This window comes from Polaribacter sp. (assembly GCF_965660385.1).
Classification (GTDB): Bacteria; Bacteroidota; Bacteroidia; order Flavobacteriales; family Flavobacteriaceae; genus Polaribacter.
The window spans coordinates 1-57,671 of the sequence record NZ_CBFHZT010000002.1 but is presented as its reverse complement, the minus strand read 5'-3'; the positions used below and the strand labels follow the sequence as shown (position 1 = coordinate 57,671).

Genomic DNA, 57,671 nt, shown 5'->3' with positions numbered 1-57,671 from the left:
GTAGCCATTTTAGAAGCAAAAAGAGTTTTAAAAGAAGGAGGAATTATTTTAGGTTTTGCCATAAATGCAACTGCATCTACTGTGGTGGGTTTAATGAATGGAATGATTCACGCCAATTCTTTTTTTGAGATGTGCAAGGAAGAATTAACCTCGGGAATACATAATGCTCCTAAAGGTTTTCCATTTTTATTGGCAGATGCATTTTATCATAAACCACAAGATTTAAAAGCTGAATTTCTAGAACAAGAATTAGAATTTATCAATCTTTTTGCAGTTGAAGGCATGATTTGGCTAGACAATGAATATTTTGCAAATATGTTAGATAAAAAGAAGTCTAAAACTTTAAAAGCACTACAAAATCTTACTCAAAATGATGAGTACTTGCTGCCTTTTAGTCCACATATGATGATTGCCGTTAAAAAAACAACGAGTTAAATTCCTACAATTTGTTTATTATCTTTTAAAAAATTAACTTCGTTGAACAAAAAACTTACCTTGAATTGGGCTTAATGACACAACAATACGAAAATACGCTAAGACAATTAATTATTGATATTCTTGGTGATGCAGATACGAGTGATTATGCTATTTCTTCTGAGATAACAGACCAATGGTTTGCCAAAAGAAAAGTGGAGCAGAATAAAAACGATGGTTTTTTATTTGAAAAAAGAATTATTTATTATGCTGATTTTGAAGATTTAGGTGTTATTATTGATAAAAACTGGAATCAATTTTTACCAATTTTAAAAGACAAAAAACGTTTTCAAGTTTTTTTTAATGAAGTTGCTCAATTTAAAAAAACCATAAATAGTGGCTATGAGCTTATACAAAGTCAAGAGAATTTATTAGCTGGCATTGTGATGGATATCAAAAATGCGATTACCATTTACAACAATCAGAAAAATTTGGTAGATGACTATTTTATCAGTATTCAAAAAATTTCGGATAACTTAGGAAGTGCTTGGTTAACATCGAATACAGAACATCAAAAGAAACCCATTTTAAAAGTTGGTGATGCATATGAATTATTGGTTGAAGCCAATGATCCAAAAGACCGTAAAATTACATATCAAGTAGCTCATTTTACAGGAAAATTAAGAATACAACAAGATTCAAATCGTTTTAATTTTAAAATTGATAAAAACCTAATTGGGCAAAACACCATGTTGATTATCAAAGCATTTACCCAAGAAGCTGATTATAAAAATGAGAGTATTCGTAAAATTTATGTAACGGTTTTGCCTGCTTAAAAACTACTACCTCCTCTTCTTTTTAGGAGCTCTACTCACTTTCTTTTTCCTGCGATTAAACGGAATCGCATCATCAAAAGTATGTTGTGCAGTTTTATGCGCAGTTTTATTCTTTTTCCAAGAATTATTTTCTGGCAACAAAACTTTTAATAAATCTTGCCTACCCACTTTATTTAGAGTATTTCGAATCCAATCTTTGTTTTCTTTTTTGTACCAAAAGAAAAATTTATGTTGGTCTTCTTTTTCCTTTTTAGTTTTTGGAGTACGTGTTGGTTTTAAGGTATAAGGGTGGTAACCTGAGTAATAAATTACAGTTGCAACCGTCATTGGAGTTGGTGTAAAACCTTGCACTTGCTCTAACTGAAAGCCCATATTTTTGGTTTCTGCAGCCAAGTTAGCCATATCTTCTACTTCAGAAGCTGGGTGACTCGAAATAAAATACGGAATCAATTGTAAGTTCAATTTCTTCTTGATGTTTATGCGATCAAAACGTTCTTTAAACTTATGAAAATACGTAAATGAAGGTTTACGCATCAACTTTAAAACAGGGTCAGACGTATGTTCTGGAGCAACTTTTAAACGCCCAGAAACGTGTTTGGTCATTACCTCTTCTGTATAATCATCCAACTCTTTTGGGTCTGCATTTTTATTGAATTCTGGCACTAACATATCATGTCGAATTCCACTACCAATAAAAGATTTTTTAATCTTTGGATGCTTATCAACAGCCTGGTACAATTCTGTTAATGGTTTGTGAGACGTATCTAAATTAGAACAAATTACTGGTGATATACAAGAAGGTGCCACACATTTGTCGCAAATTTCTTGAACCTTGCCTTTCATTTGATACATGTTTGCAGACGGTCCTCCAATATCAGACAAATAACCTTTAAAATCTGGCATATTTGCCACTTTATCAACTTCCTTTAAAACCGATTCTTGACTTCTGCTGGCTATAAATTTACCTTGATGCGCAGAAATGGTACAAAAACTACATCCACCAAAACATCCTCTGTGAATGTTTATAGAGAATTTAATCATTTTAAAGGCAGGTATAGGTCCTCGTTTATCGTATTTTGGATGTGGTAAACGTGTGTAAGGTAAATCAAAAGAACCATCGATTTCTGCCTCAGTCATGGTTGGAAAAGGCGGATTTATTACCAAAGTTCTTCCTTTAACTTCTTGTAAAATTCGTCTTGCTTTTAGCTTATTAGACTCTTGCTCAATCACTTTAAAATTAGACGCAAAGGTTTTTTTATCCTTTAAACAAGCTTCGTGAGAATTGATAGTAACATCTTCCCAATCGTTAACCACAGGTATTTTTTCTTCTTTCTGATTGATTAAAACTGCAGTTTGTTTGATATTTTTTAAACTCGAAAAAGGCACCCCTTTTTGTAACAATGTTACAATTTCTCTCAAAGGTTGTTCTCCCATTCCATAAACCAACATATCTGCTTTAGAAGTTTCTAAAATGGTTGGCATCAATTTATCAGACCAATAATCATAATGCGTTACACGTCTTAACGAAGCTTCAATACCGCCAATTAAAACAGGAACATCTGGAAATTTTTCCTTTAATATTTTAGAATATACAGACGTTGCATAATCTGGTCGAAAACCTTTATCACCATTGGGTGTATAGGCATCTTTATCTCGTCTTCGTTTGCTTGCAGTATAATTAGAAACCATAGGATCCATGCACCCTCCTGTACAACCAAAAAACAAACGCGGTTTGCCTAATTTTTCAAAATCTTGTAAATTATCATTTACATTAGGTTGTGGTACGATAGCCACTCGTAAACCATAACTTTCTAAAATTCGACCAATGACTGCTGGTCCAAAAGATGGATGGTCTACATAGGCATCTCCACTAAATAAAATAACATCTAACTCATCCCAACCACGTATTTTAACTTCTCTGTTTGTGGTTGGTAACCAATCTGTTAATTGATGTTTTTTCGTTTCTTGCATAGTTTGCAAAAATAATAGTTTTAAAATTGATAGCAAGATGCTTTTATTGATAAAATCTATCGCTGCCAAAGTTTTGTTAAATACCTACTACAATTCATAAAATCTGATATTTTTGCACAAATCTATTAATTTTATTTATGAAAAAAATACTATTCTTTGCAATTACGATTGCATTTTTGGGCAGTTGTGCCACTTCTAACATTAGTAATAAAGACAAAACAATTCAGGTTGCTATAGACTTGAATACTGTTGTTGATGACAAAGTAAAGGTTGAAGTCAATCCTGCAAAAATAACATCTGAAACTATTGTTTATCAAATCCCTGCAATTGTACCCGGAACTTACGCCATGAGTAATTATGGGAAATTTGCAAGTGATGTAAAGGCTTTTGATAAAAATGGTAATGAATTAACCGTTTCTCAATTAGACCCAAATTCTTGGCAAATTGATGATGCCAAAAAAATGGATAAAATTACCTATTGGGTAGATGACACGTTTGATTCTGAAAAAAAACACGGCATTTATGTAATGGCTGGAACCAATATTGAAGAAGGCAAAAACTTCTTTTTAAATCTGCCAGGTTTTGTAGGTTATTTTAAGGGGATGAAAGAAACACCTTACAATTTAACCATTTCGCATCCTGCAGATTTGTATGAAACCTCATCATTAATTAACACAAATACTACCAAAGAAAATAATACAAAAGATGTGTTTTATGCTTCTAGATATGATGAAATTTCTGATAACCCAATTATGTATGCGCCTCTAAACACAATAACGTTTACTGTAAATGGTGTAGAAGTTTCTTTAGCCGTTTATTCGCCTAACAATGTGCATGCTGCAAAAGATTTAGAAGATGCTTTAAAGAAAATGGTTGAAGCACAAACTAATTTTTTAGAAGGTTTTAAAACTACCAATGAATACAATATTTTGGTGTATTTGTTTGATCCAAAAGTATATAACTGGCAAAGTTTTGGGGCTTTAGAGCATTTATCTTCAACAACTGTTGTTTTTCCAGAAACCTACTCTAAAGAGCAATTATCAAACGGAATGATTAATGGTACAGTATCTCACGAATTTTTTCATATTGTAACGCCTTTGTCTGTGCACTCTGAAGAAATTCATTCTTTCGATTTTAATACACCAAACATGTCTAAACATTTATGGATGTATGAAGGAATCACGGAATATTTTGCCAACTTGTTTCAAGTAAATCAAGGTTTAATATCTGAACAAGAATTTATTGATGAAATGAAAGGTAAAATTGCGAGTTCTATGCGTTATAATGATACCATGTCTTTTACAAAAATGAGTAAAAACATTTTGGAAGATGAGTATGCAAAAAACTACGGAAATGTGTATCAAAAAGGAGCTTTAATTGGGATGTCTTTAGATATTATTCTACGTGAAGAAAGCAAAGGAACTTATGGTGTACGTAACTTAATGAAAGATTTATCGAACAAATATGGGCAAACAAAACCTTTTAAAGATGATGAAATTTTAGATGTGATTGTAGAAATGACCTATCCTGCTGTTGGTACTTTTTTTGACAATCACTTAACAGGAAATGTTGCCATAGATTATGAGGCACTTTTGGCCAAAGTTGGTGTTGTAAAAAAAGCTAAAACTATAGATGCTGGTTACTTTTTAGACAGTAACAGACAAATCTTTTTATCTGCAAATCAAAAACAAGAAATCTTTTTTACCAATAGAAAAAATACAGCCTTAGCAGCTTTAGGTGTACAACCTGGAGATGTGTTAAAATCTGTAAATGGTACTGATGTTAACTTGCAAAACATTAGAACTTTTATAGGACAATCTTTTCAATGGAAAGAAGGCGATAAAATTACTTTTGAAGTGATAAGAAATGGCGAAACATTAAAGCTTGAAGGCGATTTTGTAAAAGGAACTACCGAGGTTGAAAATTTGGTAATTGAAGACTTACCAGCAACAGATTCGAAGAAAAAATTAAGAGATGCTTGGTTAAAAGCATTGTAATTTTTTATAAAATTGATAAAAAAGGCTCTCAGTTTTGAGAGCCTTTTTTTATTTTTTAAATCTGTCATTTTGAGTGAAACGAAGTGAAATCGAAAAATCTTATTTATAGATTTCTCCAAAAGGTAAAAATCAAAAATTAAATTACCTGATCCACAATTTTAACAGCTTCAACTGCTTCTTGTACGTCGTGCACACGCAAAATATTTGCCCCATTTAATAAAGCAATTGTATTGGCTGATGTAGTTGCATTTAGGGCTTCTTGCGCAGAAATATCTAAGGTTTTGTACAACATCGATTTTCTTGAAACTCCTACTAAAATTGGTGCATCCAAACTTTTAAAGAGTGATAAATCTTTTAAAATTTGATAATTATGTTCAATTGTTTTTCCAAAACCAAACCCCATATCAATAATAATATCATTCAATTTTAGTTGATGTAACTCAAAAATTTGTTTAGCGAAAAAAGAAATAATATCTTGAACTACATCATCATACACCGGGTTTTTTTGCATATTCTGAGGGGTTCCTAACATGTGCATCAAAATATAAGGAACTTGTAATTTGGCAACAGTTGTAAACATTTTAGCATCCATATTTCCACCAGAAATATCATTGATTATTGCAGCTCCAGCATTTACGGTTTCCTTAGCAACTTTACTTCTAAAGGTATCCACAGAAATTAGAATATCTGGAAACTTTTGCATCAATAAATCAATTACAGGAACTATTCTTTTAAGTTCTACTTCTTCAGAAATATGCGCAGCTCCTGGTCTTGATGAATACGCACCAACATCAATAAAAGTTGCCCCTTCTAAAAGCATTTTTTCTACTTGCTTTAAAATTGCAGCTTCATCTTTGTATTTTCCTCCATCATAAAAGGAATCTGGAGTAATATTTAAAATTCCCATCACTTTTGGTGATGACAAATCAATTAAGGTGCCTTTACAATTAACCGTCATTAGTGTACTACTTTATTGATTACTTGAGTTATTTTAGGTGGTAAATATTGATTCATTTTCTCCATTAAATCATCTACAGAATCGCCAACAATAAGTAATTTTTTGTTAATTTCATTTACATAACCTTCTTCAACCATTTTATCAATTTGAGTTAAAATAGCATCAAAAAAACCATTGATATTTAATAAGCCAACTGGTTTTTGTTCTATGAATAATTGATTTAAAGTTAAGGCTTCAAAGAGTTCATCCATGGTACCAAAACCACCTGGTAAGGTTATGTAACCATCAATTAATTTACTCATAATTACTTTACGTTCGCTCATTTTTTTACATACAATCATTTCTTCAACATTAGCATGTACAACTTCTTCTTTTTCTAGTAGTTTGGGAATTACCCCAATTACTTCGCCTTTTTTTTCTAAAATGGTATCAGCAATAGCTCCCATCATTCCTATTTTTCCACCACCATAAACTAAACCAATATTTTGTTTTACCATTGCATTTCCCAAATCTATAGTAGCTTGTTTATACACAGGATTAAAGCCTAAACTTGAGCCACAAAAAACAGCAATTCTTTTCATGTTAAACGATTGATAATTTCATTGTAAAAATAAATGAAAAGGAGGTAAGATTTACTACTTTTGAAAAAATACTTTATACCACAATGCAAGATACGTCAAAACAATACGATGCTGTAATTAATGAATGTAGAAGTTTATTCGTTAAAAAAATGTCTGATTATGGAAGTGCTTGGCGCATTTTACGTTTGCCATCATTAACTGATCAAATTTTTATTAAAGCACAAAGAATTCGCCAATTGCAAGAAAATGAAGTGCGTAAAGTAGATGAAGGTGAAAAATCGGAATTTATTGGTATTATCAATTACGCAATTATGGCTTTAATTCAACTTGAAAAAGGCATTGCAGACCAACCAGATTTATCTACAGAAGACGCTACTTTGTTATATGATAAACATAGTAAAATTACGAAAGATTTAATGATGAACAAAAATCATGATTATGGTGAAGCTTGGAGAGATATGCGTGTATCTAGTTTAACAGATTTAATTTTACAAAAATTATTACGCGTAAAACAAATTGAAGATAATAAAGGAAAAACCTTAGTTTCTGAAGGTATTGATGCCAATTACCAAGATATGATTAATTATGCTGCTTTTGCAATGATTCATTTGGGGTAATTCTACAAAGTTTAAAAGTAACAAAGTTGCAAAAGCCCAAGTTTAACCTTTTTTACTCAAAGGATACATTTCTTGCTGAATAAATCCTTTAGGAAAATCTTCATCACCCTCAAAACCTAATTCAATATCTCTGCCAGAATGTGGTATATAATTGGTTTTAAAAATATAGTCCCAAACACTTAAAGTCAAACCAAAATTAACGCCATATTTTCGTCCTTCTGGCAATTCTTTAGAATGATGCCAAATATGCATTTTAGGATTGTTAAAAACATACTTAAGCCAACCATAATCCCAATTAATATTAGCATGATTTAAATGACCAATGGTAATATTAAAAAAATGTACAAAAGCTACATCTTGTGCAGAAAAACCGCCAATTATGGCTAAAGGAATATATCGTAACGAATTGTAAACCACAGGTTCCATCCAATGATAGCGCAAATGTGCAGCAAAACCCATTTGTTTTACAGAGTGATGTACTTTGTGAAAATTCCAGAGAAACTCAACTCGATGTAATAATCTGTGTGTCCACCATTGAACAAAATCAACCACAATAAAAAAGATGAATATTCTTGCAAAAAATGGTAATGTATTAATTTCTAACAATTGAAAATTTGTAATTGACAAACCTATTAACCCTAAAATATCATCGAATAAAACTGCTGCTGAATTAGACAACGCCATCAAAACGATTAAATTCAATAAAAAAAAGTTAAAGAACATGTAAAACGTATCTAACCAAAAATCTTTACGAAAAAGAGATTGATTTTTGCGCCATGGAAACAGGGCTTCTAACCCCCAAACTATTGCAGAAATGATGATTAATCCATAGAAATAATTTTCCCAATTAAGTTCCATCAAAATCGACTGTTTGATGTAGTTCCAGTAATTGGAATATGAATTTTTTATAATTTCTAAATACTTATCCATAATCTACAAATTTACGAAGAGTTTGGGGTTTTAAAAGACGAAATTGTCAGATTTCAGTTTTTTAGTTATCTTGTTGCTTTAGCTTAAATTTGTCTTAAGTTTTTTGAATTTTGTTATTGTAAGCACTTGTTGTATAAATAAATTATAAAATGAAAATATTAATTTTAGAAGATGAAATACCTGCATATCAAAAATTAACCAAGTGTTTAGATACTTTTTTTGATGTAAAAATATCGCAAGACTGGGCACGCTCTATAACCGATGGAAAGCAGCTATTGAATGAAAATTCTTATGATTTTATTTTATCAGACATTCAATTGTTAGATGGCTTATCTTTCGATTTATTTAACACCATGCAAATAGATGCTCCAATTATTTTTTGTTCTGCTCATGATGAATATTTGTTTCAGGCTTTTAATACAAACGGAATTGCATACATCTTAAAACCATACTCCCAAGATGATTTCAATAAAGCGATTTTAAAATATCAATCGTTATTTAAAAAAGGCGATTATAACCCTTTAGATAATGCCACAATTGATGTTTTAAAAACTGCCTTACAACAAGAACACAACACTTACAAAAAGCGATTTGTTATTAAAAAAGCTTCAGGAATTCAGTTATTAAACGCTTTAGATATTGCTTTGATTTCTGCATCTGGAGATTTCTGTTTAGCAAATGATGGGTCTGGAAAACGACATACTATTTCACAAAACTTAGGAAGCATTCATCAACAATTGAATCCTAAAAAGTTTTTTAAAATCAATAGAAGCGAAATTGTGAATATTGATTTTATCGAAAAAATTGAAAGTCATTTTAAAAACAGGCTTTTAATTAGCATTAAAAATCACAAAGAAAAAGTAATGACGAGTTCTTCTACAACATCGGATTTTAGAAAGTGGTTAGAGAGTTAAATGTTTATATAAACTTTGAAGGTCTTTAAAACATTTAAACTTTACACATTTTAATTTGTTAAAAATTTTTTCGGTTTGCAACCAATCTCAAACAAGTTTAGCCCAGATTGTAGCAATTGTTTGAGCTCTCCCGATTTTTCATCGGGAAGCGAGTGCGAAAAGCTGGAATTAGCTTCAAATAAAAAAAAACTCTTTGATTTCTCAAAAAGGTCTTGGTTTATTTAATTTATCTTGGTTCTAAAAATCAAAAAATCTAACGCTAATCATTCAACTTTAAAACCGCCATAAATGCTTCTTGTGGAATTTCTACATTACCAACTTGACGCATTCTTTTCTTACCTTTTTTCTGCTTTTCTAATAATTTACGTTTACGAGAAATATCACCTCCATAACATTTTGCAGTTACATCTTTACGCAAAGCTTTGGTAGTTTCTCTAGCTATAATTTTTGCACCAATTGCAGCTTGAATAGGAATATCAAATTGTTGACGAGGAATTAAAGTCTTTAATTTCTCAACAATTTTTTTACCAATGGAATAGGCGTTATCTGCATGTAAAAGTGCAGAAAGTGCATCTACAGGTTGCCCATTTAATAAGATATCTACCCTTACTAACTTCGATTCTTTCATACCAATTGGATGATAATCAAAAGAAGCATAACCTTTAGAAACTGTTTTTAATCGATCGTAAAAGTCGAATACAATTTCTGCCAAAGGCATTTCGAAAATTAACTCCACTCTTTGAGTTGTTAAATAGGTCTGATTTACAATTTGCCCTCTTTTTTCGATACACAAACTCATTACTTGCCCAACAAAATCTGACTTTGTAATGATAGATGCTTTGATAAAAGGCTCTTCTACCCTATCTAATTTTGATGGATCAGGTAAATCAGAAGGATTGTTTAACATGACAATTTCTTCTGGATTTTTCTTGGTGTAGGCATGATACGAAACGTTAGGTACAGTAGTAATTACGGTCATATTAAACTCACGCTCTAAACGCTCTTGAATAATTTCCATATGTAACATCCCTAAGAAACCGCATCGAAATCCGAATCCTAATGCAGCAGAACTTTCTGGTTGAAATACTAAAGAAGCATCGTTTAATTGCAATTTTTCCATAGAATAACGCAACTCTTCATAATCTTCGGTATCTACAGGATAAATACCTGCAAACACCATTGGTTTCACGTCTTCAAAACCATCAATTCTTTCTGTAGTTGGGTTAAGAGCATCTGTAATGGTATCACCAACTTTTACTTCTTTTGCAGTTTTAATCCCAGTAATTAAATAGCCAACATCACCTGTTTTTACAGCTTTTTTTACAACTTGAGTTAGTTTTAATGTACCTACTTCATCTGCAAAATAATTTTTACCAGTTGCCATGAATTTTATCTCTTGACCTTTTTTGATTTCCCCATTTAATACTCTAAAATAGGTTTCAATTCCTCTGTAAGAATTGTACACAGAATCAAAAATTAAGGCTTGTAATGGTGCTTCTGGGTCACCTTTTGGAGCAGGAATTCTATCAATAATAGCATTTAAAATATTATCTACACCAAAACCAGTTTTTCCACTTGCGTGAATTACCTCTTCTGGGTCACAGCCCAATAAATCTACAATATCGTCTGTAACTTCTTCTGGATTTGCTGATGGTAAATCTACTTTATTTAAAACCGGAATAATTTCTAAATCGTTCTCTAAAGCCAAGTATAAGTTAGAAATAGTTTGAGCTTGTATGCTTTGTGCAGCATCTACAATTAACAAAGCACCTTCACAGGCTGCAATTGAACGTGAAACTTCGTAAGAAAAATCTACGTGACCAGGAGTGTCAATTAAATTTAAGATAAAGGGTTCTCCATTATGTATGTAATCCATTTGAATTGCGTGGCTTTTTATGGTAATTCCACGTTCGCGCTCCAAATCCATATTATCTAATAACTGATTTTGTTTTTCACGTTCAGTTACAGAGCCTGTATAATCTAACAATCTATCTGCTAATGTACTTTTACCATGATCTATATGTGCGATAATGCAAAAGTTTCTAATGTTCTTCATACTTCGTTTTCTAACTACTTTCAACTGACAAAGATATGCTATTTACACACCTTGTCAAATAAAAAAAACACAATGAAAACATTGTGCTTTTATAAAAATTTTAGCTAAGTTTAATAATCTTTATTCAACTCTGCAATAGCCACTTTAAATTCTTGGTAGTTTATCGTTTCATCACCAGATTTATCATAACCTTTAATCATTTCTCCTGCAACTAAACCTCTTAAAAAGCTATTTACACCAACTTCTTTTAACAAATCTTTAATTTCATCTTTGTTTAAAGATCCGTCTTTGTCTTTATCAAAAGCTAAAAATGCTGCTTCTGGCGATTCAAATTTGGTTGTAATTAAAATGTGAATATCTTTTAAAATATTTTCTTTTGCTCCCATAAAAACTGTTTTTAAAATTTAAATATGCTTTAAAAATGAAAATTTATTTAATATTTGTCGTTTTAATTGCGGCTTGAAATTCGTGCCAACTTACCAAACCATCTTTATTTTCATCAAAGCTTTGCAGCATAAAATCTGCAACTACACCCCTAATTAAAATGTTGACTTTTGCTTCTTTTAAGATCTGTTTCAAATCATGTTTTGTTAAATTCCCATCTTTATCCGCATCAAAATAATCAAAAGCTTCTCTTGGACTAGAGAATTTACTTTTCATTAAACTCTCTATATTGATAATTATTTTTTCTTTTGTCCAAGGCATAATTCCTATTTAGCATCAATTAGATTTCTCGACTGCGCTCGAAATGACTATCGTTAGTCATATTCACTTTTAAGAAATGAAATTAATCCTGCCATTCTGCAATAAACAAGTTGGTATCTCTACCACCTCCATTATTTCTATTAGATGAAAAAGCTAACTTTTTACCATCGTTTGAAAATACTGGAAATGCATCAAACGTTTCTCCATGAGTTACTCTCTCTAAATTTTTACCATCAATATCGATTAAGTATAAATTGAAAGGAAAACCTCTTTCTGCCTCAAAATTAGAGGAAAATAAAATCTTATTTCCTGATGGATGAAAAAACGGACTCCAATTCGCGTTTCCTAAATCTGTTAATTGACGTAATTCAGAACCATCTGCATTACAGATGTAAAGTTCCATTTCTGTTGGCTCTACCAAACCTTCTGCCAATAAATCTTTGTAGGCTTTAATTTCTTCTTTAGTTTTTGGTCTCGAAGAACGAAAGATAATTTTTGTTCCATCTGGAGAGAAAAATGCTCCACCATCATAACCTAATTCGTCAGTAATTTGTTTTACATCAGAACCATCAATATTCATAGTGTATAATTCTAAATCGCCACTTCTAGTCGAAGTAAAAACAATTTTATCGCCTTTTGGTGATACTGTTGGTTCTGCATCATACCCTTTTTCGTTGGTTAATTGTTTTACAATATTGCCTTCTAAATCTGCCACAAAAATGTCGAAACTATCATAAACTGGCCAGATGTATTTTCCGTTTTTACGCAGTGGAACTTCTGGACAATTTTCATCAACTAAATGTGTAGAGGCATAAATAATATGTTTATTATCAGGTAAAAAATACGCACAAGTTGTACGCCCTTTTCCTGTAGAAATCATAGGTGGCATTTTGTCTTTAAAATTTTCATCAGCATTCATTAAAAACATCTGATCGCAACTAACATTCCAATTTTTGTAGTTGGATTGAAATACCAATTGCTTATCATCAAAACTCCAATATGCTTCTGCATTATCTCCACCAAAAGTTACTTGACGTAAACTCTTAAAATGTTTTTCTTCAGGATAAATTAAGGAATCTTTTACTTCAGTTTTTTCTGAAACTTTAATTTCAGATTGTTTTTTTTCATTTTTACAAGATAGCATTAGAAATACTAAAAGCAGTACAGAAAGAATTCTCATTTTATTTTTTATTATTTAACTTCGCAAAAATAATTAATCCTTATGAAAAATAGCATTTTAATTCTCTTTTTAGCAGTTTTATATTCTTGTACAACAGCAATAAATCAAGAAAATCGTATCACAGAAGATGTTACTTTTTTGGCTTCAGACGATTTAGAAGGAAGACAAACAGGAACTGAAGGTGAAAAAAAGGCTGCAAATTACATCACCAAAAGATTTGAAGAACTAGGTTTATCTAAAAAAGGAACTGAAGGATACCTGCAACATTTTACGTTTAAACCAAAAACCAATCCGCATGACGAAGTGAAGTTTGATGTAAATGGAGATGGAACTATAACAGGAAATAACGTAATCGGTTTTTTAGATAACAAAGCAGAAAACACCATAATTATTGGTGCACATTACGATCATTTAGGTTATGGTGGTGAAGGTTCTTTGTATAGAGATTCTATAAAAGCGATTCATAATGGTGCAGATGACAATGCTTCTGGGGTTGCTGTTTTATTAAATTTGGTAGCAAAATTAAAAGAAAAAAACACGAATAATAATTATTTATTTATGGCTTTTTCTGGCGAAGAAATGGGGCTTCTAGGTTCTAATTATTTTGTAAAAAACCCAACTATTGATACTAAAAAAGTATCGTATATGATTAACATGGATATGGTTGGCCGAATGAAAAAAGACTCTTCTCTAGCGGTTTATGGCACAGGAACTTCACCAATATTTAAACAAGTTTTAAAATCTCATAATGATAATTTTAAATTGATTCAGCAAGAATCTGGAGTTGGGCCAAGTGATCATACTAGTTTTTATTTAGCGGATATTCCTGTATTGCATTTTTTTACAGGACAACATGAAGATTATCACAAACCTGGAGATGATTCAGAAAAATTGAATTATGATGGCATGTATTTAATTTCTGATTATATTTTTAATATTATTTCTGATTTGGATGATAATGGAAAACTAGCATTTAGAACCACTAAAAATGAAAGCGAAAGTACACCTCGTTTTAAAGTGGGTATGGGTGTAATTCCTGATTATTTATTCGATGGTGAAGGAATGCGAATTGATGGTGTATCCGAAGACAAACCTGCACAAAAGGCTGGACTTCAAAAGGGTGATATTGTCATAAAATTAGGAGATAGTACAGTAACAAATATGATGAGTTATATGCGTGCTTTATCTGTTTTTGAAAAAGGAGATAAAAGTAAAGTAGTTGTAAAAAGAGGCGATACTAAAGTTGAAAAAGAGATTAATTTTTAGCCATTTACACGCATTTTACGACCACTTATACATCTTGTTTTTAGAAATGAATATTAATTGATATTTTTAGAAAGATTATCAATTAAATTATAACAATATATTTTTATTGATATTTATGCTAAATTTCATGAAATATAATTTATTATTTGTTCTTTTTTTTATTTGTTTCCTATCTCAAAGTCAAGATAAGATTGATATTACTCATGACTCTATAGCTAATTTATTCTCTCAAAAAGCCTGGGATAAATATGAAATTCAGAGTGATAGTACTTTGTATTATGCAAATAAAGGAATTGAATATTCCAAAGCGAACAACTCTTCTATCGGAGAAGTTTTAAATCTTGAAATTAAAGGAATTTATTTTGAAGAAGTAAAAAATGACTACGCAACAGCTTCTCAACTATATTTTAAAGCTATAGAGATTGCCGAAAAAAAGCACCCAAAACTGGTATCATCATTATACAATAACCTTTGTATTATGTATATGGTAACTGATAAAAGTAAATCTGAATTTTATGGTAAGAAAGCTGTAGAAGCAAGTGGTATAATTAAAGGCACAAGAGATGAAGTAAAAGCATACGTTAATTTAGGAATTGCCCAAAGTAGACTGGAAAAATATGAAACAGCCAACAAAACACTTAATTATTTTTTAAGTCTTAAAGTTCTAAATCAATATGAAAGAAATTTGGCATTGTTAAGAATTGCTAAAAATTATAAAAATAAAGAATTAAATTTGCACTATGGCAAAAATAGACAACATAGAATTAGGCGATTTCCCACTTTTATTAGCACCCATGGAAGATGTTTCAGATCCACCATTTAGAGCATTGTGTAAAGAAAATGGCGCTGATGTTGTGTATACAGAGTTCATTTCGTCTGAAGGTTTAATACGTGATGCCGCAAAAAGTGTTATCAAACTAGATATTTACGAAAAGGAAAGGCCAGTTGGAATTCAGATTTTTGGTGCGAATTTAGATTCAATGCTAAAAACGGTAGAAATTGTAGAAAAATCGAATCCAGATATTATTGACATTAACTTTGGTTGCCCTGTAAAAAAAGTAGTTTCTAAAGGTGCTGGAGCTGGAATTTTAAAAGATATCGATTTAATGGTTACACTTACAGAAGCTATGGTAAAACATACCAATTTACCCATTACTGTCAAAACTCGTTTAGGTTGGGATCATGACTCTATAAGAATTGTTGAAGTTGCAGAACGTCTGCAAGATGTGGGTTGTAAAGCCATATCCATTCATGGTAGAACTCGTGCGCAAATGTACAAAGGTAATGCAGATTGGAAACCTATTGCTGATGTAAAAAATAACCAAAGAATGCACATTCCAGTTTTTGGTAATGGAGATGTTACATCACCTGAAAGAGCTATGGAAATGCGCGATAAGTACGGTTTAGATGGTGCAATGATTGGTAGAGCTGCAATTGGCTATCCTTGGTTTTTTAATGAAGTAAAACACTTTTTTGAAACTGGCGAACATTTAGCCAAACCAACAATAGCAGAAAGAACCCAAATTGCAAGAAGACATTTACAAATGGCTATTGATTGGAAAGGCGAACATTTAGGCGTTGTAGAAACCAGAAGGCATTATACCAATTATTTTAAAGGCATACCACATTTTAAAGAATACCGATTAAAAATGGTTACTTCTGATGATCCTGCTGATGTTTTTAGTGCTTTTGATGAAGTGGAAAACAAATTTGGAAATACTTTGATACCTGATGCTCGATAATAATTCTGCAAAATTTAGGCATCATTTTTAAAGATTGATAAATATCATATATCAATTATTGAATATACACTACTTTTAAGTATGTAATTTTAAATTCAAGAATTATGACATACGATATTCAATTTGTTGGCATACCAACTAGTGAAACTTTAGAGGCTTATACGATTCATAAATTAGAAAACTTGACTAGAAAATATGAATCCATAATACACACCAATGTTTTTTTTAAAAAAGAACATTCTCCTAAAAAATTAGGTAGAATTTGTGAAATGGAATTGAGTATTGCTGGACCTCGAATTTTTGCATCTACAAACGAAAAAAACTTTGAGTTAGCTGTAAAACATACTATTAGCGATTTAGAAAAACAGTTAAAAAAGAGAAAAGGTGTTTTAAAGCCTTATTTATAATAAAATATGTTTTCATCAAAAAAGAGCTACAATTCATAAGGTTGTAGCTCTTTTTTTTATCAACAAATAATTGTTTAAGAAATTACTTTTCTATAAAACCTTTATTAATTCTACTACTAGCAATTTTAGAAGCTATAAAGCCTAATGTTGTTATTGTAAACACCACAATTAACAAATTGATTAGTTTAAATTCTACTGGATATGGCAAGCTTTCTGTAATCATAAATAGGCTGAACTGTTGCTGTAAAAAAACCAAAATAATCCCCAATGTTAAACCTATTAACATTCCAAAAAAGGTAAGCAAAAAACCTTGAAAAACAAATATTCGCTTTATGTCTTTTACTGATGTTCCTAAGTTAAATAAGGTTTTTAGATTGTGTTTTTTATCAATTATCATCATGATAATAGTACCAATTACATTGAATAAAGCAATAATTACAATTAGGGTAAATATTAAATAGGAAACTACATTTTCTGTATTTATCACCTTGTAAAAAACTTCGTTCAGTTGGGCTTTGGTTTGTACTTTAAACGTATCTCCTAAAATTTCTTGTAAATCCTTGGCAACTTCATCAGCTGCCAAAGCATTTGTTAATCTTAATTCTAAACCTGTTATTTGATTTTCTTTAAAGCGCAATAAGTTTCTAGCTTCTTCTAAGTTTAAAAATACATACTTACTTTCAAAATCTTCGGTACCTGAATATAAACCCACAATTTGAACATCAGTTTTATAAAAAGCATTATTTTGGTTTATAAAACCTATACCTCCTCTAGGCACCATAATTGATAAAGGATCTCCAAAACTTCTAATTCCTAGTGAAAGTTTTATAGCAATTGCTCTGCCTACAACAGCAGTATTTAAGTAATTTTTATCTAACCAAGAGCCAATTGCTAAAGAAGAATCTATTGGAATAATATTGACATAATTATCTTGAACACCCTTTACATATGCAATTTCATTCTTGTCATTGTGTTCTAAAAAAACACGTTCCTCTATAATCTTTGAACTTGCTTGTATTGCTGCATTGTTTTCTAAAACCTGTGCAATGTCATCAGTAAGCAAAAAAGATTTCCCTTTTGCTGAAGTAATTTTAATATCAGGATCTGAAGCGTCTAAAAGACTATAACTAAAGGTACGTAAACCAGAAAAGCCAGAAAGTATAATGAAAAGTGCTAATGCCCCAACAATAACTCCGAAAGAAGCTATAATTGTAATAATGTTTATAGCGTTATTACTTGTTTTTGTAAATAAATATCTTTTGGCTATGTATAGAGAAAAATTCAAGTAGATAAGTTGAATTTATAGCTTTTTACGTCTTGGTAAAACTTCTGGGTTTTTGATTGGGTTTTCATCTTCACCATTTAAAGACTTATCAATTTCTTCTAAATAATCTAAAGTATCATCACCAAAAAATAATAATTCTGGCATTCTACGCAATTGATTTTTAGTTCTTTTTGCCATTTCGTGACGAATTAAAACTGTATTTGATTGTACACCTTTTACAATTTCGTCTCTTTTTTCTGAAGGAAAAATGCTTAAATATACTTTTGCAACACCCAAATCTGAAGTTACATGAACTTTAGATACTGAAATCAACACTCCTTTCATACCATCTTGAGCCGCTTTTTGCAGCACATCTACCAAATCTTTTTGCAATACAGATGCAATTTTTCTTTGCCTATTTGTTTCTTCCATAATGCAAATTTACAATATTTTTATGGAGTGTATATCTTATTTTTAATAGCATACATTACCAATCCTACTCTATTTTTTACATTTAATTTTACAAATAAATTATTTCTATATCCATCTATGGTTTTAGGGCTCAAACACATTATATCTGCAACTTCCTTATAGGTTAATTCTGTGCAGGCCAATTTTAAAAACGTTATCTCTTTTTCTTTTAATACTATACCTTCATCAACATGACCAGATAAAGAATTCATTAATAAATTGGTTACATTTTTAGTATGATAAAATCCGTTTTCAACTATTTCAGATAGTGCCATTTCTAAAACCTTTTTTTCTGTATCCTTTAATAAATAACCAACAGCCCCAGCCGTTAGCATTTTTAAAACTGTGGAATCGTCATCTTCAACAGATAAGGCCATAACATGTACGTTTGGGTGATTTTTAGAAATCCACTCAGTAGTTTCTATACCATTCATAATGGGCATATTAATATCCATTAAAACTACATTTGGGATGTTTACTGGTGATGCCGAAAATTTATCAATTACTTCTTGACCATTTTTACAGGTGTATAAAACCTTAAACTTGGTAAAAGTATTCACCATAGTTTGTATGGCTTGAGATAGTAAAACATGGTCATCTACTACAATTACAGAAAATTCATTCATAATTTATATTTTATTTCTATTGCAGTTCCTTTATTTTCTTCTGATATAAATTTAACTGCTGCACCAATTAATTTTGCTCTATTTTTTATATTGATTAAACCAATGCCATCTTTCTTTTCTTTTGATGAGAAACCAATTCCATTATCTTTTGCAATAATTACCAAATCGGAATTACTATAAACTAAACTCACCTTTAGTTGATTAGCCCTAGAGTGTTTTATGGTATTCGAAAAAAATTCTTGTAAAATTCTAAAGATAATTATACTTGATTTTTGATCGATATCAATCTCTTCACCAGAAATCTCTAAGGTTGCATCAATAAAATTTAATCTGTTAAAACGATCAATTTCTAACTGAATAGCATCTTTTAAACCAATAATACTCATGGCTTCAGGGTTAATTAATTTAGACAAAGCTCTTACTTCTGTTAACCCTTTGGTGATGGTATTAGATACTTCTTTTATATTCTCTTTTGTTGCACTCTGTAGTTGAATTTTTGCCAATGTTAATAACTGTCCGATATTATCATGTAGCTCCCAACTAATATTTCGTAATGTTTCTTCGCGAATTTCTATTTGAGTTTCTGCAATTTCTTTTTCAAAACGTTTTTGATCTTCTTTCTGTTTTTCTACCAAAGAATTTTTCTTTTTTTGAAATACTGTAAATAAAATTATCAACGAGATTACAATAATTAGAATGAGTATAGTAGAAACAATTAATACAAATTCTCCGTTTTCTTGCATGTTAGTAAGGCGTAAATAAAAATTAGTTGATATACTGTAGCAAGATAATAAATAATCGGAAACATAGCTCTAGTTTCAAAAACACTTGAGTAGTATAAAGACCAAAATGGAACACTAGTTAAATAGAAAACTAAAAAACTAACTGAAAACCAAAAGGACAACAATTTTTTATAATTTAAGACTCTATCAGAATTTAATAATTCAATAAAAAATAAAATTACGATTATACTGTTTACAACACCTTCTAAAGGAATAGTGTATAAAACATAAAAGTTAAAAGAAAAACTAATTAAATAAATAATATTAAAACTAAATACTAATATTTTAAATATTTTAACTCTTGCCTTTTCTTTGATTAAATGATAATAAATGAGTGCAAAAGTATTGAATTCAAAAAATGTATAAACATTAAATAAATCAATATTATTTGTCTTTGAAAAAAAGTGAGTAGCTAAAACATCTACAATTACAATTACTAAAAAATAACAAACAAAGAATTTATAAAAGGAATATCCTTTATACTTTTTATAGTAGATTAAAGACAACAATAATGTTATATATTGAAGAGATCTTCCAAATTCTTTAATAAATAAACCATCATCAGATATTTCCATAAAAACATTAATAAGGAGGAGTTGGTTGCATTCTATTTGCGGATGAACTCTCTAAACCATTTTGAAAATTTAAATTAAGCATACTTGCTTTATTTACTTTTTTAGCTTTTACTTTTTCTAAATACTGTGTAATTCCTACCGGTTTTCCCTTGGTTGAATATAGAGGCTCAAAAGCTGCATCATCCTTACCATCTATAGTTGTAGTAGGTGTAAAAATTATAGTATTTCTATTTCTCAATTCTTTTTTCTTATATTTTTTTGAATACTGAGTAGGATAAATTCTAAAACCAGTTACAGGAATATCTTTCTCTTTAGAAATTCTCTCAATATAAGCAATGTATTGTTTTAAGTCTTCTAATTTATACCAATTATATACTGTAGAAACTGAATCTTTTCCTTTAGATTCTTTTTTAATGTATTTGTTTAATTCTTTCTTGGCTCCTTTTTCATAGGCATCCATCATATCTGCCATTTCTTCATAAGTAATAATTTGTGCTGGTTTTGAATGATTTGGATAACATGAAACATCTTTGGCATGTTCGCATTCTGTTTTACAAGAGTACATGAGTATTGCCAGTGAACATAAAAAAAACAGTGTATTAAATTGAGACTTCATTTTTTAATAATATTTTAAATTAATTGATACTAAAATACAATTTAAATATCTATAGAATTATCGTTTAAAAAAATACAGGGTTTTTCCCCTTTTGATTTAGGGGTTTACATTGTAGCTCAATACTAAAAAAAATCACAAATTTGAACTAAGAAAAAAGAAGAGTCTCTTTAGGGGAAATTGCAAAAAAAAACATCTTTATTATTAAAGATGTTTTTTATTATTTAATTCTTTTAGAAACAAAAAACTCAAAATAGTTACTATTTTGAGTTTTAAATTTTTACCAACAATTTACTTTAGTCTGCTAAAATAATCGCCTTATTGTCATTTAATTCTAAAGTACCAGAGCTAATGGCTAAAGTTAATATTTTATCATCAGCTTCATCCGGAACTAATTTTCCATGCAAATCATCTAACTCGATATTAGTTTGAGAATGAATATGAATATTTACAATACCTTCTCTTAAAACAGATACAACTGGTGCGTGATTATTTAACATTTGAAACTCTCCATTCACACCAGGAACTGTTAATGAATCAACTTCTGATGAAAATAATATAGCTTCTGGTGTTACAATTTCTAAAAACATATTTCTTTAGTTTTTAGTTGTTAGTTATTAGTTGTTGGTTAAAAACTGCCAACTGCCAACTGCCAACTTATTATATTACGCTTCTGCTAACATTTTTTCTCCGGCATCAATTGCATCTTGAATTGACCCTCTTAAGTTAAATGCTGCTTCTGGATATTTATCTAACTCACCATCCATAATCATATTAAAGCCTTTAATAGTATCTTTAATATCAACTAAAACACCTGGTATACCTGTAAACTGTTCTGCTACGTGGAAAGGTTGAGATAAGAAACGTTGTACACGTCTTGCTCTATGAACTACCAATTTATCTTCCTCAGATAATTCTTCCATACCTAAAATGGCGATAATATCTTGTAATTCTTTATAACGTTGTAAAATTTCTTTTACTCTTTGTGCACAATTATAATGCTCATCACCTAATATATCAGCAGTTAAAATTCTTGAGGTAGAATCTAAAGGATCTACAGCAGGATAAATACCTAACTCCGCAATTTTACGAGATAATACTGTTGTTGCATCTAAATGCGCAAATGTTGTTGCTGGTGCTGGATCTGTTAAATCATCTGCAGGTACGTAAACCGCTTGAACAGAAGTAATAGAACCTTTTTTAGTTGATGTAATACGCTCTTGCATAGCACCCATTTCTGTTGCCAATGTTGGTTGATAACCAACCGCAGATGGCATACGTCCTAAAAGTGCTGATACCTCAGAACCTGCTTGTGTAAATCTAAAGATATTATCTACGAAGAAAAGTACATCTTTACCTTGAGCTTCACCTGCTCCATCTCTAAAGTACTCAGCAATTGTTAAACCAGATAATGCAACTCTTGCACGTGCTCCAGGTGGTTCGTTCATTTGTCCAAAAACAAAAGTAGCTTTTGAATCTATCATACCAGATTTATCTACTTTAGATAAATCCCAGCCACCTTCTTCCATAGAATGCATAAAATCATCACCATATTTGATAATTCCCGATTCTAGCATCTCTCTTAATAAATCGTTTCCTTCACGAGTTCTTTCACCAACTCCTGCAAACACAGATAAACCTCCATGACCTTTTGCAATGTTGTTAATCAACTCTTGAATTAATACTGTTTTACCAACACCTGCTCCTCCAAAAAGACCAATTTTACCACCTTTTGCATAAGGTTCAATTAAATCAATAACTTTAATTCCTGTGAATAAAACTTCTGTAGATACAGACAAATCTTCAAACTTAGGTGCAGCTCTATGAATAGGTAAACCATTTTCACCTTCTTTCTTTAAATTACCTAACCCATCAATTGCATCTCCTGTTACGTTAAATAAACGTCCATAAATATCATTACCAATAGGCATTTGAATTGGGCTACCAGTTGCTATAACTTCTGCTCCTCTTTGCAAACCATCAGTAGCATCCATAGAAATTGTTCTAACTGTGTCTTCACCAATATGCTGTTGCACTTCTAAAACTAAAACAGAACCATCTGCTTTTTTAATTTCTAATGAATCGTAAATCTTAGGAAGCTCATTTTCAGTATTGAATTCTACATCAATAACTGGCCCAATAATTTGAGAAACTTTACCTGTTGTTGTGGACATTTTTGTATCTAATTAAATTATTATTTTTGATAAAATCTTGTATTCACTTAAGAATGCGCAAATTTACTTTTTTTGATTGAAACTAAAAAGTTATTTTAAATAAAAAAAGTCTCATCATAATGATGAGACTTTTTTTATTTAAAAGCTAAGTGATTAATTATTTGCTTTAACCTCTACTCTTCTATTTTTTGCTCTACCAGCAGCAGTACTATTTGATGCTATTGGTTGTGATTCTCCAAAACCTTTAGCTGTTAATCGTGAAGCTTTAACTCCGTTCTCAACTAAGTAATCTTTAACTGCATTTGCTCTTTTGTCTGATAAATACATATTGTATGCTTTAGTACCTGTACTATCAGTGTGACCATTGATATCAAATTCAGAATCAACAAACTCATTCATAACACCAATCATACCATCTAACTGTTGTGTTACACCCGCTTTAAAAGTTGCTCTACCAAAGTTAAATAATATAGGAGTTTCAAACGTACCTTCTTCAACTTTTTTGAATTCAACACAACCTGAATTAGATGCTACACCAGCCTCATTAGGACATTTATCGTCTTTATCTAAAACGCCATCACCATCAGTATCTGGCCAAGGACATCCATTATTTGCAGCAGGACCTGAAACAGAAGGACATTTATCATCTTTATCCACAACACCATCACCATCTTCATCTGGACAACCTTTATTTGCTTTAGTACCTGCAACATCTGGACACATATCATCTTTATCAGCAACACCATCACCATCTGCATCTGGACAACCATTCATTGCAGCTAAACCTGCTGTATTTGGACATGCATCGTCTGAATCTTTGATACCATCTCCATCAGCATCTGGACAACCATTAAATTCTTCTAAACCTGGTACTTCAGGACATGCATCATTTTTATCATAAACACCATCTCCATCAGTATCTGTTCCTCCGAATTTTATAAGTAAACCTAATGAAGATTGAATGTGATTTTCTACTTTATCAGAAAAACCATATTTTGAACCATGTTGAAAACTTAAACCAAGATTATCGTTAAACCAAGTATTAAATCCAAACCCAGTTCCTAGCATACCTTCTCCTTCTGCATTAGCAGAAACATATTCACCACCAATATATACAAAAGGGTCAAACCATCCAGTATCACCAAATAAATTATTTAAATCATACTTAACGTTTAAACCAACTGCATAATATAAAAAATCAGAATCATCTGCTTCATATAGATAAGTGATTTTATTTATAGATCCAGCTAATTGAAGAGAGAATCCTTTTTCTAAATACTTTTCTGCTGTTATACGAGATATAGAAGGTAAAAAATTCCATTCCTCACTTCCGATATGATCTAATGCTTTATCAATAAAAGCAGCATTTGGACTGTAAAAATCTACCACATTTACACCAAATCCTACAGCCCATGGATTATTTTCATCTTGTGCGTTAACGCTGTTTACCATAAACAACGTAAACAAAGCTATCACAGCTAATTTTAATCGTTTCATTATCAAATTTTTAAATTAAAAGTTCCTTATTACTCGCAAAAATAAGTTGTTATAACCTATTTACAAAGACAAATCTACAAAATATTACTAAAACTACAAGTTTTTATAAGTTCTAAATAACATTCAACTCTTTACCTACTTTAACAAAGGCCTTAATTGCTTTATCTAGATTTGCTTTTGTATGTGCAGCTGATAACTGCACTCTTATTCTAGCTTTTTCTTTTGGAACTACTGGAAAAAAGAACCCAATTACATAAATACCTTCATCTAAAAGTTTATTTGCCATAACTTGAGATAACTTAGCATTATATAACATTACAGGAACTATAGCTGCATCTGCACCAACCAAATCAAAACCTGCTTTTTCCATTTCTGTTCTAAAATAGTTTGTATTCCACTCTAATTGATCTCTTAATGAAGTGTCATCAGAAATTAAATCAAATACTTTTAAAGAAGCTCCAACAATTGCTGGTGCTAAAGAGTTTGAAAATAAATAAGGTCTAGAACGTTGGCGTAAAATTTCTATAATTTCTTTTTTACCAGTTGTATAACCTCCCATAGCTCCTCCTAAAGCTTTCCCTAAAGTACCTGTAACAATATCCACTCTGTCCATTACATTCTTTAACTCAACAGTTCCTCTACCTGTTTTACCTATAAAACCAGTAGCATGACATTCATCAACCATAACCAAAGCATCATATTTATCTGCTAAATCGCAAATTTCATCGAGTTTAGCGACAATACCATCCATAGAAAAAACACCATCTGTTACTATAATTTTAAAACGATGATTTTGTGTATTTGCCTCAATTAATTGTTCCTCTAAAGAATTCATATCGTTATTATGATAACGATAACGAGCTGCTTTACACAAACGAACTCCATCTATAATAGAGGCATGATTTAAACTATCAGAAATAATGGCATCCTCTTTTGTTAAAAGCGGTTCAAAAACACCACCATTAGCATCAAAACAAGCTGCGTATAGTATAGTATCTTCTGTATGATAAAAATCTGCAATCTTTTGTTCTAATTGTTTATGAATATCTTGTGTACCACAAATAAAACGAACAGAAGACATTCCAAAACCATGCGTATCCATAGTGTCTTTTGCTGCTTGAATTACTGCTGGATGATTTGATAATCCTAAATAATTGTTTGCACAAAAATTAATAACTTCTTCTCCTGTAGAGATTTTAATAACGGCATCTTGAGAAGATGTAATGATTCTTTCTGATTTATATAAACCAGCATCTTTTATTTCTTGAAGCTCTTTTTTTAAAGTATCTTTAATTTTTCCGTACATTTTTTATTGATTTAAGAAAAACAAAGTTACAAAGTTTCTATCTATTGATTAAACTTCAACAACATCAATTTTATCATTGATGTAAACTAATAGTTTTTTACTAACTTCAAAATCCATTGATGTTAAAACTTGCTGATATTTTAAGAGTTGTTGATGGTGAGTTTTAGACGGATTTCCTGTTTTGTAATCGAGAATTATAACCTCATCATCTTTAAAAACCAAACGATCTGGAATGATAATTTGATTGTCAATATTAACAATTTCTCTTTCATTATAAGCAATTATAGCATCCGAAAAATAATCTTTTAATTTTGGGTGATTTACAACATCATTTACATTTTGAGTAATAGTTGCAAACTGTTCGTCATTTAAAATACCTTGTTGGTGATATTGAGAAATCACCTTACTCGCATCACTTTTGGTAATTATTTTAGAAAAAATCTCGTGAATTAAATTCCCAAAATCAATTGCTTTTCCTTGCTCTGTATTCCATAATTTTGAAGAGTTTGCTAATAAAACCAAATTATGAGCTTGCCAAGGTGTGGAAATAAAATCTTGCTGAATTTCTGCAACATTTTCTGTATTATTTTGGATACTAATTCTGTTTATATCTCCGAATTCATAGGTTAAAACCTCATCATTCCATAGATTTTTTTCTTTTAAATAATTGATAAAAACTCCTGAATAATACTTTGTATTTTCTACTCCTTTTGATGATATTTTATACTCAGTAATAACATGCAGTTGCTCTACTGCTCTGGTTAACGCAACGTATAATAAGTTGAAATTATCCAGCTCTAATTCCTCTTTTTGTTGATTAAAAATCTCAAAACCTCTATCGTTTATCAAAGCCAAATCTTTAGTATTAGAAACTAAAAGTTCTTCGAAATTTTCAAAATCTTCTGGTAATTGATCTAACCAAACTTTTGCATTTATTTGTCGATAAATTTCAACATCACAGGGGAAAATAACCACAGGAAACTCTAATCCTTTAGATTTATGAATGGTCATTATTTGTACAGCATTGGCACTTTCTGGAGCAACAATACTTAACTTGTCTTTTTTAAGCTCCCAAAACTCTAAAAAATCTAAAACAGTGGTTTCTTTTCTTTGTTGTTCTAAAACGACATCTAAAAAGAATTGAATGTAAGCATCAGAAGAATTTATGAGATCAAAACCTCTGATAATTTCTTCGATTTTTTCATAAAAAGGCAATTGATGAAAGTTTGAAACATCAAAAGTGATTCCATATTTTTGAAGTGCTGAAAAGAGTGAAACAACGTCTAATTTTACCAATTGATGGCAAAACTGATGTTTAGATGCTGCCACTTTTAAATGTTGATGCAAAAAGTACACTACTTCAAATCGGGTTTCTTCATCAGTAGGATTTTGAATTATTTGCAGCATATCAATAATAAAATTGATTTTTGTACTATTTTGCAACAATAGCGTTTCTGAAGACACTATTGAAATCCCGTTTTCTGAAAGATAATTGGCTATGGCAATTCCGTCTTTTTTGGTTCTGGTTAAGACACAAATCTCGTTTAACGAAAAAGTGGCTTTAATTTGATTGATTTTCTCTAAAACTTTCTTTGGATATTTTAGTTTTTCATCATCTTTTTCTTCTTCTTTCTGTAAAAAATCTAACGCAACATAACCTCCTTTTTTACTGTTTTCCAACTGCTGATTCCCTTCTAAAAACAAATTTTTATAAGATTCATTTTGAAGAAAATTTGAAGTATGTTGAAAAAACGAATTGTTAAAATTGATGACTTCAGAATAGCTCCTAAAATTAGTTTCTAAGGTTTCGATTTTCTTTTCTACAAAAAACGGATTTTCGATATCAGCACCTAAATTTATAAACTGGTCTGCTTTTCCTCCACGCCATCTGTAAATTGCTTGTTTACCATCACCAACTAGCAACAAATTGCTGTTTTCTTGCGCTAAAGCATTATCTATTAACGGAATTAAATTTTGCCATTGCAACTCTGAAGTATCTTGCATTTCATCAATAAAATAATGTTGAAAACGCTGCCCAATTCTTTCGTAAATAAAAGGAGCTGGTTGGTCTTTTATATGATCAGAAATTAATTGATTGAACTCAGCATTTAACCTAATATTATTATCCTCTTTTATCGTTTCTAATTCTTGATTGATATTGTTTAAAACGGCTAAAGGAATGATGCTTTTTAATGCTAGTTTATTCAATACAAATTGACCGTAAATTTCTTTTGCTTGTTGATAAAACGACACAATTTCTGGAACAATATTTTCTATAGTTTGCGCTGTGGCCTCTTTTGTTGATTTGTTGTAATACTGATGATTTTCAATTGCTTTTTCAATGGTTGCACTTCGTCCTACAAAATTAAAATCGAAGCCTTTTTGACTGATTTCTTTAAAAAAATTAGGAATTGTACCTCGCGTAAAATCTTTCGTTTCTAAATCATTTTTAGCCAATATCTCTAAAAAATCACCACCTACTTGTTGAAATATTTTTTTTAACTCTTTTTGATTGCTAAAAAGTTTGGTTTTTAAATTGGTAAAATCATCCAATTGTTTATCAGCTAATTTTCTAAAATGCTTAACATCTTCCTCATTTAATAAAATTTTAGCAAACTCATTTAAATCTCTAGAAATATCCCAAGATTTGTCATCATCTGTTTTATCTAAAGAATAATCAATAAGTAGTTTCGTAAGTTTTTGATCAGTACCTATCTTTGAAATTAAGACATCAACAGCCTCATTCAATAACGAAACTGCATCCATTTCTACTTCAAAATTAAGTGGCAATCCTAAGTCATATGCAAAATTCTTGATGACTTTATGGGTAAAACTATCAATCGTAGTAATTGAAAACGCTGAATAATTTTGCAAAACAGCTTCTAAAATCTTTTTACTTCTTTCTTGAATTGTAGTTTTATCTACTGTAGTTTCTTGTAAAATAATCTTGAGTAAATCATTTTCTTTTAATGCTGTAAAATCTTCTAAATTTTGCAAAACTCGCTCTTTCATTTCACCAGCAGCTTTGTTGGTAAATGTAATTGCTAATATTTTTTGAAAAGTGTAAATATCTTCTGAGGTTAACAACACCTTAAGATATTCTTTAACTAAAGTAAATGTTTTTCCACTTCCTGCAGAAGCATTGTACACTTGAAAAGTCGAGGTTTTTTGCACAGCGTAATTTTACTGCAAAATAATCATTTTAAAGGCAAGACACAAAAAATTGAGACAAAAGAAAAGCAGCTCTTTGATTAAAAAAGCTGCTTTATATATATTTTAAAAAATGAATTGATTTTATCCTAAACCAACATCTAAAGACATCATTACAATAAAACCACCTATAAAACCAAGTGTGGCAATATCTGTGTATTTGTCTCTCTGTGTTTCTGGTATCACCTCTTCTACAACCACAAAAATCATGGCTCCTGCAGCAAATGCTAAAGCATAAGGTAAAATTGGTGTGAAAAAAGAAACTGCTAACGCTCCTAAAACAGCGGCTACAGGTTCTACAATTGCAGATAATTGCCCATACCAAAAACTTTTAAACCTTGTCATACCTTGTCTTCTTAAAGGCATGGCTACAGCAAAACCTTCTGGAAAATTTTGAATTCCTATACCAATTGCCAAAGATATTGCAGCAATAATCATTTCTGTTTGTTCTACACCTACTAAAGTAGATGCTGCTCCAAATAAGACACCTACAGCTAATCCTTCTGGAATGTTATGTAATGTTATGGCTAAAACTAACAAGGTTGTTCTATGCAAATCTGTTTTAACACCTTCTTTTTCGTTTTCTTTAAAATTAATATGCAAATGTGGTAGAATTTTATCCATACCAAACAAAGCCATAGCTCCTAATGCAAAACCTACAGCAGACGGAATTACTTTAACAAAACCCTCACCTGGACTATTGTCTATAGCTGGTGCTAATAAACTCCAAAAACTTGCTGCTACCATAACTCCTCCTGTAAAACCTAACATTCCGTCTAAAACAGCTCTGTTCATTTTCTTAAAAAAGAACACCAAAGCAGCCCCTAAAGCTGTTAAACCCCATGTAAATAAAGACGCATACAAAGCAGCTTCTATAGGGTGCGCTTTACCAAAAGCAACTAATTGATCGAAGAAATTCATATTTTTTTTATGTATAAATTGTTAGCTATTTTCTTTGAGATCGATAATTTCTCATCTCCAGCTTTTATGTATAAAGAATCGTCAAAATCTTCTTTTTCTAAAACCGTTATTTTTTTTCCTAAAGTGATGCCTTTCTTATCTAAAAATTGTAAAAATTCTGATGAAGAATCATCAACACCAACACAAATTCCAGTTTCGTTTTTTGCAAAGGTTGATAACAAACTTTTTTCGATTGTTTTTAAGTTACCTGCTTTGTCAGGTATAGGGTCTCCATGAGGGTCATGTGTTGGAAAACCTAAAAGCGCATCTAATTGATTGATTAATTTTGGTGATTTTATATGCTCTAACTGTTCTGCAACATCATGAACTTCATCCCAAGAAAAATTTAATTTTTCTACCAAAAAAACTTCCCACAACCTGTGTTTTCTAACAATATTAGCAGCAATCTTCTTCCCTAAATCAGTTAGTTTTACACCTTTATATTTCTTATAAACCACAACTTTTTTCTCAGATAGTTTTTTTATCATATCTGTTACAGAAGAGGCTTTCGTTTCTAATTGTTCTGCGATAGCATTTGTACTGATTCCTTTATCAGAACCTAACTCTAAATGATATATTGCTTTTAAATAATTTTCTTCAGAAAGGGTAAACATCACTCAATTTTAAAAGAACAAATATATACTTTTTATTTTAATCAAAATATATTTTTAGACAAGTCTAAAATAAATTTTATATTTGTAAAAAATAAATTTATGAAGTATCTAATTTTTATTTCTTTTTTATTAACAACCTCTTTTATATTTGGCCAAACTGTTAATGGAAAAATAACTACCAAAAAAGGAAAAGTAATTCCTTTTGCGTTTGTTTATGTTAGGGGTGAAAATAATGGGACATCTTCAAATATAAACGGTTTTTATAAACTTGAAAATGTATCTGGTAAAGCTACCATAGAAGTAAGTTATCAAGGATACAGAAGAGCAAACAAAACCATTACAATTTCAAAAAAAGAAAATAAAACCCTAGATTTCATTTTAATTGAAGATCAATTAGGTTTAGAAGAAGTTGTAGTTACAGCTACTAGAAATCGTGTTGAAAAAAGAAAAGCACCTGTTGTTGTTTCTACCATAAAACCCAGGTTATTACAAGCTACACAATCTATATCTATGGCAGATGGTTTAAACTATGCTCCTGGAATTAGAGTTGAAAACAATTGTCAGAATTGTGGATTTACACAAGTACGTTTAAATGGTTTAAGTGGTGGTTACACTCAAGTTCTTTTAAATAGTAAACCCGTTTTTACTTCGTTGATTGGTGTTTATGGCTTAGAACAAATACCAACAAATATTATTGAACGTATTGAAGTTGTAAGAAGTGGTGGTTCTGCTCTCTATGGTTCTAGTGCAATTGCAGGTACTATAAATGTAATTACAAAAGACCCTATTTTAAATACTTGGGAAATAGGATCAAATTTGGCATTAATTGATGGCAAAACGACTGATAAAACGTTAACTTTTAACAATTCGTTAGTTGCTGATGATTTAAATAGTGGCGTTTCCTTTTTTGGTAACTACAGAAATAGAGATGCTTTTGATGCAAATGGAGATGGTTTTACAGAATTAGTAGCCTTAAAAAATACAACTGTTGGCGCCAATGCTTTTCTTAAACCCACAGAAAGAAGTAAATTTAGTTTGAACTTGGCTTCAATTCAAGAATATAGAAGAGGAGGAAATCAAATAAATTTAGCACCACAATTTACAGATATTACAGAAGAATTAGATCACGACACTTTTATTGGCGGTTTAGATTATGAACATTTTAATAAAGATGATACTCAAAAAGTGAAAATCTACACTTCAATTTCCAATACAGACAGAAAAAGTTATTATGGTGGTTTAGGAGGAGGAAGAACGCGTCAAGATAGTATTACAGCTAACAATGCTTTTGGTACCACAAAAGATTTGGCCTGGGTTAATGGTGTTCAGTTTACAAAATCGTTTAAAAATAACGATGTTTTAACTATAGGATCAGAATTAAATCACACCAATACTAGAGATGAAATTTTAGGTTATAACAGATTAATAGATCAAACTGTAAATTCTTTTGGTTTATATGCACAGTACGAATGGAAACCTTCGGAAAAATTCACAGCCTTATTGGGTGCAAGATTTGATAATGTTGCTGTAGATGGAAACTATACTGTTGGAGGTATTGATAGAGATGTAGATGTAAATCAAAATGCTTTATCACCAAGATTAACAATATCTTATCAATTTACAGATGAGTTGAAGTTTAGAGGTGGTTATGCAAGAGGCTTTAGAGCATCGCAGGCGTTTAATGAAGATTTACATATTTCTAGTGTTGGTGGTGAACCCAGTTTTGTAATCCTTTCGGACAATTTAGAAACTGAATTTTCAAATGCTTTTACAAGTTCTTTCAACTATTCTAAAAACATTAATTTATTACAATTAGATTTTTTACTGGAAGGTTTTTATACCACATTACAAAACCCTTTTACTATTGTAAGTACTGGAGCAGTTTTACCTAATGGTTCTATTTTAGAAGAAGTTAGAAATGGTTCTGGAGCCAAAGTTTATGGAAGTAATTTTGAGTTTGGTGTTTCGCCAAACCCTCAACTTCAATTTCAAGTAGGTGGTACAATTCAAAAAACTGCTTACGATAATCCTCAAGTTCTTTTTGAAACAGATGGCTCTGTTCTTGGAGAAACTGATATTGTTATAAATGAATTTCTAAGAAACCCTGATTTTTATGGATATTTCAATACAAGTTGGTTACCTAATGAGAAATTTAATCTTGATGTAACTGGAACCTACACAGGCAGTATGGTTGTACCTTTAGTAATTAGCGACTCTGGCTTTTTACAATTGAATGAAGTAGATCCTTTTTTTGATGTGAATTTAAAACTAGAATCTCATCTTGATTTTAATGAAAATTTTATGACGTCTTTTTCTGTGGGAGTTAAAAATATTTTCAACAGTTATCAAAGTGATTTTGATACTGGTCCAACTAGAGATTCAGATTATGTTTATGGGCCAAATGCACCAAGAACATTTTTTATCGGTTTAAAGTTTGGTAAATTGCATTAATATGAAATTAAATGGTTTTCTTCTCTGTCTTATGTTGATGATATTGATTAATGACATGAATGCTCAAAAAAAAGAAATTCATTGGCTAAATTTTGAGCAACTCGAAGATGCTTTGCAAAGTAAACCTAAAAAAGTATTCATTTCTTTTTATGCAGATTGGTGTGTTTATTGTAAAAAAATGGATAAAGTCGCTTTTAAAAACAGCGAAGTTATCGCTATTTTAAATTCCAATTATTATGCTGTAAAAATGGATGCTGAATATAAAGGATCTATTTTTTTTGGAGGAAAAGAATACGTAAACCAAGAATTTGGAAAAAGCAGAAAACCAACTCATCAAATTCCGCTTTTATTAGCACAAAGAAAAAATAAACCTTTCAGTTTACCTGTAAATTTGATTTTAGACAAAAACTTTAAAATCGAAAAAAGATTTTTTGAATATTTATCACCTAAAAAAATGATATCAATCTTAAAATAAAATTTTAAAAAGTGATACGACTATTGTTCCCAAAGCCTTTTATTTCTAGAAGGACTAAAACTGTACACTATTCCTGCTGAACCAAAAAAATGTGATTTTTGCAACTCACCACCAATGGTACTAACTTTGTACATCAATTGCGCATTTAAACCGATATTTTTAGAAACCCAAAGTGTACCTCCACCACCTAAATTTAACGTTAAACCAGAATCTAAAAGGTTTACAACACCAACACCCGCTAGCAAATAAGGTCTTAAAAAGGAATCTGGATTAAAAATATCGTAACTTAAATTAAAATCGGATGAGAAATATTGTTGTGTATCGTTAATCGCATTCGAAAACATAACAGAAATAGTCACTTTTTTTCCTAAATACCTACTAACACTAATTCCTGGTAAAGTGGCAATATATCTACCACCAACTGTAGGTCCATCTTCAGAAGAATATAGAACTGAGCTTGTATTTAAACCAATACCCCACTTTTCGCTAAGCTCTTGAGCCCTTAAACTATTGGTTGATAAAACGATTACCAACACAATTTTTAACAATTTAGATTTTATCATAACACTACCTTTTTTTCAAAACAATTAATCAAAGCACTGTCTACTAACTCGAGATATTTAATCTCCAAAAAGGGTATTAGTGGTGTTAATTTTCGATTAGATTCAATCCACATAAAACGAACACTTAATCTTAAATTAAAACCATTTAATCTATATAATTACCACTTATACCATTCAGTAGCGTTGCAAATATATTCTATTCCATAAGAAAAGAAAATTCTGGGTGGTATTTTATTAGATAAAAGAGTGTGCATTTATGAAAATTTTATAAGTTGATTAAGCATCGCCCAATAAACCAATGTTTAAAAAACTATAGTTGTATTATGAATCGTAAAAAGTTTAACAAGAGATGAACTTTACTTATTGACTTTTAATAATAAAGAGCAATTTTGCACGAAATGTTCTTATAGCTAAGAAATTTAAAATCGTTAATTTTATTACTATAACAACTGGAAATTTTTAAGTAAAGGTAGAATTATAGAGATATCTTATTTTCTCATGATGAAACTTGTATAGACATGTTTTTTTTTGCGATAACATTGATAACATTGATAACATTGCTTTCCTATAATAAATTACTACTCGAAAAACCGATAAAAGTTTTATTATGCTAAATTTTTAAACGCAAGTTAATGTTCCATTTCCCATAATCTCCTTCTTGTTTTACGTATACCTTTACTAGAACTACCTATTTTAAAACGATACACAATACCACCACTAGCAAATATATGTGATGCTTGGCTTTGAAAACCTGAGTTGTTATATTTATATAACAATTGTCCATTGAGGCCAATATTATCAAAAAGCCAAAGAGATCCTCCAAAGCCAAAATTAATTAGAGGTAGCGTAAACCGAGTATCAATTAAACTGCCTCCAACTACAGAATATACATTTAATAAATTTTCTGATGTACCGAAATCGTATCTTATTTCACCATCAAAAGTTAAGTATTTTTTTTGTTCTTGAACAGACTGTGAAAACAAACCTGCAATTGTCGTATTTTTAAATACATATCTGGCAACAGACAATCTTGGGAATTGCTCTGAAAACCGATAACCAATTTTATCTAAATCTTTCTCGGAATACAGTAATCCTCCTAACCCAATTCCTACTGTCCATTTATTAGTAGAATCTTGACTCTTCACTGACAATACACTCAAAAACAGTAATATGAATACATATTTTTTATAACTTTTTTCTTTCATAGCAAATAATTTAATTTCTTTTAAGATTAAAGATATTGATTTTTACGAGAAAAGAAAATTCTTAATGGTTTTTTATTACATAAGATAGTACATTTGTGAAAAATTATTAAGTTGAGTAGGCAACAAATTGTTAACCAATACCAAAAATCTGCAGGTATTTTGCAGATATTTAAAGAACTACAACAAGACAAAACCCATTTTCAAACTACAAATTTGGTGGGTTCTTCGTTGTCTTTTGTTATATCTGAAACATTTAAAAAAGCAAATAAACCGTATCTATTAATTTTTAATGATAAAGAAGAAGCTGCCTATTATTTAAATGATTTAGAACAATTATTAGGCGATAAGAATGTATTATTTTATCCAGGATCTTATAGAAGACCTTACCAAATTGAAGAAACCGACAATGCCAATGTTTTATTACGCTCAGAGGTTTTAAACAGAATCAATTCTCGTAAAAAACCGGCTATAATTGTCACCTACCCTACTGCTTTGTTTGAAAAAGTAGTTACCAAAAAAGAATTAGAAAAAAACACACTTAAAATAAATCTTGGCGAAAATTTATCGCTAGATTTTGTAAACGAAGTTCTTTTTGAGTATAAATTTAAACGGGTTGATTTTGTTACTGAACCTGGAGATTTTTCTGTAAGAGGTGGAATTATAGACGTGTTTTCTTTTTCAAATGATAAACCTTATAGAGTAGAATTTTTTGGCGATGAAATTGATAGTATTAGAACTTTTGATGTAGAAACACAACTCTCTAAAGAGAAATTAAAAAAAGTTTCTATAATGCCAAATGTTGAAAATAAAACTTTACAAGAAAACAGAGAGAGTTTCTTAAAGTATATTTCATCAAAAACTGTAATTTTTACAAAAAACATAAATCTATTAACTGGTAATTTAGATAAATTCTACAAAAAAGCAGAAGATGCTTTTGCTAATTTATCCAAAGAAATTAATCATGCAAAACCTAAAGAATTATTTTGTGATGGAGAATTTATTAAGAATCAACTCCAAGATTTTACTTTAATCAGCTTAGAATCAAACTCAAAACAGAATCAAAATAAAGTTACCATAAATTTTAACACACAGCCACAACCTTCTTTTAATAAACAATTTAATTTATTGATTGAAAATTTAAATGAATACCATAAAGCTGGGTTTACCAATTATATTTTTTGCGCCAACGAACAACAAGCCAAACGTTTTCATGATATTTTTGATGACGCTAAAGAACAAGTACATTATGAAACCGTGGTTTTTCCTTTATATCAAGGTTTTGTAGATGTTGATCAAAAATTAGTTTGCTATACAGATCATCAAATTTTTGAACGTTATCATAGGTTTAGACTTAAAAATGGTTATGCCAAAAAGCAGGCCATAACACTTCAAGAACTCAATAAACTAGAAATTGGCGATTATGTAACGCATATGGACCATGGAATTGGAAAATTTGGTGGTTTACAAAAAATTGATGTTCAAGGTAAAAAGCAAGAAGCCATTAAACTAATTTATGGAGAGCGTGATATTTTATATGTAAGTATTCACTCGCTACACAAAATTTCTAAATTTAATGGTAAAGATGGTAAAGCACCTAAAATTTACAAATTGGGTTCTGGTGCTTGGAAAAAAATCAAACAAAAAACCAAAGCCAGAGTTAAACATATTGCATTCAATTTAATAAAATTATATGCAAAACGTAAGCTCGAAAAAGGATTTGCGTTTGGTCCAGACACGCATATGCAGCATGAATTAGAAGGTAGTTTTATGTACGAAGATACTCCAGATCAATTTACAGCCACCCAAGCCGTAAAAACAGATATGGAAAAAGAACAACCAATGGACAGGTTAGTTTGTGGTGATGTTGGTTTTGGAAAAACAGAAGTTGCAGTAAGAGCTGCTTTTAAAGCTGTTGATAACGGAAAACAAGTGGCAATTTTAGTACCAACTACTATTTTGGCGTTTCAACACTATCAAACATTTACAGAACGCTTACAACATTTCCCCATCAAAATAGACTATTTAAACCGATTTAGAACTGCAAAACAAAAAAAAGCAGCGATTGAAGGTGTAAATGATGGAGCTGTAGATATTATTATTGGCACACATCAATTGACTAATCAGCGTATAAAATTTAAAGATTTAGGGCTTTTAATTATTGATGAAGAACAAAAATTTGGTGTAGCTGTAAAAGACAAACTCAAAACTTTAAAGGAGAATGTAGATACGTTAACCTTAACTGCTACTCCAATTCCGAGAACTTTACAGTTTAGTTTAATGGCTGCAAGAGATTTATCCGTCATAAAAACACCTCCACCAAACAGACACCCAATTGAGAGCCATGTCATTCGTTTCTCTGAAGAAACCATTCGTGATGCTATTTCTTACGAAGTTTCTAGAGGAGGCCAAGTTTTCTTTATTCATAATCGAATAGAAAATATTAAAGAAGTAGCTGGTTTGTTACAAAGGTTGGTTCCATCTGCAAAAATTGGCATTGGTCATGGACAAATGGAAGGTAAAAAACTAGAAGAATTAATGCTAGGTTTTATGAATGGTGATTTTGATGTGTTGGTTTCTACAACCATAATCGAAAGCGGATTAGATGTTCCAAACGCAAACACCATTTTTATAAATAATGCCAATAATTTTGGTTTGAGTGATTTGCATCAAATGCGAGGAAGAGTGGGACGATCTAACAAAAAAGCGTTCTGTTATTTTATTACACCTCCTTATCATATGATGACAGATGATGCTAGAAAACGAATAGAAGCCTTGGTTTTATTTTCTGATTTAGGAAGCGGAATTAACATTGCCATGAAAGATTTAGAAATTCGTGGTGCAGGAGATTTACTAGGTGGTGAACAAAGCGGATTTATCAACGACATTGGATTTGATACTTATCAAAAAATATTGCAAGAAGCTATTGAAGAATTGAAAGAGAATGAATTTAAGGAGTTGTATCCAACAGACGATTCTAAACCAAAAGATTTTGTAAAAGAAGTACAAATTGATACGGATTTTGAAATTCTTTTTCCCGATGATTATATCAACTCAATAACAGAAAGATTAGCTTTATATAATAAATTAGGAAACTTAGAAACCGAAGATGAATTGCAAACTTTTGAAACGGAAATTATTGATAGGTTTGGAGAGTTCCCAACACAAGTTGAAGATTTATTAGACTCAGTTCGTATAAAGTGGTTGGCAAAAGAGTTAGGTTTAGAGAAAATCATCTTAAAACAAAAAAGGATGATTGGTTATTTTGTTTCTGACCAGCAAAGTGAATTTTATCAAACAAAAGCTTTTGCTAAAATGTTACAATTCGTGCAACAAAACCCTAAAAGTTGTGTAATGAAAGAAAAACAAACCAAAAACGGCTTACGTTTATTGATTACTTTTATAAAAATTGATACTGTAAAAAAAGCGTTACAAAAATTAGAAAGCATTTAGAATGGCATCATTATTTGGACATGCTTTTATGTCGATAGCGCTAGGAAGTAGTTTTTCTCGGAAGCAACAAACTTTAAAATTATTTTTACTTGCAGTTATTTGTGCTATAATTCCTGATGCAGATGTACTAGGTTTCAGTTTTGGGATACCTTACGATAGTTTTTGGGGGCACAGAGGTTTTACACACTCATTACTATTTGCCTTTTTATTATCAATCTTAATAGTTGTTCTTTTTTATAGTACACAGTTTTTATCTAAAAAAGGAATCACTTTAATCTTCTTTTTCTTTTTATGTACTTCATCTCACCCAATTTTAGATGCTATGACTTCTGGTGGATATGGAGTAGCGTTTTTAGCTCCTTTTGATAATACGCGTTATTTCTTCCCTTGGAGACCAATTAAAGTTTCCCCTTTAGGTATTGCAAATTTTTTCACAAAAAGAGGTTTAAACATAATTTTAAATGAAATAATTTGGATTGGAATTCCTGGTACAATTTACATTCTTTTCAACTTTATTTTAAAAAAAGCGAACAAAACTAAATGACAGACCAAAACCATACAAAACATTTATCAGTACTTTTTATAGCAACACTTTTTATTAGTACATCTGGTGTTTTAGGAAGATATATTGCAATGCCTCCAGAAGCTATTATTTTGTTTAGAGCGCTTTTAGCAACAATTTTTATTTATATATTTTGTAAAATTAAAAAAGTAAATCTATCCATTTATTCTAAAAAAGATAAAATCTCATTTTTAATAAGTGGTTTTTTTATGGGTGCACATTGGGTTACTTATTTTTACGCTTTAAAACTTTCTAATGTAGCCATTGGTATGTTATCTATGTTTACTTTCCCAATTATGACCGCTTTTTTAGAGCCATTTTTCTCTAAACAAAAACTCAGTTTTGTTCATGTATTTTTAGCGATGTTGGTATTGGTGGGTATTTACTTTCTAGTACCAGATTTTTCTATAGAAAACAACCAAGCCAAAGGTATTTTATTTGGTATATTTTCGGCATTATGTTATTCGCTTCGAAATTTAATCACTAAAAAAAGTGTTACAAATTATAATAGTAGCGCAATTATGTTATTTCAACTAATAACAGTTTCTGTGTTACTTTTACCAGTTTTATTTATTAGTGATATTTCGAATCTAGAAAGTCAATTGCCATTTTTACTCTTAGTTGCCTTAGTAACCACAGCTATTGGGCATACTTTGTTGGTAAATTCGTTACAATACTTTTCGGTTTCTACAGCAAGTATAATAGGTAGTGTTCAGCCTATTTTTGGAATTATTATTGCCTACTTATTTATAAACGAAGTACCGAATAAAAATACTTTTATAGGTGGAAGCTTAATTTTGATAACCGTAGTTATTGAGAGTTTACGAAGTAAAAAATAAGCAATCTACACCAATTAAAATCGTAGATATTGATAAACGCATTGGTTTAACTTACACTGCCACTTTGCCTTTAATATGCGGATGTGGATTATAATTTAACAATTCAAAATCATCAAAAGTAAAATCTTCTATATTTTTTATTTCAGGATTAATTTTCATTGTGGGTAATGGCCTAATATCTCTAGACAATTGCAATTCTAATTGCTCTACGTGATTGTTGTAAATGTGTGCATCACCAAAAGTATGAATGAATTCACCTGCTTCATAACCGCAAACTTGAGCAATCATCATGGTAAATAAAGCATAAGATGCAATATTAAAAGGTACCCCTAAAAATATATCTGCACTTCTTTGATAAAGCTGACAAGACAGTTTTCCATCAGAAACATAAAACTGAAAAAAAGCGTGACAAGGAGGTAAAGCTGCTTTGCCATTCGCTACATTTTCTGAGAATGAAACAGAAGTATCTGGTAAAACAGAAGGATTCCAAGCAGAAACCAGCATTCTTCTAGAGTTTGGGTTTTTCTTTAAGGTTGCAATAACTTCTTGTAGTTGATCTACCTCATCACTATTCCAATTACGCCATTGATGACCATACACAGGGCCTAAATCTCCATTTTCGTCTGCCCATTCATTCCAAATTCGTACACCATTTTCTTGTAGGTACTTAATATTGGTATCACCTTTTATAAACCACAATAGTTCATAAACAATACTTTTTAAATGTAGTTTTTTAGTGGTTACCATTGGGAAACCTTCACTCAAATCAAAACGCATTTGATACCCAAAAACACTTTTGGTTCCAGTTCCTGTTCTATCGCCTTTTTCATTTCCGTTTGCTAAAACGTGTTCTACTAAGTCGTGATATTGTTTCATTCTAATGTGTAATCGTTTAAGTGTTCTTTTGTGTACCTGTTAAAACGCAAAATTTTTAAACGTTTAAACAATTACACTTTTTTATCCAATAATCATCCCTGCAATCGTAGCCGACATTAAAGAAGCAATTGTACCACCAATTAAGGCTTTCATTCCAAATTCTGATAAAGTTTTGCGTTGTCCTGGAGCCAGTGAACCAATTCCGCCAATTTGGATTCCTATAGATGCAAAGTTTGCAAAACCACAAAGCATGTAAGTGGCCATAATTACAGATTTATTAAAGGTTAAATGGCTTGCACTTGCTGCATTTTTTAATTCAGCCAATTGAATGTAGCCAACAAATTCGCTTGCTGCCAATTTAATTCCTAATAACTGCCCCATTAATGCCATATCTTCTGATGCAACACCAATCAACCACATTAAAGGTGCAAAAATATAGCCTAAAATAAACTCTAAAGAAAGTTGTTTATAACCAGTATTTGATGCTATCATAGAATTTAAAGTGGTAATCTCTCCTGCCCAACCTAAAATTCCATTTACCATTGCAATTACAGCCACAAATACTAGCAACATTGCACCAACATTTACAGCCAAACGCAGACCTTCTGTAGTACCATTGGCAATAGCATCTAAGATATTGGACCCTATTTTTTCTTGAGAAACGGTTACATCTGTATTCACTTCTTCCGTTTGTGGATACAAAATTTTTGAGATAACAATAGCACCTGGTGCAGCCATAACAGAAGCTGCTAATAAGTGTTTTGCAAAAACGAGTTCTAATTGTTTATCTCCACCACCTAAAAAACCAATATAAGCAGCCAAAACAGCACCAGCTACAGTAGCCATACCACCAATCATTACCAAAAGCATTTCAGATTTGTTCATTTTCTCTAAATAGGCTTTTATCAATAAGGGTGCTTCTGTTTGGCCTAAGAATATATTTCCTGCTACTGATAAACTTTCCATTCCAGAAATTCCTAAAAATTTAGAGAGACCAATAGCTAGTAATTTTACAACTTTTTGAATGATTCCTAAATAAAACAGCAAAGAAGTAAGGGCTGAGAAAAAGATAATTGTTGGCAAAACTTGAAAGGCAAAAATATATCCAAAGGTATCCATATTACTAACCATACCTGAAAATAGAAATTCACTACCTGCTTTAGTATATTCTAAAATTTCAATAAAAATACCGCCAATAAATTCAAATATTGCTTGTATAAATTTTACTTTTAAGACGCCTATTGCAATTAATAATTGTAACGATAAACCAATACTTACTTTTTTCCAATCAATTGCTTTTTTATTACTACTAAATAAAAAAGCAATTAAAATTAAAACTGCCATTCCTAAAATTCCTCTCCATAAACTATGTATAGAAAATCCTTGGCTTGGTAAAATTTCTGAAGTTGCAACAACTACATCAGCATCCTGAGAAAAAATTGAAGCCGATAAAAAGCAAAGAATTAGAACAAGATTTTTTTTCATAAGTAATAATATAATTTTTACGGACGTTTACTAATCTCGTCTCTAATTTTAGCAGCCAATTCATAATTTTCATTAGCAACAGCATTATTAAGTTGATTGTGTAATTCTTTTAAGGAATAACTCGAAAAATCGTTGGTCTTTTTTGGCGAAACGACTTGAAAATCTATAGGTAATTCTGAGGATTCATCTTTATTTTCAATATCTAATTCTTCTTCAACTTTTAAATAAATACCAGCTTTATCTAAAATGTTTTCATAAGTATAAATTGGAGCATTAAAACGAACTGCAATTGCAATAGCATCCGATGTTCTAGTATCAATCAACTCTTCTACACCTTCTCTTTCACAAATTAAGCTCGAAAAGAAAACCCCATCTACCAATTTATGAATTATTACCTCTTTAACAACAATACCAAAAGTATCTGAAAAAGTTTTAAATAAATCATGTGTTAAAGGTCTGGGAGGTCTTATTTCAGTTTCTAAAGCAATCGCAATAGACTGTGCTTCAAAAGCTCCGATAATAATAGGCAAGGTTCTCGTTCCTTCAATTTCGCTCAAAACTAAAGCATAGGCTCCACTTTGTGTTTGGCTGTATGAAATTCCTTTAATGGTTAGTGGTATTAAACTCATATATCATTCTACAAAATCAAAAAAAAGTAGTTATTCATAAATCATAATAAAAAATACTTTTTCGAGGGCACAATTTAATAAAAATAATAGACTGCACCTTTTTATTTTGCTAGTTTTTACCAAAAGAAAAAACCTATTAGTTTACTGTTCTAATAGGTTTTCATTTAAAAACTGTGTTTGAATATTTGAATTAAGCTTGCTTAAAAGCTTTGAGCTTCTCTATTAATTGTGGCACTACCTCAAAAGCATCACCCACAATTCCATAATCTGCAGCTTTAAAGAAAGGTGCTTCTGGATCTGTATTGATTACTACTTTTACTTTTGATGCATTGATTCCTGCTAAATGTTGGATAGCTCCTGAGATTCCTATAGCAATATATAAATTTGAAGCCACTGGCTTACCAGTTTGCCCTACATGTTCTCCATGAGGTCTCCAGCCTAAATCTGATACAGGTTTAGAACAAGCTGTTGCAGCACCTAGAACATCTGCTAACTCTTCTACCATTCCCCAATTCTCTGGGCCTTTTAAACCTCTACCTGCAGAAACTACTATTTCTGCGTCTGCAATAGTAACTTTGCCTGATACACGCTCTAATTTCTCTGATTTTACATCAGATTCAATTACTTTGGCGTCGAAATTTTCAGTGGTTCCAGCAACAGGATTCTCAAAAACTCCATAAGAATTTTTAGCAACCCCAATAATCTTATGCTTAGTAGTAATTACAGTATTGCTAAATCCTTTATTTGAAAATGCTTTTCTTTTTACAGTAAAAGGACTCGTAGCACTTGGTAGAGCTACAACATTTGATGCATAACCTGCATCTAACAAAACAGCTAATATTGGAGCTAGATGTAAAGTATCAATACTAGAATCTAAAATAATTATTTCTGAACCTAGATTATCAGCAACTTGAGAGATTACAGAAGCGTATTTTTTCGCACTAAAAGTTTTTAAGGATTCATTAGCAACTGTAATTACCTTTTCTGCTCCATAGGTATATAATTCTTCGCTATTATCTGCATTTATCGTTAAAGCAACAACATTACTTTCTAATTGTTCAGCAACCTTTTTTCCATAAGAAACTACTTCAAAAGCATTTTTCTTAAATTTACCATCGGTTGCATTTGCAAATACTAAAACTGACATAAAATTTTATTTTTAAATTTTTTCCTGAACTTCATTCAGTAACTTATTTTTTATTTCGATAATCTTTTTAGACATTCTGAAACCAATTTCAGAATAATCAATTTGTAAGACTATATCACTTTCGCCTCATTATGAAGCAAATTAATTAATTCATCGATATTATCAGCATCAATTAATTTTACAGTACCTTTTGGTGCAGGTTTTTCAAATGATTCTATTGAAGTTGAAGGTGAAGCATCAATTGGTTCAACAACATTTAGAGGCTTTTTACGAGCCATCATTATACCACGCATATTTGGTATACGTAAATCTTTTTCTTCAACAATACCTTTTTGTCCACCAATTACTAAAGGTAGTTTTGTGCTTAATGTTTCATTTCCGCCATCAATTTCTCTGATTGCAGTTACTGAATCTCCTTCTACCTCAAGACCTACACAACCATTAACAAAATTATAATCTACTAAAGTTGCTAACATTCCAGGAACCATTCCTCCATTGTAATCAATGGACTCTCTGCCAGCCAAAACCAAATCATAACCCCCATTTTTAACAACTTCTGCCAACTGTTTAGCTACAGCCAAACCATCAGTAGCTTCAACATTTACTCGAACTGCATCATCGGCTCCAATTGCCAAAGCTTTACGTAAAGTAGGTTCTGTTAACGAACTCCCAACACTTACTACAGTAACTTTAGCCCCTTGTTTTTCCTTAAACCACATTGCTCTTGTTAAGCTAAATTCATCATAAGGGTTTATCACAAACTGCACACCATTTGTGTCAAATTTTGTATCGTTTTCAGTAAAATTAATTTTAGAAGTGGTATCAGGAACGTGACTAATACATACTAATATTTTCATAAAATTCTGTTTTATACTAATTTCTAATAGATGACAAAACTACGGCTTTTTTTTAAAAAATACTATGCATGCATAATAAATTTTAAATAATTTAACATTTTTCGAAATCGATTGAGTATTAAATCAAAATAATTTGAATAGTTTCTAAATATCATTTAAGGAAATGTCAATTAATTGCTTATTTTTGCTTGTCTAAACAAACAACTACAATTAATTCTATATGAAAACAGTTCAATTCAGAGAAGCTATCTGCGAAGCAATGAGCGAAGAAATGCGAAGAGATGAAAGCATTTACTTAATGGGTGAAGAAGTTGCTGAGTACAATGGTGCTTATAAAGCAAGTAAAGGAATGTTAGACGAGTTTGGTGAAAAACGTGTAATTGACACCCCAATAGCTGAACTTGGTTTTGCTGGGGTTGCCATCGGTTCTGCCATGAATGGAAACAGACCAATTGTAGAGTACATGACTTTTAATTTCTCTTTGGTTGGGATTGATCAAATTATAAATAATGCTGCGAAAATTAGACAAATGTCTGGTGGGCAGTTCAATTGTCCGATTGTTTTTAGAGGGCCAACTGCTTCTGCTGGTCAATTAGGAGCAACCCACTCACAAGCATTTGAAAATTGGTTTGCAAACACACCTGGTTTAAAAGTAATTGTACCATCTAACCCTTATGATGCAAAAGGTTTATTAAAAGCTGCGATTAGAGATGATGATCCAGTAATTTTTATGGAATCTGAGCAAATGTATGGGGATAAAATGGAGATTCCTGAAGGAGAATATATTATACCTATTGGTGTTGCCGATATTAAAAGAGAAGGTACTGATGTTACTATTGTTTCTTTTGGAAAAATAATTAAGGAAGCATATAAAGCTGCTGATGAATTGGCAAAAGAAAACATTTCTGTAGAAATTATTGATTTAAGAACAGTTAGACCAATGGATCATGATGCAATTTTAACCTCTGTTAAAAAAACCAATAGAATTGTAGTTTTAGAAGAGGCTTGGCCTTTTGCAAGTGTAGCTTCAGAAATAACCTATAGAATTCAAGATGAAGCTTTTGATTATCTTGATGCACCAATAAAAAGAATTACTACTGCTGATACTCCAGCTCCATATTCTCCAGTTTTATTAGAAAAATGGATACCAAATTCAAATGATGTCATTAAAGCAGTAAAAGAGGTAATGTATTTATAAATACTTAGATATATTAATTTAAAAAAAATCCTTCTTATAATGTTTTGAGAAGGATTTTTTTTGTGCTCTTTTCTTTTTTTCCGAAAACAATTGCGTAAATTAAACTTTATTTACTTTATAAAACCTTACACTTTCGCTACATTTGTTTCGAAATTTTAACAAATTGATATAATTATGAGCGAAAGCAAACCCTTAACCTTTGATGTTTTAATAGAGATTCCTAAAGGAAGTAGAAATAAATATGAGTACGATTTTGCATTACACAAAATTCGTTTTGATAGAATGTTATTTTCATCAATGATGTATCCTGGAGATTACGGTTTTATCCCAGAAACTTTAGCTTTAGATTCAGATCCTTTAGACGTTCTAGTTTTAGGTCATCAACCAACACACCCAATGGTTGTTATGGAGGTAAGACCCATAGGTGTTTTTTATATGACTGATGAAAAAGGTCCAGATGAAAAGGTAATTTGCGTACCAGTTTCTGACCCTATTTGGAGTAATAAATCAGACATTTCAGACTTGAATCCTCATAGATTAAAAGAAATTGAACACTTTTTTCAAGTGTATAAAGATTTAGAAAAGAAAAAAGTTGATACTGGTGGTTGGGGAAATGCAGAAGCTGCTGTAAAAATCTATCACGAATGTGTAGAACGTTATGATCAAAGTGAACATAAGAAAAAAAGAACTTTTACTATTTAAGCTACCAGTTTACTTAAACTTTACAAAACACTCTATTTTTTAGGGTGTTTTTTTATTTTAACACGTAACACTAATCTATAAAGTAATAGATTATAACTATAACAAACTAAACTTTAAATATTAAAATTCAATTTTAAATTCTAATAAAAGTGATATTTATCATAGTATTGAAAATATAATAATATAAGAGGGTTTTAAATACTATATCTTTAATTAACGTGTGCTTTTTTTATCAATTTAATTTTATTACTTTTAGCCTCGTTTTAAAAATTCAATAAATTAAACAAATATGGAAATAATAGTAAACTATTTATGGGGCTTTGGTATTCTAGCTTTAGCATTTGTATTCATTAAAAGCGCTTGGGTTTCTAAGCAAGACGAAGGTGAAGATAGAATGAAAAGAATAGCCAAAAATATTGCGGAAGGAGCAATGTCTTTTTTAAAAGCTGAATACAAAGTTTTGGCAATTTTTGTGATAGCAGTAGCTATCTTATTATATTTTAAAGGATCCGCAGAAGAAGGTTCTAGCGGTGTTGTTGCAGTATCTTTTATAATTGGTGCAATCTGTTCTGCATTAGCAGGGTTTGTAGGTATGAAAGTGGCAACAAAAGCAAATGTTAGAACTACACAAGCAGCAAGAACTTCTTTAGGAAAAGCTTTGGAGGTAGCTTTTGCAGGTGGAGCTGTAATGGGCTTAGGAGTTGTTGGTTTAGGTGTTTTAGGATTAAGTGGATTATTTATGATCTATCAAAACATTTGGTCTGGTGCAGAAAACTTAACACTTGTTTTAAATGTACTTTCTGGTTTTTCTTTAGGTGCATCTTCAATTGCACTATTTGCAAGAGTTGGTGGTGGTATTTATACAAAAGCAGCAGATGTTGGTGCAGATTTAGTAGGTAAAGTAGAAGCTGGTATTCCAGAAGATCATCCTTTAAACCCTGCAACCATTGCAGATAATGTGGGTGATAATGTAGGTGATGTTGCTGGTATGGGTGCAGATTTATTTGAATCTTATGTAGGTTCAATTATTGGTACTATGGTTCTTGGTGCTTTTATTATTACTCCAGATTTCAATGGTATGGGGGCAGTTTATTTACCTTTAGTTTTAGCTGCAACAGGAATTTTAATGTCTATTTTAGGAACCTTTTTTGTAAGAGTTAAAGATGGTGGAAATCCACAAACGGCCTTAAACATTGGTGAGTTTGGATCTGCTGGTTTAATGGTTGTTGCTTCTTACTTTATTATTAATGTTTTAATCCCTGAGGCTGTAGAAGGTTTACCTTTTGGATCTTGGGGTGTATTTATGGCAACTATTGCTGGTTTAGTAGCTGGTTTGGCTGTTGGTAAAGTAACTGAATATTATACGGCTACAGGTAAAAAACCAGTACTTTCTATTGTAGAACAATCTAAAACAGGTGCTGCTACAAATATAATTGCTGGTTTAGGTGTAGGTATGATGTCTACAGCTATACCTATCATTTTAATTGCAGCTGCAATTATTGTATCTCACCATTTTGCTGGTTTATATGGTATTGCAATTGCTGCTGTAGGTATGCTTGCAAATACAGGTATTCAATTGGCTGTAGATGCTTATGGACCTATTTGTGATAATGCTGGTGGAATTGCAGAAATGGCAGAATTACCAAGCGAAGTTAGAGAGCGTACAGATAAGTTAGATGCTGTTGGTAATACTACTGCTGCTGTTGGTAAAGGTTTTGCAATTGCTTCTGCTGCACTAACTGCTTTGGCTCTATTTGCTGCTTTTATGAAAACTGCAAATGTTAGTGCAATTGACGTTTCTCAACCTAGAATTATGGCTGGTTTGCTAATTGGTGGTATGTTACCATTTGTATTTTCTGCATTATCTATGAATGCAGTTGGCAGAGCTGCAATGGCAATGATTGAAGAGGTTCGTCGTCAATTTAGAGATATTCCTAAATTAAAAGCAGCTTTAGAAGTAATGAGAGCTGTAGATTCTGATATGACAAAAGCAACCAAGGAACAAAGAGCAATTTTTGATGCTGCTGATGGTGTTGCTGAATATGATAAATGTGTAGATATTTCTACAAAAGCATCTATTAAAGAAATGGTTTTACCTGGTTTATTAGCTATTGCTGTTCCTGTTGCTATTGGTTTTATTGGTGGTGCAGAAATGTTAGGTGGTACATTAGCAGGTGTAACAACTTGTGGAGTTTTAATGGCAATCTTTCAATCGAATGCAGGTGGTGCTTGGGATAATGCTAAGAAAACTATCGAAGAACAAGGTAAAAAAGGTACAGATGCTCACAAAGCTGCTGTAGTTGGTGATACTGTTGGAGATCCTTTTAAAGATACTTCTGGTCCTTCTTTAAACATTCTTTTAAAATTAATGTCTGTTGTGGCTTTGGTTATTGCACCAAGTATAGCAATGAGTACAGCAAGTGTTTCTGACTACAACAATAAAAAAGAAGTAAAAGTAGAAATTAATAAAACTTCTGGAGATTTAGCAATGGCAACCATTACTACAACCAAAACTGTAAATGGTAAAGTAACTGAAGACATTCAAAAATTTGAAGGCACCCCAGAAGAAATTGAACAAAAAGCAAAAGAAGCTGGAGAGATAGTTAGTGTAAATGTTACTAAAAATAAAAACGAAGTAACAAAACAAGTTGAAGTTATTGTTAAAAAGAAAGAATAACATCAAACTAAAAAATAGTTAAAACAAGTAATGTGTTTTAAAGCAAAAAGCACCTAAATTATGAATTAAGTCATAATTTAAGTGCTTTTTTTATTGCTCAGCTATTATTTTGATGGCTGATAACTATATGTAAATAACTTTGTCCTTTTTTCTTACTGCTCTACTTCTAATTAGCAACATAACAAGTAGCACTAAAAACACATAGAATAAATTTATACGATTAATGCTGTAGCTTCTGCAACACCTCTAAAATCTAAAACTCTTAAAATAAAAGCGTTTCCTACAAAGGTGATTGAGAAACCAAGTGTAATGCATATATTTTAATTTAGCATTTAATTCTTTTATTGGTGCTAAATACTTGGCAACCAAAAAGTGTTTTCCTACTTTTTGTGCACTTTAGAGACACTTTAACAAAAAGACTTTAGCTTATGCATGGTATTTTGATGTTAACTGACACCAAATAAAATGTGTTTTCTTTTTATAATTTAGAAAAAATTTTAGATTACATTTACTGAAATTAATTGATGCTATTTATTAGCAAATATTTATATAGCTATTATTATGAAGCATATTGAAATTAGTGCTGATAGCCCAAAAGATTTTTTAGAACAATTTCAAGATGCTATTGGTGGAGAAATTACGGAACGATGGGGAGAGTCTATTTTAAAAATAAACAATCAAGATGCTATTGGTAGCATAAGATATATTCCTTTTGATTGGGGTGTTCATTTGATGGACTTTAAGATAAAATTCCATAAACAAATTACATTACATTCAAAATCTTACGATGATTTTAATCCAATTCGTTTCATTTATCCTTCAGTTGGTCATTTAAAACATAAATTTGGCAAAGACAACACAAGTAAAGAAGTGAGTCAATTCCAATCTTTAATCTTTACCAATAAAGACGGTGCTTTTAATGATATTATTTTTCCAAAAGATGTACAACTAGAAATTAATGTTATTCAAATTGTTAGAAAACACTTTTTAAAGAAAAAAACCACTAATGTTTCTACTTTAAATAAAAAATTATATGAAGTTTTTATTGATACCGATCACGACAATCGCTTTGTAAATTACGGTACATTAAATCTAAAAATGGCAGATTTAATAAAACGTTTGCATAAGGTTAGAGGAAAAGGAATGTTGCGTATTTTAAAGATAGAATCTTTAGTGTATGAAATTTTATCTGTTCATATTCAACAACATAACAGTTTATTAGATGGCAATGAGGTCCCTGAAGCTATTAGTAATACTGAACTAAAAATTGTGAGAAAAATTGGGTTTGCAATTTTAAAAAATCCTGCAAAGGCATATTCTTTAACACAACTTTCTTTTCAATCTGGTCTAACACAAGCAAAACTACAGGAAGGTTTTAAGTTTTTATATAAAAGAACGGTTACAGAATACATAAGACATGTTCGATTAGAATCTGCTAGAGATATGTTAAAAAATACCGATTTAAATATCTCACAAATCGTGTATAGTATTGGTTTTAGTAGCAGAAGTTACTTCTCTAAAATTTTTAAAGAAAAATATAAAATTACTCCGAATCAATTTAAGAAAAAACTAAAGGTAGTAACATCAAAAAGCCTTGATATTTAAAAAATACCAAGGCTCAAATCAACCAACCATTATCAACTATAAAATGTTGTTAGGTTACTTAAATATTCTTTTTACAATTAACAAAATACCATATTTACTTATGGCTGTAAAAACTGTTTTCATCCAGTTTACTGGTTTTAAGCAATCTTCAAAATTGTGTTTTACAATTTTTAATTCTTCTTCTGCAATCTTTTTTTCAAGTGATAGTTTTTTTAAATCATTTTCAATTTCTGCAAAAGATGTGTAGGCTTTCATAATGGTTAAAGTTTAGTTTCAAAGAATTGTGGTGACATTTTGCTGATAATATTTTTGTCAATAACTTTTCTTAATAAATAAATAAAAAAGCCTATAATCATCAATAAAATTCCCACTAACAAATACCCTAAAGGTGTGTTGTTTAAATAGTCTCCTAAGGCAATTGCGCCTGCAATAGACATAAATATTATACCTACACTAAGTAAACTACCTATTAAAAAAAGTTTGGTTAAGCTACTTATAGAATAGGTTAAAATCTGAAATACCTTAAGTTTACTATATTTATAAGAAACATCTACATACTTCTTACCAATATCAAATCCATCTTCAGAGGTATCTTTTAAAGATTTTAATATATCCATATATTAGGCTGTCTTTTGTAATTTTTTATTCTTTTCTTTTAAATCTTTCAATTTCTTTTCTAATGTAGTAATTACATCTTCTGTTTTATGGCTAACATTAGAGACTACAGATTCTAATTGCGAGTCTAAAGTTTCTTTCTTATCAGAGTATGTAGATGCTACTTTTTCTTTAACATCTGCAGCAGTTTCAATTATCTTGTCTTTTGCATTTACAGCTTCATCAGCAATTTTCTTTCTAGTTCTAATACCTTTATCTGGTGCAAACAATATTCCTAAAGTTGCTCCTATGGCTGTTCCTGCTAATAATCCTACTATTGTATTGGTGTTGTTATTACTCATCTGTAATGGTTTTAATGGTTAAACTTGTGTTTTGCAATTCTATGTTTTTATCTTTACATATCAATACATATCAATTACATTACAAAAGTAAAGGAAGAACATAGTTGTACTTAACTCAATTAAAATGAATGTTAACTCAAATGCCAATAATAGAAAACTGTAAAAAATTATGCATCGTTTTTTGAGCCAACTTATTTATAGATGCTTCTGTAAGTTGTAAAATTCTTGGATAACCACCTGTAACTTGACAATCTCTCATCAATACAATTAACTTTCCTGAGGGTGTTAATTGCACAGTGCCAGGTAAAACAGCAGCTGTTAAAATTTGAGGTAAATTATTAGCGATTTCCTCATGTAACTTGTAACCCATTCTACTATGCTCTTTTGAAATTGAAAATTTATGCGATGCAATTCTTTTTTGTTGCTGTTCATTTAACATATCAAATTCAGGACCTTGAAAACAAGTTATTAGTTGAGATTTAAAATGAGATTTATTTATTTTGATGGATGATTGGGTTGTATTTATATCTTTATCATAAGGTTTGTAAAAGATTTCATCATTTTTTCTAAGGATAAAATCTTTAGTAATATCAGGATAAAAACTTCTACTTTTTAGTTTTATTTCTGATTGAAAACCACCTTTGACAGCCAAATAACAACGAACTCCATAATTTACTTTTCCAAACGTTAAAATATCACCTTTATGTACAAGAACTTTTTTATTAAGTTGAATGGGATTATTATTGATTTTAGGAGAAAAATCTCCACCAGTTATGGTTATTAGTGTAGGTTCTAAAAACTCAAATTTACAAGCACCAAATGTTATTTCTAAAACAGCAGCTTCAAAAGAATTGTTTAAAACAGCATTTGCCAAATCTGCAGCATACGCATCCATTGCTCCAGAAACTGGTACACCTTGAGCAGCAAAACCAACTCTGCCTTTATCTTGTATAGTAAGGTAAAAACCAGCTTTTAAAACTTTAAGCATTTTGCGTCAATTTTTTAATTTGATACTGTTTTGCATTAATTTCTTTTTCAATTCGATAAAACTCAGGCAAAGAAATCGGATTAAATTTAATGCAATCTCCAGCTTTTGCAAAACAGGGATGTTTTTTTTCAACATTAAAAAAGTTTACAGGTGTTTTACCAATAATATTCCAACCACCAGCAGAATTGTTTGGATACACTCCTGTTTGCATCCCTCCTATTCCTACAGAACCTTTAGCAACATGTAATCTGGGGTTTGCTTTTCGATCTACAAAAAGTTGCTCAGGTAAACCACCCAAATACAAGAACCCTGGCAAAAATCCGATAAAATAGATTTTGTACACAACTTCTGAATGTAGTTTGATGATTTCATCAACAGTACTATTTTTTTGTTGCGCTATTTCCTTTAGGTCGATACCAAATTCTAAATCATAGCAAACGGGTATTTGCCAAAGGTGAAATTTCTGCTCAATTTTATTGGAGGTTGATGAATAAATGGATTGAAGAAGCTGTATTTCTTTTTTAAAATTGATAATATGATGACTAAAAACGATGGTTAATGAATGATAACCTTGAATTACATCAACAAAATCAATTCTTTTTTCTGCTATAATTTTTTCTTTAAACAGTATAATATCATTTAAAATGGTATCATCAATTTTTGATTCCCATTCAATTAGTATGGCTTTTTCACCAAAACGTTTATATGTTAGTTGTTTCCCCAATTGTATAACCTAATTTTATTAAATTTTGATGTAAATATTTCACCATTTCAAGTGCATTTTGAGTATCACTATGTACACAAAACGTAGCTGCTTTTATATTTTTTATATCACCAGATATTGTTTTTACATTTTGATATTTTATCATTGATAAAACATGCTGTAAAACTTCATTTTCATCAACCAAAAGAGCGTTTTTATGTTGTCTTGAAACTAAAGTCAGCTCGTTTGTATAATTACGATCTGCAAATGCTTCATATTTAATATTGACCCCATATTTTAAAGCAACCTCCTCTATTTTAGACTGATATGGCACATACAAAAAAACATCTTTTAAATATTTTTCTGTGATTTTGATAAACAAAGTTGCAAATTCTTCATTTTTAGCAATTGCATTGTACAAAGCGCCATGAGGTTTTATGTGATGTATTTTTTCATTAAAAAAAGAAAGTCTTTCTAAAAATAAATCCATTTGATTTTCAATGCTTTTTTGTAAGGCATCATTAGAAATTTTCATCCATTTTCTGCCAAAATTTTCTGTATCAGGAAAAGAAGGATGGGCACCAATTTTTACACCATTATCAATTGCTAACTGCATGGTTTTATCAATCGTAGTTGCATCACCAAAATGACCACCACAAGCAATATTGCAAGACGAAATATATGGCATCATTAAATGTTCATTTTCAACACCTTCACCAACATCACAATTCATATCTATCCTCATATTATACCAAATTAAAAACTTTTAAAATTCCTTTTAATCCTAAAAATAATGCAATCGCAAAAATTACAATCCCGATACTATTTTGAATTTTTGTATTTACAAAAGCTCCCAAAACCTTCTTTTTATTCATTATCCACAATAAAATTCCAGCTATAACTGGCAGAAGCATTCCATTAGCCACTTGTGCAAATTTTATAATTTCAATTGGTTTTATGCCTACTGACGAAAATAAAACCCCTAAAAAAAGAATGACAATCCACACAAAACGAAACGATTTTGATTGCATATTACCTTTAAATCCTAAACAACCTTTGGCTACATAAGCCGCTGCTAAAGGTGCTGTTATAGCAGAAGTAACACCTGCCGAAAATAAACCAAGAGCCAAAAAGTATTTGGCAAATTCTCCATACAAAGGTGCTAAACCTTCAGCTAAATCTGAAGCGTTTACAATATTTTTTGAAGGTATTGACGCTGAAGAAACAATAATTGCTATGGAGACCAATCCACCTAAAATAATAGAAATCATCGTATCTTTTTTAGCAAATTTTAGGTCTTCTTTTTTATTCCATCTTTCTTTTACCAAAGATGCGTGTAAAAACAAATTGTAAGGAACCACTGTTGTACCAATTAAACCAATAATAGTCCATAAACTCTGCTCAGGAAAATTTGGAATAAACATTCCTTTAAAAATTTCTAATAGATTTGGTTTAGTAATTATTGCAGTAAGTACAAATGAAAAGCTCATTAATAAAACAAGGGTAACCAGTACTTTTTCTAAGAATTTATAGTTTCCAATATATAAGAGCATAAAAGCAAGTATACCAATAATTAAACTCATAAAATTGATGGAAAAATCACCAATAGGATATTTGAATTCACCAAATACAGTTTCTAATCCTAAAATTCCACCACTTATATTTCCTGCTTCATAAGCTGCATTTCCAACAACAATTGCAGCTAAAATTAATATAGTAATAAAATGCTTTAAAAAAGGGATTTTAATCTCTTCTCTAATAACTTCTGATAATCCTTTTTGAGAAATAATACCCAATCGTGCAGCCATTTCTTGTAAAACAATCGTTGCAATGATAGATAGTACCATGGCCCACAATAAATTAAAACCAAAATTTACACCAGCCAAAGTACAGAGTGTAACTGTACCTGGACCAATAAAAGCTGCAGCCACCAAAGTACCTGGGCCAATATTTTTAAAGTATTTTTTAAGCATAATTTTGTAAATATCAATAAATATACTTGTTTAAAATAAAAAACACCCCATAAAAGAGGTGTTTGTATTGAAACAATTAATGACTAAAAAATTACTAATATGCATAACGTTGAGGGCCTCCCCTACGAATTTCTTCGTTTGCAAATTCCTCAAATTGTTTAAAATTATGTCTAAATGCATTCGATAATTTAAAGGCAGTTTCATAATACGCATCATCATTATTCCAAGTTGCTCTTGGACTTAATAATTCTGTTGGTACTCCAGGACATTCCCTTGGTTGTGCCACTCCAAAAACGGAATGAATATGGTATTTTTCATAGGTATAATCGCTCAATTCTCCATTTAAAACAGCAGTAATCATTGCTCTTGTGTATTTTAAAGGCATTCTTCTACCCACACCATATTTACCACCAGACCAACCTGTATTAATTAGCCAAACATTTACACCAGCATCTTTCATTTTTTTACTCAGCATTTCTGCATATTTTGTTGGATGTAAAGGCATAAAAGGTGCACCAAAACAAGCTGAAAAACTTGGTACAGGTTCTGTAACACCAGCTTCTGTACCAGCAACTTTGGCTGTATAACCAGATATAAAATGATAAGCTGCCTGAGCTGGAGTTAACTTGGAGATTGGAGGTAAAACACCAAAAGCATCTGCAGTTAAAAAGAAAATATTTTTAGGATTTTTACCAATTGAAGGTTGTTGAATATTATCTATATGATAAATAGGATAACTTACTCTTGTATTTTGGGTGATAGAAGTATCTGCAAAATCTACAACACCATTATCATCCATAACAACATTTTCTAAGATGGCACCCTTTTTAATGGCTGCAAAAATTTCGGGTTCTTGTTCTTTTGATAAGTTAATTACTTTGGCATAACAGCCTCCTTCAAAATTAAAAACGGTATTCTCTGAAGTCCAACCATGTTCATCATCACCAATAAGACTTCTTTTTGGATCTGTAGAAAGTGTAGTTTTACCTGTACCCGACAATCCGAAGAAAATAGCAGTATCACCTGCTTTACCTACATTTGCAGAGCAGTGCATAGGCAATGTATCTTTATAAACTGGTAGTATAAAATTTAAAGCAGAAAAGATTCCTTTTTTAATTTCTCCTGTATATCCTGTACCTCCAATTAAAGCAATTTTTTTGCTAAAATTTAAAATAGCAAAATTATGTTGGCGAGTTCCATCAACAGCTGCATCAGCCATAAAACCTGGAGCATTAATTACGGTCCACTCAGGAGAAAAATTCTTTAATTCTTTTGCTGATGGGCGCAAAAACATATTGTATGCAAACATATTGCTCCAAGGATATTCATTTACAACACGAATATTTAATTTGTAATTTTCGTCTGCACATGCATAACTGTCTCTCACAAAAATTTCTTTATCAGATAAGTAATCAACAACTTTTGTGTAGAGTTTATCAAACTTATCTTCCTCAAAAGGCAAGTTTATTTTACTCCACCAAACCTTGTCTTTTGTAATTTCATCTTTTACAATAAAACGATCCATAGGAGATCGCCCTGTAAACTCTCCTGTATTTACAGCAATTGCTCCTAAAGAGGAAGTTACGCCTTGTTTTTTTTGTTCTATTTCTTCATGTAATTCATCAGAGGTGAGTTGATAACGAATTGTAGCATTCTTGATTCCT

53 protein-coding genes (1 of these 53 running past the window's edge) are annotated in these 57,671 nt (G+C 30.8%); 18 read left to right on the top strand and 35 right to left on the bottom strand.

Annotated elements, in window-relative coordinates; translation table 11 throughout:
* Nucleotides 1-435, top strand: the 3' portion of a protein-coding gene (locus ACTG3V_RS01135) for a class I SAM-dependent methyltransferase (protein ID WP_439130285.1). The gene continues 396 nt to the left of window position 1, outside the view; only the last 435 of its 831 coding nucleotides appear in the window; its start codon lies off the left edge, out of view; its stop codon occupies nucleotides 433-435.
* Nucleotides 436-509: 74 nt separating this feature from the next.
* The gene (locus ACTG3V_RS01130) at nucleotides 510-1,250 is read left to right on the top strand and encodes a hypothetical protein (RefSeq protein WP_439130284.1); all 741 of its coding nucleotides are present in this window, start codon (nucleotides 510-512) and stop codon (nucleotides 1,248-1,250) included.
* A gap of 6 nt (nucleotides 1,251-1,256) precedes the next feature.
* Here the strand turns inward: ACTG3V_RS01130 and ACTG3V_RS01125 are convergent, their stop codons facing one another.
* A complete protein-coding gene (locus ACTG3V_RS01125) occupies nucleotides 1,257-3,221 on the bottom strand; it encodes a YgiQ family radical SAM protein (protein WP_439130283.1) in 1,965 nt (654 codons plus the stop codon).
* Nucleotides 3,222-3,358: 137 nt separating this feature from the next.
* Here ACTG3V_RS01125 and ACTG3V_RS01120 point away from each other — a divergent pair, with 137 nt between their 5' ends.
* Nucleotides 3,359-5,218 carry a M61 family metallopeptidase gene (locus tag ACTG3V_RS01120; protein WP_439130282.1) on the top strand — a complete coding sequence of 620 codons (1,860 nt, stop codon included), beginning with the start codon at nucleotides 3,359-3,361 and terminating at the stop codon, nucleotides 5,216-5,218.
* A gap of 136 nt (nucleotides 5,219-5,354) precedes the next feature.
* On the opposite strand, the gene folP is transcribed toward ACTG3V_RS01120, so the two are convergent.
* The gene (gene folP / locus ACTG3V_RS01115) at nucleotides 5,355-6,176 is read right to left on the bottom strand and encodes a dihydropteroate synthase (RefSeq protein WP_439130281.1); all 822 of its coding nucleotides are present in this window, start codon (nucleotides 6,174-6,176) and stop codon (nucleotides 5,355-5,357) included.
* Nucleotides 6,176-6,757 carry a TIGR00730 family Rossman fold protein gene (locus ACTG3V_RS01110; RefSeq protein WP_439130280.1) on the bottom strand — a complete coding sequence of 194 codons (582 nt, stop codon included), beginning with the start codon at nucleotides 6,755-6,757 and terminating at the stop codon, nucleotides 6,176-6,178. Before ACTG3V_RS01110 ends, folP begins: the two co-directional genes overlap by 1 nt.
* Before the next feature lie 83 nt (nucleotides 6,758-6,840).
* Here ACTG3V_RS01110 and ACTG3V_RS01105 point away from each other — a divergent pair, with 83 nt between their 5' ends.
* Entirely contained in the window at nucleotides 6,841-7,374 is a 534-nt protein-coding gene (locus tag ACTG3V_RS01105; protein WP_439130279.1) for a DUF1599 domain-containing protein, read from the top strand.
* Nucleotides 7,375-7,416: 42 nt separating this feature from the next.
* Here ACTG3V_RS01105 and ACTG3V_RS01100 read toward each other — a convergent pair whose 3' ends face one another.
* Nucleotides 7,417-8,304 (bottom strand): sterol desaturase family protein, encoded by an 888-nt coding sequence (locus ACTG3V_RS01100; protein ID WP_439130278.1) that lies wholly within the window; start codon nucleotides 8,302-8,304, stop codon nucleotides 7,417-7,419.
* A 149-nt stretch (nucleotides 8,305-8,453) separates the two neighbouring features.
* Between ACTG3V_RS01100 and ACTG3V_RS01095 the strand changes: the two genes are divergently transcribed.
* Nucleotides 8,454-9,218, top strand: a complete 765-nt coding sequence (locus ACTG3V_RS01095; RefSeq protein ID WP_439130277.1) for a LytR/AlgR family response regulator transcription factor — start codon at nucleotides 8,454-8,456, stop codon at nucleotides 9,216-9,218.
* Nucleotides 9,219-9,477: 259 nt separating this feature from the next.
* Here ACTG3V_RS01095 and lepA read toward each other — a convergent pair whose 3' ends face one another.
* The 4 genes from lepA to ACTG3V_RS01075 all read right to left on the bottom strand — a co-directional run bounded on the left by lepA (nucleotide 9,478) and on the right by ACTG3V_RS01075 (nucleotide 13,159).
* Nucleotides 9,478-11,274 carry a translation elongation factor 4 gene (gene lepA / locus ACTG3V_RS01090; RefSeq protein WP_439130276.1) on the bottom strand — a complete coding sequence of 599 codons (1,797 nt, stop codon included), beginning with the start codon at nucleotides 11,272-11,274 and terminating at the stop codon, nucleotides 9,478-9,480.
* A gap of 110 nt (nucleotides 11,275-11,384) precedes the next feature.
* The gene (locus tag ACTG3V_RS01085) at nucleotides 11,385-11,660 is read right to left on the bottom strand and encodes an EF-hand domain-containing protein (RefSeq protein WP_439130275.1); all 276 of its coding nucleotides are present in this window, start codon (nucleotides 11,658-11,660) and stop codon (nucleotides 11,385-11,387) included.
* A 43-nt stretch (nucleotides 11,661-11,703) separates the two neighbouring features.
* Complete coding sequence (locus ACTG3V_RS01080; RefSeq protein ID WP_439130274.1) at nucleotides 11,704-11,979, bottom strand: EF-hand domain-containing protein; 276 nt, start codon at nucleotides 11,977-11,979, stop codon at nucleotides 11,704-11,706.
* A gap of 82 nt (nucleotides 11,980-12,061) precedes the next feature.
* Nucleotides 12,062-13,159: a TolB family protein gene (locus tag ACTG3V_RS01075; protein ID WP_439130273.1), complete on the bottom strand. Its 1,098-nt coding sequence runs from the start codon at nucleotides 13,157-13,159 to the stop codon at nucleotides 12,062-12,064.
* 42 nt (nucleotides 13,160-13,201) lie between these two features.
* Here ACTG3V_RS01075 and ACTG3V_RS01070 point away from each other — a divergent pair, with 42 nt between their 5' ends.
* The 4 genes from ACTG3V_RS01070 to ACTG3V_RS01055 all read left to right on the top strand — a co-directional run bounded on the left by ACTG3V_RS01070 (nucleotide 13,202) and on the right by ACTG3V_RS01055 (nucleotide 16,574).
* Nucleotides 13,202-14,425, top strand: a complete 1,224-nt coding sequence (locus ACTG3V_RS01070; RefSeq protein ID WP_439130272.1) for a M28 family peptidase — start codon at nucleotides 13,202-13,204, stop codon at nucleotides 14,423-14,425.
* A 127-nt stretch (nucleotides 14,426-14,552) separates the two neighbouring features.
* Complete coding sequence (locus tag ACTG3V_RS01065) at nucleotides 14,553-15,248, top strand: hypothetical protein (protein ID WP_439130271.1); 696 nt, start codon at nucleotides 14,553-14,555, stop codon at nucleotides 15,246-15,248.
* Nucleotides 15,166-16,167, top strand: a complete 1,002-nt coding sequence (gene dusB / locus ACTG3V_RS01060; RefSeq protein WP_439130270.1) for a tRNA dihydrouridine synthase DusB — start codon at nucleotides 15,166-15,168, stop codon at nucleotides 16,165-16,167. The genes ACTG3V_RS01065 and dusB overlap by 83 nt, the downstream gene beginning before the upstream one ends.
* A 104-nt stretch (nucleotides 16,168-16,271) precedes the next feature.
* On the top strand, nucleotides 16,272-16,574 hold the full coding sequence (locus ACTG3V_RS01055; RefSeq protein ID WP_439130269.1) for an HPF/RaiA family ribosome-associated protein: 303 nt from the start codon (nucleotides 16,272-16,274) through the stop codon (nucleotides 16,572-16,574).
* Between the two features lie 82 nt (nucleotides 16,575-16,656).
* On the opposite strand, the gene ACTG3V_RS01050 is transcribed toward ACTG3V_RS01055, so the two are convergent.
* The 12 genes from ACTG3V_RS01050 to ACTG3V_RS00995 form a co-directional block, all read right to left on the bottom strand.
* Nucleotides 16,657-17,859: an ABC transporter permease gene (locus tag ACTG3V_RS01050; protein WP_439130268.1), complete on the bottom strand. Its 1,203-nt coding sequence runs from the start codon at nucleotides 17,857-17,859 to the stop codon at nucleotides 16,657-16,659.
* A 15-nt stretch (nucleotides 17,860-17,874) separates the two neighbouring features.
* Nucleotides 17,875-18,270 carry a 30S ribosome-binding factor RbfA gene (gene rbfA, locus ACTG3V_RS01045; RefSeq protein WP_439130267.1) on the bottom strand — a complete coding sequence of 132 codons (396 nt, stop codon included), beginning with the start codon at nucleotides 18,268-18,270 and terminating at the stop codon, nucleotides 17,875-17,877.
* 20 nt (nucleotides 18,271-18,290) lie between these two features.
* A complete protein-coding gene (locus tag ACTG3V_RS01040) occupies nucleotides 18,291-18,935 on the bottom strand; it encodes a response regulator transcription factor (RefSeq protein WP_439130266.1) in 645 nt (214 codons plus the stop codon).
* Nucleotides 18,932-19,678 (bottom strand): sensor histidine kinase, encoded by a 747-nt coding sequence (locus ACTG3V_RS01035; RefSeq protein ID WP_439130265.1) that lies wholly within the window; start codon nucleotides 19,676-19,678, stop codon nucleotides 18,932-18,934. The genes ACTG3V_RS01040 and ACTG3V_RS01035 overlap by 4 nt, the downstream gene beginning before the upstream one ends.
* A 621-nt stretch (nucleotides 19,679-20,299) precedes the next feature.
* The gene (locus tag ACTG3V_RS01030; RefSeq protein ID WP_439130264.1) at nucleotides 20,300-20,908 is read right to left on the bottom strand and encodes a hypothetical protein; all 609 of its coding nucleotides are present in this window, start codon (nucleotides 20,906-20,908) and stop codon (nucleotides 20,300-20,302) included.
* Nucleotides 20,909-21,201: 293 nt separating this feature from the next.
* The gene (locus tag ACTG3V_RS01025) at nucleotides 21,202-21,495 is read right to left on the bottom strand and encodes a FoF1 ATP synthase subunit delta/epsilon (protein ID WP_439130263.1); all 294 of its coding nucleotides are present in this window, start codon (nucleotides 21,493-21,495) and stop codon (nucleotides 21,202-21,204) included.
* Nucleotides 21,496-21,570: 75 nt separating this feature from the next.
* On the bottom strand, nucleotides 21,571-23,079 hold the full coding sequence (gene atpD / locus ACTG3V_RS01020) for a F0F1 ATP synthase subunit beta (RefSeq protein WP_439130262.1): 1,509 nt from the start codon (nucleotides 23,077-23,079) through the stop codon (nucleotides 21,571-21,573).
* A gap of 153 nt (nucleotides 23,080-23,232) precedes the next feature.
* Nucleotides 23,233-24,576 carry an OmpA family protein gene (locus ACTG3V_RS01015; RefSeq protein ID WP_439130261.1) on the bottom strand — a complete coding sequence of 448 codons (1,344 nt, stop codon included), beginning with the start codon at nucleotides 24,574-24,576 and terminating at the stop codon, nucleotides 23,233-23,235.
* Nucleotides 24,577-24,688: 112 nt separating this feature from the next.
* A complete protein-coding gene (gene kbl / locus ACTG3V_RS01010; protein WP_439130260.1) occupies nucleotides 24,689-25,882 on the bottom strand; it encodes a glycine C-acetyltransferase in 1,194 nt (397 codons plus the stop codon).
* 48 nt (nucleotides 25,883-25,930) lie between these two features.
* Entirely contained in the window at nucleotides 25,931-29,056 is a 3,126-nt protein-coding gene (locus ACTG3V_RS01005) for a UvrD-helicase domain-containing protein (RefSeq protein WP_439130259.1), read from the bottom strand.
* A gap of 120 nt (nucleotides 29,057-29,176) precedes the next feature.
* A complete protein-coding gene (locus tag ACTG3V_RS01000; protein ID WP_439130258.1) occupies nucleotides 29,177-30,013 on the bottom strand; it encodes a ZIP family metal transporter in 837 nt (278 codons plus the stop codon).
* Complete coding sequence (locus ACTG3V_RS00995; RefSeq protein WP_439130257.1) at nucleotides 30,010-30,666, bottom strand: metal-dependent transcriptional regulator; 657 nt, start codon at nucleotides 30,664-30,666, stop codon at nucleotides 30,010-30,012. The genes ACTG3V_RS01000 and ACTG3V_RS00995 overlap by 4 nt, the downstream gene beginning before the upstream one ends.
* A gap of 99 nt (nucleotides 30,667-30,765) precedes the next feature.
* Here ACTG3V_RS00995 and ACTG3V_RS00990 point away from each other — a divergent pair, with 99 nt between their 5' ends.
* Complete coding sequence (locus ACTG3V_RS00990) at nucleotides 30,766-33,117, top strand: TonB-dependent receptor (RefSeq protein WP_439130256.1); 2,352 nt, start codon at nucleotides 30,766-30,768, stop codon at nucleotides 33,115-33,117.
* A gap of 55 nt (nucleotides 33,118-33,172) precedes the next feature.
* Complete coding sequence (locus ACTG3V_RS00985; RefSeq protein ID WP_439130255.1) at nucleotides 33,173-33,592, top strand: thioredoxin family protein; 420 nt, start codon at nucleotides 33,173-33,175, stop codon at nucleotides 33,590-33,592.
* A gap of 20 nt (nucleotides 33,593-33,612) precedes the next feature.
* Here ACTG3V_RS00985 and ACTG3V_RS00980 read toward each other — a convergent pair whose 3' ends face one another.
* Together ACTG3V_RS00980 and ACTG3V_RS00975 are read right to left on the bottom strand one after the other, a co-directional pair.
* Entirely contained in the window at nucleotides 33,613-34,155 is a 543-nt protein-coding gene (locus ACTG3V_RS00980; protein ID WP_439130254.1) for a hypothetical protein, read from the bottom strand.
* Between the two features lie 629 nt (nucleotides 34,156-34,784).
* A complete protein-coding gene (locus ACTG3V_RS00975) occupies nucleotides 34,785-35,315 on the bottom strand; it encodes a hypothetical protein (protein ID WP_439130253.1) in 531 nt (176 codons plus the stop codon).
* A gap of 156 nt (nucleotides 35,316-35,471) precedes the next feature.
* Here ACTG3V_RS00975 and mfd point away from each other — a divergent pair, with 156 nt between their 5' ends.
* Genes mfd through ACTG3V_RS00960 form a run of 3 tightly spaced genes read left to right on the top strand, consistent with a single transcriptional unit; the run spans nucleotide 35,472 to nucleotide 40,211 of the window.
* Entirely contained in the window at nucleotides 35,472-38,810 is a 3,339-nt protein-coding gene (gene mfd / locus ACTG3V_RS00970) for a transcription-repair coupling factor (protein WP_439130252.1), read from the top strand.
* Nucleotide 38,811: 1 nt separating this feature from the next.
* Nucleotides 38,812-39,354 (top strand): metal-dependent hydrolase, encoded by a 543-nt coding sequence (locus ACTG3V_RS00965; RefSeq protein WP_439130251.1) that lies wholly within the window; start codon nucleotides 38,812-38,814, stop codon nucleotides 39,352-39,354.
* The gene (locus ACTG3V_RS00960) at nucleotides 39,351-40,211 is read left to right on the top strand and encodes a DMT family transporter (protein ID WP_439130250.1); all 861 of its coding nucleotides are present in this window, start codon (nucleotides 39,351-39,353) and stop codon (nucleotides 40,209-40,211) included. The genes ACTG3V_RS00965 and ACTG3V_RS00960 overlap by 4 nt, the downstream gene beginning before the upstream one ends.
* A 51-nt stretch (nucleotides 40,212-40,262) precedes the next feature.
* Here the strand turns inward: ACTG3V_RS00960 and ACTG3V_RS00955 are convergent, their stop codons facing one another.
* From ACTG3V_RS00955 to ACTG3V_RS00935, 5 genes are all read right to left on the bottom strand, one after another.
* Entirely contained in the window at nucleotides 40,263-41,087 is an 825-nt protein-coding gene (locus tag ACTG3V_RS00955; RefSeq protein WP_439130249.1) for a thymidylate synthase, read from the bottom strand.
* 81 nt (nucleotides 41,088-41,168) lie between these two features.
* Nucleotides 41,169-42,572, bottom strand: a complete 1,404-nt coding sequence (locus tag ACTG3V_RS00950) for a NupC/NupG family nucleoside CNT transporter (RefSeq protein WP_439130248.1) — start codon at nucleotides 42,570-42,572, stop codon at nucleotides 41,169-41,171.
* Nucleotides 42,573-42,589: 17 nt separating this feature from the next.
* Nucleotides 42,590-43,201, bottom strand: coding sequence for a bifunctional nuclease domain-containing protein (locus ACTG3V_RS00945; protein ID WP_439130247.1), 612 nt, complete (start codon nucleotides 43,199-43,201; stop codon nucleotides 42,590-42,592).
* 190 nt (nucleotides 43,202-43,391) lie between these two features.
* A complete protein-coding gene (locus ACTG3V_RS00940; protein ID WP_439130246.1) occupies nucleotides 43,392-44,348 on the bottom strand; it encodes an electron transfer flavoprotein subunit alpha/FixB family protein in 957 nt (318 codons plus the stop codon).
* A gap of 110 nt (nucleotides 44,349-44,458) precedes the next feature.
* The gene (locus ACTG3V_RS00935; protein ID WP_439130245.1) at nucleotides 44,459-45,205 is read right to left on the bottom strand and encodes an electron transfer flavoprotein subunit beta/FixA family protein; all 747 of its coding nucleotides are present in this window, start codon (nucleotides 45,203-45,205) and stop codon (nucleotides 44,459-44,461) included.
* Between the two features lie 220 nt (nucleotides 45,206-45,425).
* On the opposite strand from ACTG3V_RS00935, the gene ACTG3V_RS00930 reads away from it, so the two are divergent.
* The 4 genes from ACTG3V_RS00930 to ACTG3V_RS00915 all read left to right on the top strand — a co-directional run bounded on the left by ACTG3V_RS00930 (nucleotide 45,426) and on the right by ACTG3V_RS00915 (nucleotide 51,387).
* Nucleotides 45,426-46,403, top strand: a complete 978-nt coding sequence (locus ACTG3V_RS00930; RefSeq protein ID WP_439130244.1) for a pyruvate dehydrogenase complex E1 component subunit beta — start codon at nucleotides 45,426-45,428, stop codon at nucleotides 46,401-46,403.
* Between the two features lie 174 nt (nucleotides 46,404-46,577).
* On the top strand, nucleotides 46,578-47,105 hold the full coding sequence (locus tag ACTG3V_RS00925; protein ID WP_439130243.1) for an inorganic diphosphatase: 528 nt from the start codon (nucleotides 46,578-46,580) through the stop codon (nucleotides 47,103-47,105).
* A gap of 289 nt (nucleotides 47,106-47,394) precedes the next feature.
* Nucleotides 47,395-49,782 carry a sodium-translocating pyrophosphatase gene (locus ACTG3V_RS00920; RefSeq protein WP_439130242.1) on the top strand — a complete coding sequence of 796 codons (2,388 nt, stop codon included), beginning with the start codon at nucleotides 47,395-47,397 and terminating at the stop codon, nucleotides 49,780-49,782.
* Between the two features lie 561 nt (nucleotides 49,783-50,343).
* On the top strand, nucleotides 50,344-51,387 hold the full coding sequence (locus tag ACTG3V_RS00915; RefSeq protein WP_439130241.1) for a helix-turn-helix transcriptional regulator: 1,044 nt from the start codon (nucleotides 50,344-50,346) through the stop codon (nucleotides 51,385-51,387).
* 54 nt (nucleotides 51,388-51,441) lie between these two features.
* Here ACTG3V_RS00915 and ACTG3V_RS00910 read toward each other — a convergent pair whose 3' ends face one another.
* The 8 genes from ACTG3V_RS00910 to pckA form a co-directional block, all read right to left on the bottom strand.
* The gene (locus ACTG3V_RS00910) at nucleotides 51,442-51,642 is read right to left on the bottom strand and encodes a DUF6327 family protein (protein ID WP_439130240.1); all 201 of its coding nucleotides are present in this window, start codon (nucleotides 51,640-51,642) and stop codon (nucleotides 51,442-51,444) included.
* A 5-nt stretch (nucleotides 51,643-51,647) separates the two neighbouring features.
* The gene (locus ACTG3V_RS00905) at nucleotides 51,648-52,004 is read right to left on the bottom strand and encodes a hypothetical protein (RefSeq protein ID WP_439130239.1); all 357 of its coding nucleotides are present in this window, start codon (nucleotides 52,002-52,004) and stop codon (nucleotides 51,648-51,650) included.
* A 3-nt stretch (nucleotides 52,005-52,007) separates the two neighbouring features.
* Nucleotides 52,008-52,343, bottom strand: a complete 336-nt coding sequence (locus ACTG3V_RS00900; RefSeq protein ID WP_439130238.1) for a YtxH domain-containing protein — start codon at nucleotides 52,341-52,343, stop codon at nucleotides 52,008-52,010.
* 136 nt (nucleotides 52,344-52,479) lie between these two features.
* Nucleotides 52,480-53,331, bottom strand: coding sequence for a biotin-dependent carboxyltransferase family protein (locus ACTG3V_RS00895; RefSeq protein WP_439130237.1), 852 nt, complete (start codon nucleotides 53,329-53,331; stop codon nucleotides 52,480-52,482).
* A complete protein-coding gene (gene pxpB, locus ACTG3V_RS00890; RefSeq protein WP_439130236.1) occupies nucleotides 53,324-54,055 on the bottom strand; it encodes a 5-oxoprolinase subunit PxpB in 732 nt (243 codons plus the stop codon). Before pxpB ends, ACTG3V_RS00895 begins: the two co-directional genes overlap by 8 nt.
* Nucleotides 54,033-54,779 carry a 5-oxoprolinase subunit PxpA gene (gene pxpA / locus ACTG3V_RS00885; protein WP_439130235.1) on the bottom strand — a complete coding sequence of 249 codons (747 nt, stop codon included), beginning with the start codon at nucleotides 54,777-54,779 and terminating at the stop codon, nucleotides 54,033-54,035. Before pxpA ends, pxpB begins: the two co-directional genes overlap by 23 nt.
* 1 nt (nucleotide 54,780) lies before the next feature.
* Nucleotides 54,781-56,007, bottom strand: a complete 1,227-nt coding sequence (locus ACTG3V_RS00880) for an Nramp family divalent metal transporter (protein WP_439130234.1) — start codon at nucleotides 56,005-56,007, stop codon at nucleotides 54,781-54,783.
* Nucleotides 56,008-56,101: 94 nt separating this feature from the next.
* The coding region (pckA, locus tag ACTG3V_RS00875; protein WP_439130233.1) for a phosphoenolpyruvate carboxykinase (ATP) at nucleotides 56,102-57,671 on the bottom strand (1,570 nt) is incomplete at its 5' end.

Excerpts from the sequence above, each read along its gene's own strand:
- ACTG3V_RS01130 (WP_439130284.1), top strand. The coding sequence starts at position 510 with ATGACACAACAATACGAAAATACGCTAAGACAATTAATTATTGATATT.
- ACTG3V_RS01125 (WP_439130283.1), bottom strand. The coding sequence starts at position 3,221 with ATGCAAGAAACGAAAAAACATCAATTAACAGATTGGTTACCAACCACA.
- ACTG3V_RS01120 (WP_439130282.1), top strand. The coding sequence starts at position 3,359 with ATGAAAAAAATACTATTCTTTGCAATTACGATTGCATTTTTGGGCAGT.
- folP (WP_439130281.1), bottom strand. The coding sequence starts at position 6,176 with ATGACGGTTAATTGTAAAGGCACCTTAATTGATTTGTCATCACCAAAA.
- ACTG3V_RS01110 (WP_439130280.1), bottom strand. The coding sequence starts at position 6,757 with ATGAAAAGAATTGCTGTTTTTTGTGGCTCAAGTTTAGGCTTTAATCCT.
- ACTG3V_RS01105 (WP_439130279.1), top strand. The coding sequence starts at position 6,841 with ATGCAAGATACGTCAAAACAATACGATGCTGTAATTAATGAATGTAGA.
- ACTG3V_RS01100 (WP_439130278.1), bottom strand. The coding sequence starts at position 8,304 with ATGGATAAGTATTTAGAAATTATAAAAAATTCATATTCCAATTACTGG.
- ACTG3V_RS01095 (WP_439130277.1), top strand. The coding sequence starts at position 8,454 with ATGAAAATATTAATTTTAGAAGATGAAATACCTGCATATCAAAAATTA.
- lepA (WP_439130276.1), bottom strand. The coding sequence starts at position 11,274 with ATGAAGAACATTAGAAACTTTTGCATTATCGCACATATAGATCATGGT.
- ACTG3V_RS01085 (WP_439130275.1), bottom strand. The coding sequence starts at position 11,660 with ATGGGAGCAAAAGAAAATATTTTAAAAGATATTCACATTTTAATTACA.
- ACTG3V_RS01080 (WP_439130274.1), bottom strand. The coding sequence starts at position 11,979 with ATGCCTTGGACAAAAGAAAAAATAATTATCAATATAGAGAGTTTAATG.
- ACTG3V_RS01075 (WP_439130273.1), bottom strand. The coding sequence starts at position 13,159 with ATGAGAATTCTTTCTGTACTGCTTTTAGTATTTCTAATGCTATCTTGT.
- ACTG3V_RS01070 (WP_439130272.1), top strand. The coding sequence starts at position 13,202 with ATGAAAAATAGCATTTTAATTCTCTTTTTAGCAGTTTTATATTCTTGT.
- ACTG3V_RS01065 (WP_439130271.1), top strand. The coding sequence starts at position 14,553 with ATGAAATATAATTTATTATTTGTTCTTTTTTTTATTTGTTTCCTATCT.
- dusB (WP_439130270.1), top strand. The coding sequence starts at position 15,166 with ATGGCAAAAATAGACAACATAGAATTAGGCGATTTCCCACTTTTATTA.
- ACTG3V_RS01055 (WP_439130269.1), top strand. The coding sequence starts at position 16,272 with ATGACATACGATATTCAATTTGTTGGCATACCAACTAGTGAAACTTTA.
- rbfA (WP_439130267.1), bottom strand. The coding sequence starts at position 18,270 with ATGGAAGAAACAAATAGGCAAAGAAAAATTGCATCTGTATTGCAAAAA.
- ACTG3V_RS01040 (WP_439130266.1), bottom strand. The coding sequence starts at position 18,935 with ATGAATGAATTTTCTGTAATTGTAGTAGATGACCATGTTTTACTATCT.
- ACTG3V_RS01035 (WP_439130265.1), bottom strand. The coding sequence starts at position 19,678 with ATGCAAGAAAACGGAGAATTTGTATTAATTGTTTCTACTATACTCATT.
- ACTG3V_RS01030 (WP_439130264.1), bottom strand. The coding sequence starts at position 20,908 with ATGAAGTCTCAATTTAATACACTGTTTTTTTTATGTTCACTGGCAATA.
- ACTG3V_RS01025 (WP_439130263.1), bottom strand. The coding sequence starts at position 21,495 with ATGTTTTTAGAAATTGTAACACCAGAAGCTATATTATTTTCATCAGAA.
- atpD (WP_439130262.1), bottom strand. The coding sequence starts at position 23,079 with ATGTCCACAACAACAGGTAAAGTTTCTCAAATTATTGGGCCAGTTATT.
- ACTG3V_RS01015 (WP_439130261.1), bottom strand. The coding sequence starts at position 24,576 with ATGAAACGATTAAAATTAGCTGTGATAGCTTTGTTTACGTTGTTTATG.
- kbl (WP_439130260.1), bottom strand. The coding sequence starts at position 25,882 with ATGTACGGAAAAATTAAAGATACTTTAAAAAAAGAGCTTCAAGAAATA.
- ACTG3V_RS01000 (WP_439130258.1), bottom strand. The coding sequence starts at position 30,013 with ATGAATTTCTTCGATCAATTAGTTGCTTTTGGTAAAGCGCACCCTATA.
- ACTG3V_RS00995 (WP_439130257.1), bottom strand. The coding sequence starts at position 30,666 with ATGTTTACCCTTTCTGAAGAAAATTATTTAAAAGCAATATATCATTTA.
- ACTG3V_RS00990 (WP_439130256.1), top strand. The coding sequence starts at position 30,766 with ATGAAGTATCTAATTTTTATTTCTTTTTTATTAACAACCTCTTTTATA.
- ACTG3V_RS00985 (WP_439130255.1), top strand. The coding sequence starts at position 33,173 with ATGAATGCTCAAAAAAAAGAAATTCATTGGCTAAATTTTGAGCAACTC.
- ACTG3V_RS00980 (WP_439130254.1), bottom strand. The coding sequence starts at position 34,155 with ATGATAAAATCTAAATTGTTAAAAATTGTGTTGGTAATCGTTTTATCA.
- ACTG3V_RS00965 (WP_439130251.1), top strand. The coding sequence starts at position 38,812 with ATGGCATCATTATTTGGACATGCTTTTATGTCGATAGCGCTAGGAAGT.
- ACTG3V_RS00960 (WP_439130250.1), top strand. The coding sequence starts at position 39,351 with ATGACAGACCAAAACCATACAAAACATTTATCAGTACTTTTTATAGCA.
- ACTG3V_RS00955 (WP_439130249.1), bottom strand. The coding sequence starts at position 41,087 with ATGAAACAATATCACGACTTAGTAGAACACGTTTTAGCAAACGGAAAT.
- ACTG3V_RS00950 (WP_439130248.1), bottom strand. The coding sequence starts at position 42,572 with ATGAAAAAAAATCTTGTTCTAATTCTTTGCTTTTTATCGGCTTCAATT.
- ACTG3V_RS00945 (WP_439130247.1), bottom strand. The coding sequence starts at position 43,201 with ATGAGTTTAATACCACTAACCATTAAAGGAATTTCATACAGCCAAACA.
- ACTG3V_RS00940 (WP_439130246.1), bottom strand. The coding sequence starts at position 44,348 with ATGTCAGTTTTAGTATTTGCAAATGCAACCGATGGTAAATTTAAGAAA.
- ACTG3V_RS00935 (WP_439130245.1), bottom strand. The coding sequence starts at position 45,205 with ATGAAAATATTAGTATGTATTAGTCACGTTCCTGATACCACTTCTAAA.
- ACTG3V_RS00930 (WP_439130244.1), top strand. The coding sequence starts at position 45,426 with ATGAAAACAGTTCAATTCAGAGAAGCTATCTGCGAAGCAATGAGCGAA.
- ACTG3V_RS00925 (WP_439130243.1), top strand. The coding sequence starts at position 46,578 with ATGAGCGAAAGCAAACCCTTAACCTTTGATGTTTTAATAGAGATTCCT.
- ACTG3V_RS00920 (WP_439130242.1), top strand. The coding sequence starts at position 47,395 with ATGGAAATAATAGTAAACTATTTATGGGGCTTTGGTATTCTAGCTTTA.
- ACTG3V_RS00915 (WP_439130241.1), top strand. The coding sequence starts at position 50,344 with ATGAAGCATATTGAAATTAGTGCTGATAGCCCAAAAGATTTTTTAGAA.
- ACTG3V_RS00910 (WP_439130240.1), bottom strand. The coding sequence starts at position 51,642 with ATGAAAGCCTACACATCTTTTGCAGAAATTGAAAATGATTTAAAAAAA.
- ACTG3V_RS00905 (WP_439130239.1), bottom strand. The coding sequence starts at position 52,004 with ATGGATATATTAAAATCTTTAAAAGATACCTCTGAAGATGGATTTGAT.
- ACTG3V_RS00900 (WP_439130238.1), bottom strand. The coding sequence starts at position 52,343 with ATGAGTAATAACAACACCAATACAATAGTAGGATTATTAGCAGGAACA.
- ACTG3V_RS00895 (WP_439130237.1), bottom strand. The coding sequence starts at position 53,331 with ATGCTTAAAGTTTTAAAAGCTGGTTTTTACCTTACTATACAAGATAAA.
- pxpA (WP_439130235.1), bottom strand. The coding sequence starts at position 54,779 with ATGAGGATAGATATGAATTGTGATGTTGGTGAAGGTGTTGAAAATGAA.
- ACTG3V_RS00880 (WP_439130234.1), bottom strand. The coding sequence starts at position 56,007 with ATGCTTAAAAAATACTTTAAAAATATTGGCCCAGGTACTTTGGTGGCT.